Below are 55,889 nucleotides of genomic sequence, written 5' to 3' on the forward strand. Positions count from 1 at the left end.
CCGGCTGGCGCCGCCGCCTCCCGAAGAACCACCGCCGAAGCCGCCTCCGCCGAAGCCGCCTCCGCCAAACCCTCCGAACCCGCCGAACCCTCCAAAGCCGCCGCCAAAGGGCCCGCGGTATTTACGAGAGCCTTTTCCTGAACCAAGCGACAGGAAAACCACTAGCAGGATAAGAAAAATTACAAATCCCGGGACCATTCCTTCTGATAAATTATCATTAAGCGGCCTTGGCAGAGCGACCCCGTCAGGCGCTAATTCAACTTTATATTCTTTTGCCAATTCGGCCGCTATACCCAGGTAGCCTCGCAAAATCCCGGCGCTGTAATCACCCTTTTCCCAGGCAGGTAATATAAAATTGTCTAAAATACGACCGGCTTTACCGTCAGGTATGGCTCCCTCCAGGCCATACCCAACCTCGATACGTACCTTACCGGGTTTGTTTTTCAGCAAGTTCTCTTTGTTGACAAGCAGCAGCACACCGTTATTTTTATCCTTCTGACCTATCCCCCAATCTCTGAATAATTCATTGGCATATTCTTCAATACTGTAACCTTGGAGATTTTCTACAGTCACAACTGTTACCTGAGCCCCCGTTTTCTTTTCCAGTTCATACCCCACTGCGCTTATCGTATCCCTGGTTTTCTCATCCAGCAAGCCGGCAAAATCCTGTACATATATATTGTCTGTTGGTTTGGCGGGTAGGTTCAAACCGGCCCAGGCCGGAAAAGAAACCAGTAGTAAACAAACAAGCACCAATACACTGACAAGTTTATTTCTCATACTCAGCACCCCTTACTGGGTTCCGCCAAAATCAACTTTGGGGGCATTTTCTGCCTGCGGTTGAGCCTGAAAATAAGGTTTCTCTGTGAAGCCCATCATCCTGGCAAATATCACCGTCGGAAAACGCTTGATGCTGGTATTATACTCCTGAACAGCCTGGTTATAATCCCGTCTGGCCACGGTAATCCGGTTTTCAGTACCGGCCAATTCATCCATTAACTGTCTAAAGTTAGCATCGGCTTTCAGGTTTGGATAATTTTCCACAACCACCAGCAACCGGGATAAAGCTGCACTTAACTCATTATTAGCTTTAATCTGGTCATCCACTGTTGTCGCACCGGCCAGTTTGGCCCGCGCATCGGAGACACTCTTCAACACTTTTTGCTCGTGCGCCGCATATCCTTTAACGGTCTCCACCAGGTTAGGAATTAAATCTGCCCTCCTCTGTAAATATGTTCCTACATCACTCCATTTTTTATTGACATTTTCCTCTTGGCTTACCAGCCCATTATAGGCGCCAAAAGCGCCCATCACAGCAAAGGCAAAAATAATCACTAAGGCTATGACCAAACTTTTCCCTCTCATTGTATCCCTCCTATTAATTTCCCAAAAATTCAGTTTCAAAAAAATCGCCTTTAATCTTACTTCCTTCTAATAACCCTATTCACCTCCTTAAGATTTAATATTTAAAACTGAGGCCTCAGATAAAGGGGAAGTCCGGCCAAGGTAAAATAAAAAGACCTTAACCGTCACAACGGTAAGGTCTTGCTTTCAAGCAATCACTTGCGGTAAAACCGGAGGATGGATGTGAGTTAATCCTCGACTGACGATTTTACCAGAACAGGTTACCCTGCTCAAGCTACTCCCCTTCAGCTTATTAACTTGATTTAAATTATACAGAACCAAGCCAGAAAGGTCAATACCTGTTTTTGGTCATTTCCGCCCTTCCTGGTTTAATTTCTGGTATTCTAACGAAATTATCCTGCCGGGGATCCGCTGGACATATCCACAATTCTTTACCTGAATATTGTCTTAAATATGTTCCACATACGTGAACTACAAGTATTTTTATATCCTTCGTTCCAAACAATAATCACAGAAATGTTATCGTTTCCTCCGTTATCATTGGCAATCCGTATCAAACGGTCCGCTGCGCCTGGCATATTTTCCATAATAGAAGTGGCCAAACAATGGTGAGGCACCTTATTATAAAGTCCATCGCTACATAATAAGAAAATGTCGCCTTTTTCCACCTTGCCCCAACTTAAAAAAGGCGATATTTCCTGGCGTATTCCCAAACACTGGGTCAGAATATTGCGGTTAGGATGATATAAAGCTTCTTCGGAAGTGATTTTACCGAAACGCACTTGTTCCGCCACTACAGTATGGTCTATCGTTAATTGGGTAAGCTGCTTATCCCGGCTTTTCAAACGATATACCCGGCTGTCCCCGATATGGCATAAAACATAGGTATCCCGAACTATAAAAAGAGCGCTCAGTGTTGTTCCCAGTTTAATTCCCCGTTCTTGGCCATAGTGGCAAATGTTACTGTTTATATGTCGAAACTGTTTTCCTAAATCATTGCCTATGCTTGTCTGATCCGGGTGGCAGATATTTTTAAAATCCAATTGCTCCCACCAGTGTTTCAGAGCTTCTACGGCAATTTCGCTGGCCTTTTCTCCTTCCGCCATTCCTCCCATACCATCGGCGACAACAAAAAGACCAAATTCTCCTATACCTTCTGCTTCCCCTATCCTGATAAGTAATTTATCCTGGTTATTAACTTTTCTTTTCCCAATATCACTGCCCAAATCATAAAAAAACTTCATAATTATCTCCGGCAAACTAATTTTTTATTTGGAGCAAAATAGGTAATCTACATCGGCAAAAGTAATTTTATCGTTTTCTCGCAATGCGTACTGCTTATTACTAATCAATTTATCACCATTTATAAAGGTACCGTTTCTGGAATCGAGATCCACGATATAATAAACGCCGTCAATACACTTGATTTCCGCATGAGCCCGACCGATACTTTTGTTTGCTATCACCCAGTCACAAGTTTCCTTATTTCTGCCAATAACCATAGTTGATTTATCCAGGATTATTTTGTCTCCACCATTTGCAGCCTTTAACACAGGGTAAGTATTCTCAACCAACAGGGTAGTTTCGTCACTGTAATCTTCCAAAAGGGTTGTCTCGTCGCGATCATAATTGGGTGAACCGGTTGCCGGCTTGGGAGGCAATGGAGAAATAACAAGATCGGCTAAAGTTGTCTTGCGTTGGGGCTGAGTTTCGATGTCCACTTTTGACATATTCAGGTGGTTAAAGGTTTGGGGTAAATTGTCATCTTTTTGATTAACACTGCTGCCGCCTTTTGCAGAAGCCCTTTTAACCTTCCGGTAATAAAAGCTTAGAGTAATAACGAAAATTAAAAGTCCACCGGCAGCAGCTAATTCTTTATTGGTAAAATTCTGCAGAACCCTTGCGAAATCAATACCACTGTTGGAAATAATTGCCGACACCACTGAAATGACCGCCATTACACCTAAAGCTTTAGTCCTGACTGAATTTTTATTATTTGTAGGAACAGGTGGTTGATTATTTATGCGTTTCTCAGCACGCATTTTTTTAACAGGTTGGGGCAGTACGGTTCTTTGAAAGGAAGGCTTTGGCGAAAAATTTAATCCGTTATAAAGCGGTATAACGGGCGCCCGTTTTAGCTGTAGTTTAGGCGTAGGTGTTGCTTCATCCTGCGTGGGCATAGGTTCTGTCCCTGGTCTGGGAGGGAAGTTCCTGATATTATATTGTTCAGGGTTTTCCTCGGGCAGTTTATCGTCAACTCTAATTAATTTCATTAATTGTTTGCGAAATTCCGGTAAATTGAAATCTTCTGCTTTAAGCAACTGCAAAAGCCGTTGCACAAAATTGTCCCCCGTATCAATATTAGCCTTGCCAACCAGTAAATCTGTAACAAAGGTTTTGAAAGTCCGAGTAATATCCTGTTCTAATTCTAACGGTAGATAGGCCAGAAATACTTCCCCGGAATCAGGATTGATATAAATTAAATTGTCATCAAGCAGGAAGGAATTGCTGTTTAGAAAATATTTTTTACTTTCCAAAATCGGACTTAAAATCCTTTCCAAAATTAAAGTAAATTCTGTTTTGCCTATTTTCTGCCTCTTTAAATAATTAGCCAGACTAATCAAACCGGTTAGATTATAATACAGTTTGGCATGTGCATTCTTTTCCCTTATCTCCAGGTTTAAGACCCCGGGAATTTGGTTGTTAGCAATCATTTCGGCCTGAAATCCGATAATTTGGTCAGCCTTAAGGTTCTCTTTATCCAACTCCAGGTAGCTTCTGCGCAAATCGGCAACATACTCCACCTTAAAATCAAATAAAGTGTTTTCCATGTTCCTTCACATCCTTAATTAAACAAAATGATGCCTTTAAACTGCAACAGGGTAATTATATACTGTATCATGGTTCCCGGTACTATGGCTGTGGAGAAAATAAATTTGGAACTTTTATCGTCATCACCGCTATACTTGGCCAACCGGCCGGTTAAAAAAATATATTTAAAGTAATTGCATACATCCTGCATGCGTCTGATAAACACTCTTTTTTTTAGCAAAATGACCAAGGCAATAACACCGCCTGTATATACTGAAAAGACAAAGCTATAGGCTGTAAAAGGCAGCCCCATAACCGCCCCGATGGCAGCAAACAGTTTGATATCGCCCGCTCCCATAACATTGATGCGGTAAAGCACCATTAGGACTGCAACGGGAACAAGCCATCCCTTGATGGAGAACAAGAGCCCTGTCAAGCCACCTTCCATAAGGTTAGTTGCCAGTCCCAATACCGCTGCCGGTAAAGTAATAAAGTTTTTAATCTTTTGCTCCCTGATGTCATAATACAGGGCAAGGCCTAAGATGATGATTAATATCAAAGATTTCCCAATAAAACAAACTGTCACCATTATTCACCTGCCTATTTGTCGTCCACCCATGACCTTTCTATTGCCGTATTGGATAAAGTCAGCTCTTTTTTAAAAAACGGAAAAAGCAGTTTCACCTTATACTCCACCACCAGCGCTACATCTTCATTGTTTAGCTCCACGTTATTTACCAGACCGTTACTGCGGGATAGATTGAAAGGGTTAAACATAACAGCCTTAACAATTTTAAAGCTATCGTCCCTTAAGGAACCCAGGGGATACATTTCCCTTATCTTTTTCTGCGCATATACTTTAACGGCAGGCTCAATCAGCGCCATTGTATCTTCCTTTATTTGGTTGCCAACCACCGCTAGAAAATCTGAGGTTACTGCCGCTTTGATCTGCTGCGGCAAATCAAGGGTAGCATTGGTTGGGTCCATAAGTATTTTTTGTGCCAAGTCTTCCATACCGGCGGGATCTGATCCCCTGATAAATTTAAGCGGATAAGAATGGACCGCAATCTGTTTGGCCGTTTGACTGACCGCATGGTCCATGGCAATGTACACCATACATACATGCACAAAATTTATCAGGGTTAACATCAGCACCAGGAAAAAGGGGAAAACAATAGTTGCTTCCAAAGTGAGGCTGCCATTTTTGTCTTTAAAAAAATTTCTCATCAAAATCACCCGTTTAGTAGCCATATTCTACCCGCTTGGTTATATAACACCGGCCATCCTTAACTGTTGTTCCAAAGGGCCCGTGTTCCATATTACGAATGCCGGCCAAAGGTAAAAACCATAACCTTATGGAAACCTCTGCACTACCCGTTAAAACCGTATTTAGATTTTTCGGGTCCACATTGTTACGCAACCGGATTATTTCCTGAATCCGCCTTAATTTGTTGTCATCATTATTTATAAATAATAACAACCGCAAATGTTCTTTGTAGTTGGTCCTGATATCATGCAGGGGATTACCAAAAGCGTAGGTCGGGTCATACATCTCGGCAATGGCTACGGTTTGGCCCAGCAGCAACTTCAGCGTATCCACACCCGCATGCGTAACTCCCATGATTACAGAATAGATAAACCTGGCAACGGGTTCGGCAGGAGCAACTTTGCTGAAACAAAGATAAGCCATGGTATCCAGTCCAAAACGAATGAGGTATATTTCTCCTACTGCCCTTGCCCTGGGATAGGCTCCACCGAAGGTTATGTATTCCGCTTCACTGTTCCAATATTTATACATAAAATTTTTACTTGCCGCAGGCTTGGTCAGATAGGAGAAATGCGCCAGGACATATTCGTTGATATATAAATCATCCCGCATGCCCGTAAACACGTGCTCAATGGAAACAACGGCATTCATCTTTTCAGCAATTTGTTCGATATCTTGGCCGTTCTTATCTTCAAAATCGTCTACTCTTGACGTAATGTCCTTAGGCTCAATAATCCCTTCCCCTTCCAGAATATTTTTTTGAATTATTTGGTTTTGCAGGTCGCTTTGTTGCCGCCTAAGCTCATTTGCATAAGCTGATGCGCTAACAGTTTCATACTCAGAAATTACTACATTAACAGCCGTCAACCCAATTCGTTCATACCGGTCATGGTCCAATGCATCCAGGCTGGCAGCAATTTCCCTGTTCACTTTTGTCATTTCTCGCTTGATATTGAGCTGAATTCTTTGCACTTCTGCATTAATCGATTTTTCACTTTCTTCAACAGCCATGTCCATTTCGTCTTTTCCCTCGGTCGGGCCCATATACCCGCCTTCAATTAATTTACCCCTTCCCTTATCTACCTCCCGGGATAACCGTTGGCAGCGCTCTAAATCGCCGCTGATTTCTTCCTTTAACAGCTTTATTTCCTCTTTGACCTTGGCCATCTCTTTCCGGATGGATTTTCTTGTTTCGGCATCCTGCGCCCGGGCCAGTTCTTCCTCCAGCTCTTTCAGGCGTTCCCTTTTGCTAATCAGGTCCTTTTTTCTCCGTTCTATGTCCCGGCCAATTGTATCAATCTCCCTGGACTTCTTTTTTATAGTATCCAGGCTTTTTCGTTCCTGGTTTTTCGCCTTAAAAAAGTTAAACATTTTGCCTATTACCTTGATCTTATCTGTAATAAACTGGCCCAACTCGATGGGAGCCCGATATTTCATGTCTTCCAAAATTTGCTGTTTTAATACCGCTTCTTTGTCTAATGAATTGCTTACATCTGCTTTGGAACCTTCATACCGGTAGTCCAGCAGGTTGAAATTCTGGTCCGCTGAAAAAGTTAAATTGGCCTTGACATATTTTGCAAAATCCTGGTCATAATTCGCACCTTTATAGGTAAATAAACCAAAATCCTGTTTTGTAGAAGTATGGTAATCAGCCAATACGGAACAGGCAGCGGCATTGGCTACCCTGCGCAACTGATTCTGAGCTGTTTTTATCCGGGCCAAATCAATAAATAGCCCAATAAAAATCACCATTATCACAAAAACAATAACCAGGTAGATAGTTACCGTCCCTTTTTCATTTTTCAGAAACCTTTCCAAAACACAGTTTATAATATACATTCCTAAAACCTCTCACCCCATTTAGGGGACTAGTGATTATTTTGGGTGCAGACTTTACACTGCCTGTACCCCATCTCTGTTGCCACCGCCGTTGATTCCAGAACCATCAGGTTTCCGTGCCTGCTAATTCTTTGTACATACCGGCAATTGGGGTCAAAATGAAAAACCTTGTCTTCGTAAATATTTTTCGTGATATAAACCCTGCCTCCGTTATTTAAACTGTCCTGCCGCTTACCCAGCAGGGTCAGATACCCTTTCAACCTGTTCAGGTAATCATATAGAATATCCACATTTCTTATGTACTCCACAGGTTCGGCCACATCAGCCTGAGCCCTGGCCTGTATTTGATTGCCGAGGCACTTTGCTGCCCAAGCAGGCATGAGCACATTTTCATTGATTGAAGCCGTTACAGTTCTCTTGATAAGCTGATTATTATAGTTTATCTCAATTATCTGGTCGTTTTGGAATACCCCGTAAGCAAGGTGCTCGCCGGCCAGGCCGGTAGCTTCAACAACTTTTGCAACTGCCAGTGAGGAATTATCAGAGTCCTGGAAAATCCGCCAATACAGACCGTTATTTTTTAACTTCCCTCCCAAGGCGCCTGTTTCCAGGTCCTTAAAGCTGTTATTCCAGGTGGCGGCTCTTTGGGCGGAAGTGTACACAGCAGCATTGAGGACAACCAGTTTTTCAAAAATAAACATGGAAACAAACAATAGACAAAACAAAATGAACAAGATTAACGGAAAAACAATAGTGGCTTCCAGGGTAAAACTACCTTTTGAACTGGCAAGGGCCTGGCAAAAATAAATACGCATTTTTGTTAACATATGGATAACCCCAAACTATATAAATCATTTGGTACCGCCGGGCAGTTAAAACCAACCTGCCCGGCGGAAATCCGGTCATTATTTCGCTTCTGTAACTGAAGGTAGGCCTTTATCAGTATTGTTAATCTGAGCAATTTGATCGTTGTACCATTTAGTAAGACTTTTTCTAAACGAAAAAGCCAAACCAACAATAACGACCAGAATAATTACCATTTCTACGGTTTCAAGACCATCCTCATCTTTAAAAAAGTTTATCAGCAGCTCTTTCATCTTGTCACCCCCTTCACAACTTCCGCTACAACTACCTGCCCATCGTCATGATGGCCGGAGCCAGAACTATAATTGCTACAGCAATAAACACCATAACCATGGGAAAAACCAGCTTTGACGATGCTTCTTCTCCCTGTTTCCGGGCAATATCCTTTCTTTTCTCCCATGCTTCCTGGGCCAGTGTCCTTAGCACATAAACAATGTCCCCGTTTCCGCGATTTAAATTCTGAATCATAGTTGATACAAACCGGGTTATTTCCGGTATCCGGCATCTCCGGGCAAAATCTTCGTAAGCCTGGTGAATAGGTTTACCGGCGCCTATATCTGCCAAAACATAGTTCATTTCTTTGTATAGCGGCCTGTCCGGGTCACTGTCATGTACAACCTTATGGACAGCCGATGAAAAAGGTAATCCGGCGTTTATCAGTAAGGCCAGGGTATTAATAAACCCGGGCAGATCAATCAAAATCTGTCTTTTTTTCATCTTCAGCTTCTTTTCCAAATCCTTATCAACCCAATAATACAGAAGAGCTGATAATATTAAGCCAAAAACCAAAAAAGAGTATTCTGCCTCACCGGCCAAATAAGTGATGCTAAAGAAGAAAGCGCTTGCTGTCATCAAGGCTGCTTTTTGAGCGATATGGACAGCAAAATAGGTCCAGGTTTCACGCTGGCCAAACAGCTCAGCAATCCGGGCTCTAATTTTACGGTCGTAACCCGAGTTGAATTGATAGGGTAACTTTTCCGCCAGAAAAAAACCTATCGGGGCAAGAAACGCCAGTTTAAAACCGTACCTGTTGATTTCTTCGGCAAAATCACGGTCTTTGTCTTTAGCCAGAAAATATAAGCCTGCAAACAAAGCTAACAAAACCAAAGCCAATACCGGCTTGAGCACCAAAAGCAGATGATTCACCATAATCACACCTTAATGTCAAAGATTTTTTTGGATAGCACTGAAGCGGCAATCAAAATTCCAAGGGCCAGCGCCATTAACAGGTAACCTTTAAATGAAGTATATAAGGAATCCATATAACCGGAGCCACCAAATTTGACCAGACCAATGAAGACTATGGGCATGATATTGAGAATTTTTTGTTCGTATTTTTGCTTTGTTAACAGAAGCTCTATCTCCTGACTGATTTCTATTTTGTCGCTAAGGATGGCGGAGGTGTTTTTTACCACCTGCACAAGGTTCCCGCCTGTTTTTTTGCAAATAACCATCACTTCGGCAAAGTTTTTGATATCCTCTAAACCGGACCTTTCGGCAAAATCCAGCAAAGCCGTTTCAACAGGTTCATTTAGTTCAATTTTCCTGCATATGTATCCGAATTCTTTTATGATGTAGGTGTTTTCGTCCGGATAAAGGACCCGCAAGTCATTAAGAGCAGTTTTAAAAGCACTTTCCAAAGACCTACCCACACCCAGGGACGAAGTTAAAGAATAAAGTGCATCTTTAAACTGTAACTGAAGTTCCGCTTTTCTCTTAGTAATTAAATGCTGGACTTTATATTTTGGATAAAAAAAACCACCTAACGAGAAAATGAAGGCGATAATTAAATTGCTGAAAAAAATTAAACCTATGCCAAACAATACAATGGCCGCTATAATTGTGTACTTGGTTTTCTCTTGCCGGGCCATATGGTATTCATTATAGTCAATTAAATCTGTCGCCGCAGGATTTTCGCCCAATATTGCTTTTTCACTGACAGCAATGGACTTCCGTAGTAACTCTCCTTCGTTTTTCCAATAGAGCATATTTTCCAACTCCAGACTTCTAGTCTTCCAAGTTTAATCCCGCCATTTTCAATTTCAACCTGTGTAAAAGCTTACCGGTTCGTTTTAAGTTTCCGATTACCCTCTGGTCCACTTCGCCTTCTTCCTGGAAGCGGAATAAGGGATTTAGGACGATGTCGCCATGGGCAAAGCCTTCTACCTCACATATTTCCAAAACCTTACGGGTTCCATCCCGCAGGCGGCCGAGGTGAATAATAATATCTAACGCAGCGGCTATTTGCTTGCGAATGACTTCAACAGGAAGAGGTGCGGCGCTAAGAACCATGGTTTCCAACCGGCTGAGCATATCCTTGGTAGTATTGGCATGACCCGTTGATAAAGAGCCTTCATGCCCCGTATTCATTGCCTGCAGCATATCCAGGGCTTCCGCTCCCCTGACTTCCCCGACAATAATCCGGTCCGGTCTCATTCTTAGCGAAGTTTTAATCAAATCCCGGGTGGTTATTTCGCCTTTCCCTTCGGTGTTGGCATTTCTGGTTTCCAGACTTACCAGGTTCTTGATGTTTTTCAACTGTAGCTCGGCAGAATCCTCGATAGTAATGATCCTTTCATGCGGTGGGATAAAATCGGAAAGGGCGTTTAGAAAAGTGGTTTTTCCCGAACCCGTGCCACCGCTAACAAAGATGTTATACCTGGCCTGTACCAGTTTTTTTAATAGTTCTGCCGCTTCTTCCGATAAAGACCCCAGCTCGATTAATTTTTCCACTGTTAAATGCTGCTCGGGAAACTTCCGGATAGTCATGGTCGGCCCCCGCAACGCTATAGGGGGTAGTACCACGTTTACCCTGGACCCGTCCGGAAGCCTGGCATCTACTATGGGCATAGCCTCGTTTACAACCCTGTTTACCCTGGAAACTATTGACTGAATTACATTTTCCAGCTTTTCTGTGCCTTCGAATTTGATATCGAGTTGATAAGTCCGGCCGTTTTTCTCAATGAAAATGTTATCCGGTCCGTTAACCATGATTTCAGTAACCGCCGGGTCTTCCAGCAGCGGCTGAAGCACATCCAGCCTTCTCATGGAATTGAAAACCCCGGCTATCAGTTCCTGCTTTTGCAAAAGCGTCAGGTAATTTTCTTTGCTCTTTTCAAAAACTACCTGGGTAATCACATCTTTAATCTCTTCATCTTGCAATTCTTTTGAAAGGTCTAGCCTGTATCCGACTTCATCCCTAATAAGTTGGATCATATCTTCCTTGGCAATATCCACCATCTCAGGTAACCCCTTTCACTCAGTGTTTACCCAACCGCTTTAGCCAACTGATACAAACTGTTGCTAAACTCACGTGTGCTGTCAAAAATGTTGCGCCCATTGACGGAATGCCATAACCCCTGAACAACAGGAATTGTAAAGTTGGTTTGCAATTCCTCACTTAATTGGGTATCCACATTACCGTAATGTTTGTTTAACACCGGTACCAGCTTGTCAAAAAACCCCGTTTTTTCCGCAATACCTGTTATCCTCATCTGGTTTAAAAAGCTTTGCGTCTTGAAGTGGCACAGACTATCGGGGGCCTGAACCAACACAACACTGTCGCTTGCTTCAAAAACCGCAACAGCCCGTTCATCAGCGGCAGCATCCATATCTACCAGTATAAAGTCATATTTGCCCAATTGCCTGAGATTTTGGAAAAGCAAACGCAAATCATCAGCTTTTAATTCCGAAAGTTCCAGAAAACATTCAGGAGGCTCAATAAAATCAATGTTCAAGGAAAGGTCTTTGGTTTTGTACATTTCCAATTTAACCGGCAGTACCGCCACATTTTCCTTCAGGCTTATTAATATATGAGTCATGGCATCATTTCCATTGCATACCAGCCCGAAAACCATTGAATTGATGCTTTCAAAACTCAAACACAATACTGCGTTTCCAAAATCACCGAGTTTAGAAGCCAGGCCCAGGGTAAGGGATGTTTTTCCCACGCCGCCGGCCGGTGAATAAACAGAAACAACCTTTGTCCTGGCGCATCCTTTAATCAAATCAGATACAGACGAATTCTTTTCAGCATAAAAATTTAGCAACTGGCTGACCAACTGGTCCCCCGGCTGGTATTTGTTAATACTGCAGCCTTTTCCCTGACAGATGAGGCTTCCGTCAGATAGGGTAACAATCATGCAGACATTTTTATATAAATCGGGTTCATCAATTAGAAAATTCGGGTGAGCCAATAATATATCAACTTTATCCCGACCGGAGCTTAAAAATTCCCTGAGCAGGTCAGCTCTGGTAAAAGAGACAACCCTTATGCGTGACGTGTAGATTGAATTAATGTATTCAGCAACCTTATCTACATATTTACTATCATGGTCGGCCAGGACCAGGCGAATTTTATACAACTGAAATCACCTCTAAATATCCTGGGTTCTGAACTTAGAATATAAAATTGCCACCTTAGCCTCAATTATAAAGCGATGATATATCGATGATATTGCAAAAACCCCGTCAAATGTCCGCTATGTATTAAATTTCCTGGCAATACATGGTATAATGATAACTACTGACAAAATATAATCTTTATATCCGGCGTGGATTGGGGGAGGAAAAAGCTGTGCACAATATATTCCTTTATATTATTCAGGGAGAGCCTTATAATTACGCTACAGTCATATACCTGCCCGGTCACCGAACCCTAATTGGACGTTCCTGGAACGGGCATCAACCAGATATTTCTTTTAACAGTTTGTTAATATCAAGAAAACACGCCGAAATAGTCCTCGAAAAAGACCGTTGCTATATAAAAGATTTGGCCAGTAAGCACGGAACCCATGTAAATGGCCGCGATATCGGGCAAAACCAGGCCTGTCCCCTTAGCCACGGAGACAAGATTGACCTGGCCCGGGGGGAAGTGAAATTTATCTTTAACAACTTACTCGAAGCCGATGCCGGGGAAACTGTAGAACTTGGTGAAGCTCTTCTGCGGCAGCGCCATAGCGGCTCCGGTACTGATTCCCTCTGCATTGTTCCCGAGCGGAGAGAGGTTTTTGTAAATGACCAACCGGTAAACTTGTCCGGCAAAGACCTGGACCTGCTGCTACTGCTGTACGATAACCGCGGCAAAGCAGTAAATTATGATGAAATTAAGAGAAAAATCTGGCCCGAACGGCAAATAGACATTACCAACACCCCGGACGTGGGTAATGACGAAATTACTGCCCTTGTTTACCGTTTAAGAAAAAGACTTGGCAACTGCGGGCAGTATATCGTAAGCATTCCAAGATACGGCTACATGCTGGAGTCAAAATAAAAAGCCCGGTCAAATGACCGGGCTTTGTTCAGCTCAACAATTCTCTTACTATTTCGTTTACCAGCTTGCCGTCTGCTTTTCCTTTTACCTTCGGCATCAGTTTACCCATTACTTTACCCATATCTTTGGGTCCTGAAGGATTAACTTCAGCAATTACTTCCTGTGCTAATTTCCTAATTTCGTCCGCAGACAGTTGCTCGGGGAGGTATTTCATAAGAATGGCGATTTCTTCTTTTAGGGTATTGACTATATCATCGCGGTTTGCTCTTTCGTATTCCGCAATGGCATCCCGTCTTTGTTTAACTTCCCTTGCCAAAACTTCGATAACTTCTTCTTCGGATAATTCCCTTTTTTTATCAATTTCGATATTCTTGATAGCCGACCTGGCCATACGGATAACGCTTAGCCTAAGCTTCCCGTTTTCCTTATCCTTCATGGCGGCCTTCATATCTTCGTTTAACATGTCCTTAAGGGACATTTGGATTCCTCCTTAGAAACTAAACAAACCTGCGCTTGCGTGCAGCCTCAGACTTTTTCTTCCTCCTCACGCTGGGCTTTTCGTAATGTTCGCGCTTTCTTACTTCTGATAAAACACCAGCTTTTTGACAGGAACGCTTGAACCTTCTGAGGGCGCTATCCAGTGTTTCGTTTTTTCCTACTCTAACTTCCGCCATTTCTTATCCCTCCCTCCGCCGGGCAATAAATGCCGAGAGGTAAAATTAACTAGCATAGGAGTAATTTCTAAAGTCTCTGTTTTTGGCACATAAGCAATTTTTATTATACTATATTATGTAAAAGAATGTCAACCGGACTAAGCGAAGTTACGCAGTTCTTCGCCGCCGATAAGGTGATAGTGGAGGTGGAAAATAATCTGCCCACCCTCTTTGTTGCAGTTGGTTACAATCCTAAAACCTTTCTCCGCTATACCTGTATCGCGGGCAATCTTATTGGCTACCAGGTGGATATGTCCGATCAAATCGACATTATCCTCATGTATATCCAGCACGTTTGTTAGATGTTCCTTGGGAATTATCAGGATATGCACGGGAGCCAAGGGATTGATATCTTTAAAAGCCAGCACCCGGTCGTCTTCATAAACTACCTGACTGGGAATCTCTTTCCTGACTATTTTACAAAAAATACAGTCCTCCATAGTCAACCTCCTTTCCAAAAAAACTCTTCCCTCAAAAGTATTTCTTTCTTTATATTTGCGCAAAATCCTGCACTTTAAACCAAATTAGCCCATTTTTTCAACCAATCCGCCTTCACTTCCCCGAAGACATGCTCCTCTTTAACAGAAGTTAATTTCACGGTGACAAATTCCCCCTTTAATTCATTGCCGCCGGGAAAAGCAACCGCCAGGTAATTATCGGTAAGACCTTCCATATAATGCAAGTCGGCCTCCAGCCTTTGCTCGACCAGGACTTCCATTTCCCGGCCCAAAAAGCGGCGGGCAAATTCGCGGCCCATTTCTTTACCCAGCTCAATAAGCCTGCTGCTGCGCTCCTCTTTCGTTTCCGCCGGAACCTGCCCGGGGAAATTTGCCGCCGGCGTGCCCTTACGCGGCGAGTATTTGAAAACATGCAAGCGGCTGAACCCCAGAGCTTTAACATAGTTATAAGTGTTGTCAAACTGCTCGTCGGTCTCTCCCGGAAATCCGACAATTATGTCCGTTGTAATAGCAATGTCGTCAACCATAGCCCTGATGGAGTTCACCAGTCGGGTAAACTCGTGAGTATTATACTTGCGGTTCATTTTTTCCAGGACTGCATCATCACCGCTCTGCAGAGGAAGGTGCAGGTGACGGCAGATTACCCGGTTGTCCGCCATGGTAGCAATCAAATGCGGGGTAACATCCTCCGGCTCCACGGAACCCAAGCGCAGCCGGCGTAAGCCTTTTATCCGGGCAAGGTCGGCAACCAACGCCGCCAAGTCATACCCGTCGTCCCTGTCCCGACCGTAAGCTCCTATATGGATGCCCGTCAGAACTATTTCCCTGAATCCTTCGCCAACGAGACGCTCCGCTTCCGCGATAACTTTGTCCCTTTTCCGGCTGCGCACAGGACCTCGGGCATAGGGAATGATGCAGTAGGTGCAAAAATTGTTACAGCCTTCCTGGATTTTCAGAAAGGCCCGCGTTCTTGATTCATAATCAAGAACAGGCAATTCTTCAAACTCCCGTGCCTGCATTATGTCTTTCACCAGGTTAACGGGAGTATCCTGTCTTTTAAAGTCCTCCACACATTCAACAACTTTGCTCCGGTCGCTGGTGCCGATCACCAGGTCCACCCCTTCTATGGCCGTCACTTCCCCGGGAGAAGTCTGGGCATAGCAGCCCATTACAGCAACAATGGCATCGGGGTTGTTGCGTTTGGCCCGCCTGATCATCTGCCTTGATTTGCGGTCTCCCAGGTGCGTAACGGTACAGGTATTTATCACGTAAACATCAGCTTTATCAGAAAATTCGACAACCTGGTAACCTTGCCGCCGGAACAGGCTGGCCAGCGCTTCTGTTTCGTATTGATTAACTTTACACCCAAGGGTATGAAAAGCCACCTTTTTCATTACGCCATTCCTCCCAGGTCTCCCAGTTGGTACAGGACCATGGTTATTGCCGCTATGCCTGCCGTTTCCGTACGCAGAATCCGCCTGCCCAGGGTAACAGGGACCACCCCTTTGCCCTTGGCTTTTTCAATTTCCGCCTCGGTAAAACCGCCTTCGGGGCCGATAAAAATCCATACCTGCCCCCTGTTATTGTAACTCCGCAAGACCTTTTTTAACCCCGTACCTACGGCATCCTCCCATGGAATCACCGCCAGAACCCCATCCGGTATTAATTGCAAGGCCTCATCAAAGCCCGTCAGGGGCGAAACTTCCGGTACCTTGTTACGACGGCACTGCTTGGCTGCCTCCAAGGCCACCCGTTGCCACCGTTCGCGCCTTTTGGCCGCTTTCTCCTCTGTCAGTTGAACAACACTGCGGGTGCAGGACACAGGTATAATGCGGGTGACGCCAAGCTCCACGCCTTTTTGAATGATTAGCTCCAGTTTGTCTCCTTTAGGCAGCCCCTGGCACAAAATTACTTCCAGGGGTGGTTCCCGGTTAACGGAAGTTTCAGTAACAATTTCACATGTAATCCGCTCCGGGGCTATTTGAGTTATCCGGGCTTCATACTCCGTCCCCGCTTCGTCAATGAGGGTCAAGCAATCCCCCGGCTGCATCCGTAACACTTTGCTGATGTGCCGGACATCGGACCCAACTATGAAAACCTGAACCCCCTTAACCTGTTCATCTTTTACAAAAAACCTGGCCATGGTTATGCCTCCTTGACAGCCAGGACTGCGGCCCAATCGCCGGACTCTCTGGTCTTTCTGTGCTTAAAACCGTTTTCCTCCAGCCACCGGTAAATGTCCGGCAGCCTTTCGACAAATATTCCCGAAACCAGCAGCAGCCCACTATCCTTTAATTTCTCTTTTGCCTGGGGAATAACCTCTTTTATTACATCCGCCACAATATTGGCCACCACTATATCGGCAGGTTCCGTTTCACCGGCCAGCAAATCGCCCAATTTCACTTCCACCTTAGCAGCAACACCGTTTAAAGCTGCGTTTTCCCGGGCAACTCTGACAGCCACTTCATCTATGTCGATAGATACCACTTCCGCACCCAACTTGGCGCCGGTAATGGCCAGGATGCCAGAACCGGTACCCACATCATAAACCTTATGCCCTTCCCTGATAATGTCCTCCAGGAATTCCAGGCATAAAACCGTTGTAGCATGGGTTCCCGTTCCGAAAGCCATACCCGGGTCAAGTTCTACAATTATATCACCCGGCGCGGGAACTACCTCTTCCCAGGAAGGCTTGATAAGTATGGAGCGGCCCACCCGAACAGGTTTATAATAAGCCTTCCAGTTCTCTGCCCAGTCTTCTTCCTTGACGGTGGCATATGAAATGTTTTTAATGCAGCCGGGCAACAGGTAGGTATTGAGATAATCCAATCGCTGTTTCATATCTTCCAGCCTGCGTGGCAGATTTTCATTTACAGGGAGGTAGAGTCTGACAAAAGCATTCTCCCCTTGGGTAAGGTATTCGGGCAATTCATAAGCGTCCCAGCTTCCTTCTTTGATTTTATTGATTACCATTTGCGGGTCTTCTATGGCGACACCACCGGCCCCGACTTCATCGGCTATATTTGCTACAGCTTCCACTCCTTCCGGAGCAGACTCGATAATTATTTCCTGCCAGTTCATAAGTCAGCCTCCTTCCGGCCCATAAGTCACAAATTTAAAGCCCCGGAGTCCGTTCAGACCCGGAGCCCTTTTGCTGCCTATTAATGGAATTTCCAACGGGCTAACCCATAAACGCATCTTTCATCTTTTCGAAAAAGCCTTTTTCCACTCCCTGCGGGTGTTCCCCAAAAGTGGCCGCATATTTGCGCAGCAGATTTTTCTGCTCCTCGGTAAGTTTGGTTGGCGTTTGGATAACCACTTTTACGTGCTGATCCCCGCGTCCGTATCCATGTAGATCGGGAATGCCCTTGCCCCGCAGTCGGAAATAGGTCCCTGACTGGGTCCCCTCGGGTATCTTGAGTTTAACCTTTCCGTCAAGAGTCGGCACCTCTATTTCATCCCCCAATGCAGCCTGGGGAAAACTAATGGGAATTTCACATATAACATCATTGCCGTCACGGGTAAATATTTTATGAGCCTTTACCCGCACATAAACAAATAGGTCACCGGGAGGGCCACCTCTCAAGCCTGGCTCCCCTTCGCCGCTCACCCTGAGCCTTGAACCGGTATCAACACCGGCAGGAACCCGAATGTGAATTTTCTTCTGTTTGCGTACAATACCTTCGCCATGGCAAGACGGGCAAGGCTGGTCAATAATCTTCCCGCTGCCATGGCATTTATCACAGGTCCTTGTCTGGACGAACCTTCCGAAAGGCGTATTCTGGGCATACTGTACCTGTCCTGATCCGTGGCAAACATCACAAGTCCTGGGCTTGGTTCCTGGCGCCGCGCCGGTCCCGGCGCACTTGCCGCAGGTCTCGTTCTTAGTGATGGCAATATCCTTCTCCACGCCAAAGGCAGCCTCTTCAAAAGTAATATCCAGGTTATACTTCAAATCAGCGCCTTTTACAGGCCCGTTCCTGCGGCGTCCACCACCGCCGAAAAACATTTCAAAGATATCGCCAAAGCCGCCAAAATCTGCTCCCGAAAACCCGCCGAAACCTTCAAATCCGCCGAAACCGCCCTGGCCGTTCATACCGGCATGGCCAAACTGGTCATACTGCCTGCGTTTTTCCGGGTCGCTAAGAACCTCGTATGCCTCAGTTACTTCCTTAAATTTGGCTTCCGCCTCTTTATCTCCCGGATTCATGTCGGGATGGTACTTGCGGGCCAGTTTACGATATGCCTTTTTAATTTCCTGTTCGGTAGCATCTTTGCTGATCCCCAGGACCTCATAATAGTCCCGTTTACTCATTACTTATCACCTTTCCTACCGGGGTTAAAGCTGAACTGCTAAAAAGAAATTAGAAAAGCCAGGTAGATACACCAGCTTTTCTATTATATCATAAACATTCCGGTTTTGGTGACCTGGGAAAGATTATTTTTTCTCGTCTTCGTCAACAACCTTATAATCGGCGTCGACGACGTTATCTTTTTCTTTGCCTGTCTCTGCGCCACCGGCAGCGCCGGCTCCCTGCGCCCCCTGTGCCGCCTGCTGTTGATACATGGCGGTAGTCAATTCGTACAGGGGCCCGGTCAGAGCTTCGGACTTGGCTTTAATTTCCTCAATGTTATTCCCTTTGAGGGCCTCCTTCAATTCATCAACGGCCTTTTGCACCTTATCGACCAAGGCCTTATCGGCCTTATCGCCAAAATCTTTGATTGTCTTTTCAGCCTGGTAAACCAGAGAATCAGCCTGGTTCCTGGTTTCGGCCTCTTCCTTACGCTTTTTGTCTTCTGAAGCATGAGCCTCAGCTTCTTTAACCATCCTGTCAATTTCCTCATCAGAAAGTCCGGAAGACGCGGTAATGGTTATCTGCTGCTGGTTGCCGGTAGCCATATCCTTGGCCGAAACATGGACTATACCGTTGGCATCGATATCAAACTTGACTTCAATTTGCGGAATACCGCGCGGAGCGGGCGGAATTCCGGTAAGTTGGAACCTGCCCAGGGTCTTGTTGTATGCTGCCATTTCCCTTTCACCCTGTAGGACATGGATCTCTACAGTAGTCTGGTTATCAGCGGCTGTAGAGAAAATTTGGCTCTTAGAAGTCGGAATGGTGGTATTCCGTGGAATAAGCTTGGTAAATACGCCACCCAGTGTCTCAATACCCAGGGAAAGCGGTGTTACATCCAGCAACAAAACGTCTTTTACTTCACCGGCCAATACCCCGCCCTGGATGGCGGCGCCCATAGCCACAACCTCATCGGGGTTGACGCCCTTGTGGGGTTCTTTGCCCAGCAACTTCCGGATAGCTTCCTGCACCGCCGGTACCCGTGTGGAACCGCCGACCAGAATTACTTTATCGATCTGGTCAGGGGTTAAACCCGCATCAGATAAAGCCTGACGGGTTGGGCCCATGGTTTTTTCGATCAGGTCAGCAATCAGCTCTTCAAATTTTGCCCTTGTTAATGTTATATCAAGGTGTTTCGGACCTGTCTGGTCAGCAGTAATAAAGGGTAGGTTGATGTTGGTGCTGGTAACACCGGACAGTTCTATTTTAGCTTTTTCCGCAGCTTCTTTGAGCCGCTGCATGGCCATTTTATCATTGCGCAGGTCAATACCGTTTTCTTTTTTAAACTCTTCTACCAAATAATTTATGATGCGTTCATCAAAGTCATCACCACCCAGATGGTTATTCCCGCTGGTGGCTTTTACTTCAAACACCCCGTCGCCCAGCTCCAAAATGGACACGTCAAAGGTACCGCCACCCAGGTCATAAACCAGAATTGTCTGGTCCTCGCCTTTATCCAATCCGTAAGCAAGAGCTGCTGCTGTAGGCTCGTTAATAATGCGCAGAACTTCCAGTCCGGCAATTTTGCCGGCATCCTTGGTAGCCTGACGTTGGCTATCAGTAAAATAAGCCGGCACAGTAATTACGGCCTGGGTGATAGTTTCTCCCAGGTAAGCTTCTGCATCAGCCTTCAGCTTCTGTAAAATCATGGCTGAAATTTCCTGGGGGGTGTAATCCTTGCCGTTTATATGCACTTTATAGTCAGAACCCATGTGCCGCTTTATAGACATGACCGTCCCTTCCGGATTGGTAACGGCCTGACGCTTGGCCACCTGGCCCACCAGTCGTTCACCTGTTTTCGAAAAAGCTACTACGGACGGTGTGGTCCGGCCTCCTTCAGCGTTGGGAATTACCGTGGCTTCTCCACCCTCCATAACAGCCATACATGAATATGTAGTTCCTAAGTCAATTCCTAGTACCTTACCCATTTACGAATCCCTCCTAAAAATATGATATCCCTTTTAAAAAATTAATTAATTCTTTTTAGATTAATATTAGCTGTTTTTCGCCACTTTAACCATTGCCGGGCGGATAACCTTGTCATGCAAGTAATAACCCTTCTGTACCTCTTCAACCACAGTGTTATCGGGATGGTCGGGTGATTCTACGCCCATTACCGCCTCATGCTTGGTCGGGTCAAATTCAGTCCCCACGGCTTCGATGGGTTTAACCCCCTCTTTTTGCAGGACATCCTGTAACTGCCTGAAAATTAAGGAAACTCCCGCTAAAAAGCTCTCTAAATCTTGTCCCTCAGCTTTCAAAGCTCTTTCAAAATTGTCCAGCACAGGTAGCATGTTCTCCACTAACCGACAGGCCCCGTATTTCAATATTTCTTCCCGCTCCTGCCGGGCCCGACGGCGGAAGTTTTCAAAATCTGCCTGGGTCCTCTGCAATAACTGCAGATATTCATTAGCCTCTGCTTTGGCCTTGGCCAGTTCCTTTTCAATGTCCGCCTGTCCTTCCCGGCCCGGAGTCGCATCGGCAGGGGTATCCCCCTCTGCTCCTTCGCCGGCATTTTCTATATCCTGAGTACCGGCGGCGTCCGGGGCATTATTTTCGCCTGTAACCGCTGTTGTATCGGCATTGGCGTTAACGGAATTTTCCGTTTCTTTTTCATCAGGCAGTCCGTTATCGGCTTGGCCCGTTACCTTCTCTTCCTGCATTATCAACCCTCCCAGTCAAAGTTTTCCTTTCCTGTTTTGTGCTCAGGTTTTTCTTCCTTTTTCTTGATGATGGTATCTATCCGCAGAATAGCCTCAGCTACTTCTCCCGCCGCTCGTAATGCATGCAGTTTAACCAGCGTGGGGTCAACAACGCCGAGTTCCAGCATATCGGCAACATCGCCCGTATCACAATCAAGGGAAAGGGAATCTTTACCTTCTGTAACCTGTGCAGCAATTACATCACCGATTTTCTCCAACGGGTTAAAACCTGCATTGGCCACAATTTGCGAGAAAGGCCTTTTCAGGGCTTCTACCACACAATCAACACCGTAGGCGGCCATGCCGCGGATACTTTCCCTGACCTTTTCCACTTCCCGGGCTACGGCCAGTTCCACTGAACCTCCACCGGGCACTATTCCGCCACGGACCGCTGCCTGTACAGAAGCGGCGGCATCTTTGGCAATACGTTCTCTTTCCCCTACTACCTCTTCCGTGGCAGCGCCCACCAACACTGTGGCCATAGGCTTACCTTTCCCGCCCAGAATGCAGATATGCTTTAGTTTTTCATCTTCGTAAACCTTTTCCGCCATACCCAAAATCTTGGCCAGCTCTTCAACGGGCTTTTTCAAGCCGGTTCTTTTAATCGGGCGAGCCCCCACGTGTTCCGCAGCTTTTCGCAGTTCCTTGTTGGAAATCCGCTGCACCACCATAATCCCCGCATCTGTCAGCACTTCTTCCGCTATGTCTTCTACTCCTCGGTCTACAAGTACAACATTGACACCCAGATCAACAATCTTATCGAGATTTTCCCTGAACTGCCGCTGTAATTCCTGGTACCGGGCAAAGCCCGCTTCTGTGGCCAGGGCTTCGTCCTCTATTTCCTCCGGCTCCAGGGCATCGTCGATAACCAATACTTTGGCGTCAATCACTTCCCGGGGCATATGTTTGCTCAGGCGCTCCTTGTTAATCAGAACGCCCATAAACACTTCATTATTGGCTCCTTCCTCGGCAGTGATGATATCCGAAAGCTTAAATCCAGAATCTTTAAGTTTTTCGGTTCCAATCATGCCGGCAGCCTTTACCACCAGGCTGGCAATGTCGTCATAACCCCTTCCGGCAACAAGAGCAATCTGGTGCAGTATCGGGTCATCGGCGCCAGAAACAGGTCTTGATTTTTTTTCGACCAGCTCCAGCGCTTTCCTTACCCCTACCCGGACACCTTCAATAACTCTGGACACCGGCACACCTTTAATTACCTGTTCCACACCGCAACCTACCAAAGCACCGGCCATCACTGTAGCGGTGGTAGTGCCGTCTCCTATTTCCGCCTGCTGGGCTTTGGCTATATTAATAAGCATCTTGGCCGCAGGATGGTTAGCCTCCATCGTGGTAAGGATGGTAACCCCATCATTGGTTATCACCACTTCCCCGAATTTATCCACCAGCATAGTATCAAGTCCTTTTGGCCCAAGGGTCCCTTCTACGGCCGATGCAATAGCTCTGATAGCATTTGAATTGGTCACAAGGGCGGCCAACCGTTCATCCACATCGGAACCGGCGCTGGCTTGCTGTTTTAAGCTCATGCAGCGAATCCTCCTGACTACATAACTCTTTATCTTTTCTTGTAATAATCATGCAGTACCTCAGACAGGTACTGGGTGACAAATTCCACCATGGCAACTGCCTTATCATAATGCATGCGCGTCGGCCCGATGAGACCGATAGCTCCAACAACCTCCCCCTCGATCTGGTAAGAGGCTGTAATCATACTGCACTCTTTAAAGCCTTCAAGCTCATTCTCGCCGCCGATTTTTATAGTAACGCCGGCTTCATTTTTACTGGACTCCTTGAGAAGGTTTCTCAGTAAGGAATCCTGTTCTAACAGGCTGAGCAGGGTTTTGACCTTATTTATATCCCTAAATTCCGGCTGGTTAAAAATGTTCAGAGTCCCGGCCAAATACACCTTTTCTTCCGAATTAAGGTCTAAGGTCCCCTGCAGTAAATCCATGGCCGCATCAAAAATATGCTCATTTTTGGCCAGTTCGGAGTAAATTTCCCGTATTAGGGTCATTTTTATGCTTTCCAGGGTCAGGCCTTGCAGTTTAGCATTGAGTACCCTGCTGATATGCTCCAGATCAGCCGGCGTTAAGCTCTCTGCAATGTCTATCATCCGATTGCGGACCACACCGACGGAAGTAACAACCACAACCAGGGCTTTCCCGCCCTCCAGGGGTATAATTTGCACATGCTTTATAGCGCCTCCAGTGTTCGGGCCCAGTACTACGGTAGTATAATTGGTCAGCGAGGACAAAATCCGGTTGGTTTGTTCTATTACCTGGGCCACTTCGTTCACCCTGGTCGCAAGCCCCCGGGTAATTGCATCTTTTTCGTTCTTAGTAAGTTTGCTCTTTTTCATCAGGCAGTCCACATAGTAACGGTACCCTAAATCTGACGGGACTCTGCCTGCAGAAGTGTGGGGCTGTTCTATATATCCAAGCTCTTCCAGGTCAGCCATTTCGTTTCTGATGGTAGCGGGGCTGACGCCGAGCTTATATTTACGGGCTATAGTCCGTGAACCGATAGGTTCGGCAGTAGCAATGTAATCTTGAATGATAGCCAGTAAAATCTGTTTTTTCCGCTCATCAAGCATCACATTCACCCCAGTTTGTTAGCACTCTAACCCGTTGAGTGCTAAAATATCTAATTAAAAAATACCATCGAAAGCCCCCTTTGTCAAGAAGTAACCAAAGACCGGCAATTTAGACAAATTCGGCAAAAACTTCATTGGCTAAGGGCAATCCTTTCCTGGTCAGGCGCAAAAAAACATCCCTCTTTTCTACCAGTCCTAACCGTTCTAGTTTATCCAAAGCAGCCGGAAACAATTCTTCAATGCTTTGACCAAAACGCTGCCGAAAATCCTTCAAATTCAGCCCATTAATCAAGCGCAAACCCAGAAAAATTGTCTCAGAAATTTCCCCGTGCCGGTCAACAGGATTCCGCTCTGCAACAGGCAGCAACCCATCATTCAAGGCAGTACAATACTCGTTAAGGCCGGGTCTGTTGGAAAAACGCACGCCGTGCAAGTAAGAATGGGCCGCCGGCCCAAGGCCCAGGTATTCCTTGTTGGCCCAGTACCTCAGGTTATGGGCAGAGGCCTTCCCCGGGCGGCAGAAATTGGAGATTTCATAATGCTCGTATCCTGCCGCCCTTAAAGTATCTATGGTATGAAAATACATTTCCACTTCCAGGTCTTCGTCGCCCGGGGGCAGTTGCCCCTCTGCCTGTAGCCTGGCCAAAGGGGTCCCCTCTTCTATCTTCAGTCCGTAGGCAGAAATGTGTTCCGGCCCGAGTTCCAGCACCCGCCGCAATGTATCCGACCAGTCATGCATCCCCTGCCCCGGAATGCCAAAAATCAGATCTATATTTATATTGTCAAAACCTGCTTCCCTGGCCAGGTAAAAAGCATGGGCGGCTTCATCGGCCCGGTGTATTCTGCCCAGAAACCGCAACAGGCTGTCATTCATCGATTGCATACCAATGCTTAACCGGTTGCAGCCAAAAGCTTTCCAGTTATTCAGTTTTTCCCGGTCCAAAGTGCCGGGATTGGCTTCAACAGTGACCTCCGCCCCGGGGACATAATCAAAAAACCTTCCTAAATTGCCAAAAACGGCTTCCAACTGGGGTACAGACAACAGCGAAGGGGTTCCCCCCCCTATATAAACAGAAGCCAGCTCTTTATCTTTTCCGGACAGTTGTTGCCCGTACAGCTCAATTTCTTTTAACAACGCAGAAACATATGACGCAGTCAAACCTGCGTCATAAGGATAAGATATAAAATCACAGTAATTACATTTTTTTACACAGAACGGTACATGAATATAAAGGCCTATTGCCATAATTTAACACCTTGCCGAAAGTTCTATTCAAGCTTCAGTACAGCCATAAATGCTTCCTGCGGAATCTCCACGTTGCCCACCTGCTTCATGCGTTTTTTACCCTCTTTCTGCTTTTCCAAGAGCTTTCGTTTCCGGGTAATGTCACCGCCGTAACATTTGGCCAGCACGTTCTTCCGCAGAGCTTTTACCGTTTCGCGAGCGATAATCTTGTTTCCTATGGCGGCCTGAATAGGAATTTCAAACATGTGCCGCGGAATTAATTCCTTAAGTTTTTCCGCCAGTTGTCTTCCTCTTTGGTAAGCCCGGTCCTTGTGTACTATTGAAGACAGAGCGTCAACTACTTCGCCGCCGACCAGAATGTCCAGTTTGACCAGGTCCGATTCCTTATAGCCGGAAAATTCGTAATCAAAAGAGGCGTAACCCTTTGTCCGTGATTTTAACAAGTCAAAGAAATCGTAAATAATCTCAATAAGAGGGAGTTCATAATGAAGCATGACCCTGTTTTCGCTAAGGTATTCCATATTGATAAAGGTGCCCCGTTTCTCCTGGGCCAGTTCCATCACCGAACCAACGTAGGTGTTCGGTACCATAACAGTAGCCTTCACATAAGGTTCTTCCATTTTGGCGATGTTTTGGGGCGGCGGTAGGTTGGTCGGATTGTCCACATCAATAACTTCGCCGTTAGTTTTGTGTACCTTAAATATTACACTGGGCGCTGTGGTAATCAGATTTAAACCATATTCCCGCTCCAGGCGTTCCTGGATTATTTCCATATGCAGCAGCCCCAGAAAACCCAGGCGAAAACCGAATCCCAGCGCCACCGAATTTTCGGGTTCAAAAATCAGTGAAGCATCGTTAAGTTTCAGTTTTTCCAAGGCATCCCGCAAATCGTCGTAATCAGCCCCGTCAATCGGATACAGACCACAGAAAACCATGGGTGTAATCTTCTTGTACCCTGGCAAGGGCTTATCAGCAGGCCTGTCGGCTTCGGTAACCGTATCACCGACCCGGGTATCCTTCACATTCTTGATACTGGCGGCAATAAAACCCACATCACCGACGGATAACCGGTCTACCTGTGTCATATAGGGCTTGAAAATCCCCACTTCGTTTACCTCGAAGGTCTTGCCGGTAGCCATCATTTTTATTTTCATACCCGGGCGGATAGACCCGTCCACTACCCTGATGTAAACAATAACTCCTTTATAAGGGTCATAATGGGAGTCAAAAATCAGGGCTTTTAACGGCGCCGCAGCATCGCCCTTCGGCGGCGGAACCTGCCGGACAATCCGTTCGAGAATCTCCTCAACCCCGATACCTTCCTTGGCAGATGCCAGAATCGCGTCACTGGCATCGAGGCCGATAACCTCTTCGATCTCCTTTTTGACCCTCTCCGGTTCCGCACTGGGCAAGTCGATTTTATTGATAACCGGAATAATTTCCAAATCATGTTCCAAAGCAAGGTACACATTGGCCAGGGTCTGAGCCTCAATTCCCTGAGCCGCATCCACTACCAACAGGGCTCCCTCGCAGGCAGCCAGGCTACGGGATACTTCATAAGTAAAGTCAACATGTCCGGGAGTATCGATCAGGTTTAAGGTATAAACATTGCCGTCTTTAGCCGGATATGTAAGTCTCACGGCCTGGGCTTTAATAGTTATCCCCCGTTCCCGTTCAAGGTCCATTTGGTCCAAAACCTGGTCGGCCATTTCCCGCTGCGACAGGGTGCCCGTATACTCCAGCAACCTGTCGGCCAATGTGGATTTGCCGTGGTCAATATGGGCAATAATGGAAAAATTACGGGTAAAGTGGTGTTTCTTATCCTCTCCCATTAACATTTCCTCCAAATCACTGCGTAGATCTTAACTTTTTAATTATAGCACCTGAGGTAAGACCTATCAACTTATTACCCAAATACCCATCCCCACTATCGTCAGCAGTTGAACCAGTAATCCAAACCGGCCACCCGCTTTGCGATGGGGTATCCAACCGGAATGAGAAGGAAAATACCTTTTGGAAATTAGCCTATAATAATACAACGGTATTTCTATATCCGGGAGAACACCGGCCACTGACCCCACCAGGCAACTGAGACCCGGCCGGTAAGCAAAAAACCATAAAGCAAATAATAAGCTGCCGCCCATTACATCTATTAAGCAGTTTATTACTTTTTCATGGTCACGGTGAGGAATCAGGTCCATTATAATGTGGCTGGCCAACCCGGCAATAAAAGCCTTTAGCGGATGACCGGTAGTAATTCCGATGGTTGCTCCGACTACCAAATGCGTTGAATAGTACAATGACAATTACCTCCTACCTATGTTAAGCGGCTCTTTTTACCTTCCTTTTAATTATACCCAAAACCATGTCGGCTTCTTCCAGTTTTAAAAGAAAAGTTACGCCAACATAGGCAGCTAAACCAACTACAATGGCCATGCCCACCTGAATCATTTGATTTACTTTCTGTGCCGTGTCCAGAACGGAACCTGAATAGTACGCAGCTCCATAAGCTGCAGCTCCCATAACAGCAGAGGCCAGTACAATGAGAACAAAAGAACGCAGGATACTCCTCGCCCCTAACGGACCAATTTTTTTCCTCAACAGAATCATCAGTACCAGCATATTGAATATCCCGCTCAGGGAATAAGCCAGCGCCAGACCTCCCTCAGCCATCGGCCCCATCAGGGTAACGTTAAGCAGGTAGTTTACAACAATAGTAACACAAGCGACGAGCAGCGGGATCAGAGTGTTATGTATAGCGTAAAAAGCCCTTGTTATGACGAGAATAGCTGACTGGGCAAAAAGCCCAATGCAATAAAAAATCAGCGCATAAGCAGTCCTTTCAGTAGCATCGGGTCCGAATTTCCCCTGTTCAAAAAGCAGCCTGACTATCGGCATACTGAGAACCATTAAACCGGTAGCCGCCGGGATAATAATGAGGAAAATGGACCTTATGCCAAGAGAAAGAGTCTTTTTGAACTCGGAAATTTCATTCCTGGCCACCTGAGCCGTCATGGTGGGAAAAATAGCTACGCCAATCGAACCGGCAAAAACGCCCAGGGGCAACCACATTAAACGGTTGGCCATCCGCAATGCCGTGATACTGCCGTCAGATAAACCGGATGCCAGGTTTTGGTTAATTATAAGGTTTATCTGGTTCGCCGCCAACCCCAGCACTGCGGGAAGCATAAGGACAAACAACCGCTTGACACCGGGGTGCCGCAAGTTTAATACCGGTTTATACCGTAAACCCTTTCTCACCAAAACAGGCAGTTGGACCAGGAAATTACCTATGTGGCCGGCCACAACACCGATAGCAAAAGCAGCTATACCAAATTTATGAGCCAAAGCCAGTCCGAAAACAATAATAGACAGGTTGTAAATAATGGCGCCAAAAGCCGGAGCTTTGAAATGCTGGTAGGAATTCAATATCCCCATCATCAGCCCGTTTAAGCCCAACAATAAAAAGGCCGGAAACATAATGCGCGTAAGCTTCACCGTCAAATCAAGGGTCTCCCCTTTAAACTTGTATGCAACCAGGGGAACCAATTGGCGAGTGAAAATCATGCCGCAAACAATGCCCACGGTCATGACTATGACCACCAGATTTATAACAGTGCTGGCTACCTCCCAGGCATCCTTTTCCTCGTTTCGGGCCACGTAACTGGAGAAAACAGGAATAAAGGCTGAACTTAACACTCCCCCTACCAGCAGGTTATAAAGTAAATCCGGGACCGTAAAAGCAGCTATGTAAGCGTCTGTTACCGAAGTTTGTCCAAACTTGGAAGTCAGGGCTATTTCCCTTACGTAACCGAGGACCCTGGATACCAGCATTGCCACCATCAGCATACCTGCCGCCTTGGCTACTGTTTTCCCTGTTGACATGAATAATCTCCTTTCATCTCCCCTTGTTATACCTTTATTTAATATACCACTTTTGGGATGCGCCGGAAAGAAGAATTATTGAAAAGTTGCATGATTAACGGTCAAGGTAAGCATGGAACCTACAGGTAACTTCCGTAGCCTTTTCCCGGGCGTTGTTGTAAAGTTGCTCAGCTTTGATGAGCGACCGGTTCCAAAGGCTATTCGCCCGGTCGTCCCAGTATTTGAGGTAAAATATAGCCTTTCCCTCCGGGTCTCTAATACCGAAGTTGTCACCAAATACTGACACAGTAACTGTTTCCTCCCGAAGGTTCCAGGTAACAGGCTGCGGAATCTCCGTAGCTCCCGTCATTGCCAGATTGGCCCGGTAGGCTTTATTTACGCCCAGTAAAATCAAAATAAAACCTGCCAGAATAAAAATGAACATCTTGGTCCGATCCATCAGCGATTCCTCCAATATAGGGTTTTCCATGACGCAGAATTTTTCTACATAATTTAGTTTACCCACCCAGCCGTTTCCCAAACTTTTGTCTAAATCTTAGGTCCATAAAAGGGACCAGAAAAAGAGAAAAGACCTAGCTGAAGTATAAAAAAATGAAACAAGCATATAAATTAAAGTACCCAAAAGTTTAGGAGTGGTCCCCTTGCGAGCTCATTCTTTAAGGAGAATATCCCCTCTACTAAAAAGTATGGGCATATATTTATTAATTGTCGTTATCTTTTTCGCCGGATTAGGTTCCCGGTTTCTTTCGGATACCAATGCCATGGTAGCTCCGGTGTTCAAAAATTTAAACAGTGACACTGTTAGCAAAGGACTGCCACTGGTAAATAAATTAAACAGCGCAACGCTGAAAAACCTGCTTTTTTCCAACATACCGGCTCTTAAAGAAGCCAGCGACGACGGTAACTTGCACCACACCCAATGGAATCCTTTTAATTTTTTCCTGTTTGTTTTGACAGGCATAAAACTTGATGACCCGGTGAACTTTCTGCAAGCCGAAGTCCCGGTAATGAACATGATTCCAATTGAGCAGGACAATCTGGACGATGCCGAACCTGATTCAATAACCGACCCGCCCCACCCCAACCCGCAAGCAGAGGAACAGAAAATAAAAAATGACATCCGCGCAGATTCGCCGCTGGTAGCCTTCTACTGTACTCATTCCAGCGAAACATACCAACTGACGGAAGGCATCGCCCATGTTAAAGGAAAAGCGGGAGCCGTTATGGAGGTAGCAAAATCTATCGCGCAAAAAATACAAGATAAATATAAAATCCCAACAATCTACTCCGATAAAATTCACGATACCGCATTCAATAAATCATATGTGGAGTCCCAGAAAACGGTAAAAGACTTGCTGGCCAACAATAAATCTCTGCGTATGCTCTTTGATATTCACCGTGACAGTTCTCTGCCCCGTGAGCGTACCCAGGTGCAAATCAACGGGAAAAGTTGTGCCAAAGTATTAATTGTTGTAGGCACCGATGCCCGGGCTGAACACCCTAGATGGAGGGAAAACCTGGCCTTGGCCAGAAAACTTGCGGCTAAAATGGATGAACTGTATCCGGGGCTATCCCGCGGGATATCAGTCAAAAAGGGGCGTTACAACCAACAATACAGCACCTCCGCTCTCCTGCTGGAAATTGGTAGCTTAAACAACACTAAAGAAGAGGCTTTAAACTCTGCCTCCCTCATAGCCGATGTCATCGTTTCTTTGCTCAACGACGAAAAATAACTAAAAGCCAGGCCGATACCACAAGTGAAAGGCCCAAACCACCGGCACAGACCTCGCAACAGCCATCGCCACTTAGGTGATTTGGACCTTATGTGCTTTCGGTTATTCCAAAAATAACTTTTTTATTGCAGAAACAGATTTGTGAAGACCTTTCTTCTATCTTAACAAAGTAGGCACAAATGCATCGATGAGTCCTACCACAAAGGCTGTCAACAGCGCGCCGATGATGCTTACACTTAAATAAGCAGGAACAATGTATTGGGCCAGGTAAATAACCACAGCAGATGTAATAAAGCCAACAATGCCCCTGCCCTGTGGTGAAATTTTATCGCCCATGATACGCTCAATCAGGAAACCTATAATAGCTATGACTGCTGCGGCAATCAAAGCTCCGGTAAACCCTGCCACCTTAATTCCCGGCAGTAAGGCTGCAACCAGCAACAATACTAACCCGGAAACAATAAACCTGACAATGAAGCCTATCCAACTCTGCATATTCTTCACCTCCTATAAAGCTTTTCAGGAATATAATTCTCCAAAAAAATTATGTCTATACGTTTTTGCCCTTGCTTTTTTATTTACCACGTGGTAAAATGTAGTGTGTTATTCAAGGAAATTATAAATTTCGATAGGATAAGCGTTCTTTTAAGGAGGTGAAGCCCATGCCAAATATTAAATCTGCTATGAAAAGGGTAGAAATCACCAAAAAAAGGACTTTACGGAACAGCGCCATCAAGTCTTCTGTTAAAACAGCTATCCGCAAGTTTGAAAATGCTTTGGAAAACGCTAATATCGATGAAGCTAAGGCTAAGTTGACTGTTGCCATTTCGGCCCTTGATAAGGCAGTCACTAAGGGCGTTTTACATAAAAATTCCGCTGCCAGAAAAAAGTCCAGATTGGTCAAGAAATTACAAAAGGTGCAAGGTTAATAAAAAGCATGTCCATGCGGACATGCTTTTTATATTGCCCTTTCCTGTCGGCAGAGATTTACGAAAAGAAGTTCCAGGGCAAGGACGGGTTCGCGGTAGCTGGTTTTAATTGAAATATCCGTCTCAAGGATTTTTTCCAGGGCCTGTTCCAGTTCTTCCCGGCTAAAGTTTTTCGACTGCCGGACACATTTCCGGGCCACGTAGGGGTGAATCTGCAGTTGAGTGGCTACCTGTTTCTCGGCATAACCGGTCAAGTACAGCGTTTTCGCCTGCAAAAGTGTCCGGAAATGCTTGGCCACCATAAACAAAAGCCTCACGGGCGGCTCCCCGTAAATAATCATTTCCCTCATCAACTGAATGGCCTTTTGGGAATTCCGCTCACCGACAGCATCAACAAGTTCAAAAATGCTTAAATTCGTAGTTTTGCTGACTAACTGGAGAACATCTTCCCTGTTAATAACCTTTCTTTCCCCTGTATAATTAAAAAGCTTCCGGAGTTCCGCATCCAACATTCTTAGATTGCTGCCCACTGCCGCCACCAGTTCGTCAACGGCTTCGGTTTCTATGTTTTTCCCCATCCCGTTGATCCTGTTTTCAACCCAATCGTTTAATTCAGTATCTTTCAGAGGCGTAAATTCCACCGCCATACCTGTTTCCTGAACGGCCTTAAAAAGCTTCTTTTTCCGGTCCACGCTGTCGGAAGTAAATATAAGGCAGGTTGTGTCCAGCGGTTGTTTACAATATTCTATCAGCAACTCTTCCTGACTTTTGGCCTGGTCGCTTTTTTCACCGGTTTTTTTCTGCGCTTTAAAAAGGTCCGCATTTTCTATTATCACAACCCGTTTATCAGACATAAACGGCAGCGTCGTAGCAAGTCTGACGATGTCTTCAGGAGAAACATTTTTGCCCTCTACCACATCCATGTTAAAATCCCTGACATCAGGAGGAATAAGTTGATATTTGAATTTTGCCAACACCTCTTCCAGCAAAAAAGTTTCTTCTCCCCAAAAGAGATAAACGGGTAAAACAACCTTCCTTTTCAGACTGTTCATCAAAGCTTGGTAGCTCAATCCATGCCCTCCTTCCGAAACGCAGAAACCCTTATACTTTTTCCGTCGCTCAGGCAGGTAACCGCTCCGGTACGGTCGGTACGGTAAACCATGGCGCCCCTTTGTTTCAATTCTTCAATAACTCGTCGGTCAGGGTGGCCGAAATAATTCGGTCCGACAGAAACCACTGCAATATGCGGTCTTGTTTTATCGTAGAAGCGGGAATCAAAAGAGCCTTTACTGCCATGGTGCGGTACTTTTAATACGGTAGCTGTTAACGTACCTACTTCCGCTTCTGCAGCTTCACTACAGTAATAATCTATGGCCTCCTGCTGGATATCCCCCGGAAACAAGTAGGTAACTTGGCCATATGTCAATTTCAGTACCAGTGAATTGTTGTTGACATCGGATACAGTGTTTTCGAAGTTCTTCCGAGGCGGCCCCAATATCCTCAGTTGCAACCCGGGTTCCAAAACAATTTGCTTCAGCCGCCCGGCATTGATGAAGGGAATGTGCTTCCTTTTCAGCAAAGCAAATACCTGGCGAGCCTCTTCTGAATCTTCCCACTCTCCGGGCACCAAAACCTGCTTTATAGTAAATTCGCCGGCCAATCCGGCGATTCCTCCTATGTGGTCCCGGTGGAAGTGAGATAAAACCAGCAGGTCTACCTGCTGCACACCCATACTGCGCAAATATGGCGTCAAAACCGTCCTGCCCGGGTCGAAGGATTTTTTCAACCCCAAACTTCCTCCTGTATCAATGACAAGCACATACCTGCGTGGGCCGATAACCACAGCGCAATCCGCTTCGCCCACATCCAGGAAAGTGACGTTTAATCGCTTGGCAGGCAAGATTACGCCGAACCAGACAAAAATGCACATAAGAAATAAAGCCAACGTGACTGCACTCCTGCGGTTTCGTTTGTAAATCCATAAAACCCGCAAGTAAAGCAATCTTTCCCAATAGAGGGCGCCCAATAACACAAGTATCCCGTACCAAATCACCAATTCCCAGAGGCGGGGGCTTTGTATGTTATAAACAGCTACGGGCAACTGGCCGACGATCCAGACTATCCACCTGACAACCTGTAACAAACAGGAAGTCCCTGTATTCAGCAATACAGCGCCGGGTAAAAAAAGCAAGCCAACCGTCAGTGACGTGCAGGCCAACAAAATAATTAATGTAATGAGCGGAACAACCAGGAGATTGGCCAGAACTGAAAAAAGAGGCAGATAATTAAAATAATAAATTAACAAAGGCATCGTACTAATCTGGGCAGCACATATTACCGCCAGGGAACCTCTTAAAGCCGCAGGCATAAATCCAATCAGGTTTTTAATGGGCGATGTCAGATATAATATGCCCCAGGTGGCGGCAAAGGAAAGTTGCGCTCCTGTGGTAAAGAGATTGGCCGGGTTCCACATCATCAGCAGCATACATGCGGCGCTTAAAGAAACCGGCCAACTGCTTTTCCTGCCCAGAACACTGCCCACCAACGGCAGACAGGCCATTACCGCCGCCCGTAGTACCGAAGGGCGCCATCCCGTCATCAATGTGTATAAGAACAAAACTGCCAACGCAACCAAAATATGAACCCGTTTCTTTCTAATCCGCAAACAACGGAGCAAAACCTGCGTTCCGGCCATGACCAGGCCGACATGAAACCCGGAAACAGATAAAACATGAATTACCCCGGTTTTTTGTAGGTCGGTTTTAAAATCCCCGTTTAAATTACCGGCGCCGCCAAACAACAATCCATCTACTACATAATAATCCTGTTGCGGTAAAGAACGAAGGGCTATATCGCGCAGTTTTTCTTTTATTTTTATTGCTCCCCCGGTAACTACGCCGGCTACGGTTTTCCGGCCCATACCAACGGTGGTCACCTTTTCGGGATACATGATCCCGCTGATACCCTGCTGCCGGCAGTAGCTCCGATAGTCAAACTGCCCCGGATTCGAAGGTGGCGGCGGAGATTCGAGAACTCCCCGAACACATAGTATTTCCCCATACCTGTGGACTTTGCGGCTCTTTGCCGCGGTAGCCGGAACAGGGGTGTTCCGGAGCCTTACCAATATTTTTGCGCTGATTTTTTCAGTATCTTTATTTCCTCCCTTCAGCTCATTGATTTTGAAGATGTAATCTGTCGTATTTTCCCTTACCACCGGTTCCTCGCAAATCATACCGCAAACTTCTATATTTTTGTTCACCAGATAACGGTCGGCAGTTGCCAGCCGGTCAAGAGCATAATGCTGCCGCAAAGCCCCCAGAAAAACAAAGGCCAGCAAAATATAAACAGAAGTTTTGCGCCAGGAAAAAAACTTGTTAAACAGGACCAGCGCAGTAGATAAAATTAAACCTGAAATCAAAAGGCCCCTGGGCAGGGGCAGGTAAGTGGCAGTGATAATACCTAAAATAAAACATGCCGTATAATGGACAAAAACCTTTTTCATAGCAGATACCTCGAATATTCAACCGGCATCGTCATATGGTAATTAGATCCTTCAGCTTGGCAAATTTCTGGTCGCCAATACCCGACACCTTCTTTAAATCACTGATGTTTTTAAAGCCACCGTTACTTTGCCGGTATTCGATAATTCTTTCCGCCAAAGCGGGTCCTATGCCGGGCAGACTGTCCAATTCTTTGGCGGAAGCGGTATTAATATTGACCTTCCCCGTGGGACCTGCGGGTCGAACACCGGAACCGGGGGAAGCAACCGGCGGTTGCGCGGAAGTAAAACGGTTAACCTCTCCCTGTCTGGGCACATAAATTTTTTGTTGGTCAACAACCAACTCGGCCAGGTTTAATGCGTTCAGGTCAGCCCTGGAACTGGGGATAGCCAAGCGGACGGCGTCGGCAACTCGCGCCCCCTGCGGCAGCCAGTATAATCCGGGCTTATTCACTGCGCCCACGATATGAAAGTAAACCATTTGGGCAACCCGGTCTTCCTCCGGGCTTTCTCCTTTCTGCCCGGCTTCCGCGGTTTTAGCTGCTCCTCTTCCCTCATCCGCAGCATCATTTTCCTCATCGGTTTCAGTCATCACCGTTTCATATGGGTTTGTCAGCCCGGAACCGGCCAGGCGGTATCCCAGTCCGAAAACCAGCGCCAACACTATAATTATTATCAACATTATTTCTTTTCTTTTCAAATCAATTTCCATAATAATCCTCTCCAATCCTCCCAATTTTAAATACATAATTGCCGGTATTTTTTCTATCGGACTTAACATAACACTACTACTCTAATTTTTAATTATATTTAAAAGTCCGTAAAAAACTTGTCGTTTTATGTCGCCGTTGAAAGTTTTTGTCTTTTTGGCGCAAAAAAATGACCGCCTTAAAAGGCGGCCCATGTTTTGGGGATTTTAGGAGAATGAAGAAGTTCTCCTTAACAATATTATCGCTTTTAAATTGTTTACAAAAAAGACTAAAAATATTCACTTTTTATGCAAATAATGGCAGACCAATAAAAGGCAAGATTGCATTAGCTAAATGATGAAATATTTTAATTGATTGTGTCCTGATTCACCCACGCTTTACCATAGCCCTGCACGGACCGTCAACTCTCTTTAAAGCTGAAAACAGCCATATACATTCCGGCATAAAAGGAGTAATATTGTTATCAGAAAAAAGCACTGCTTAATGCGCTGAATCCGATAAGGAACGGGGGACCCATTTACACAGGGGTGAATCTCTATTGAGTAGGGTTACTCTTTCGACCCGAACCCGGCAGCTAACCTCGTAAGCGTTGAAAGGGAGGCGTGATAAACAGGTATTTTCTGCCCGTCTGTCCATCTCCCAGGAAAACCCTGGGTTTTATTTTTTTGTTTCGAGGTGTTTATTATGACAACGGCTGTTTTTCGGGCAACCAAAAAATTTTTGTTGGGCCGGCCATTGCGCACTTCCAGGCTGATGCAGGAACGTCTGGGCAAAGCCAGGGCTTTGGCAGTTTTTTCTTCTGATGCTTTATCCTCCGTTGCTTACGCCACGGAAGAAATTTTAATGGTATTGGTTACGGCAGGCACTGCCGCCCTGCGTTTGTCTTTGCCGGTAGCTCTGGTTATTTCGGCGTTACTGGTTATACTCATAACCTCCTATCGCCAGACTATTTATGCATATCCGAACGGAGGCGGGGCTTATATAGTAGCCAAGGATAACCTTGGTACCGCCCCAGGATTGGTGGCAGCCGCAGCTTTATTGACTGATTATGTCCTTACCGTGGCCGTAAGTATTTCAGCAGGAGTAGCGGCCATTACATCTGCCTTCCCTGCACTTCTTGAATACAGGGTAGCCATCTGCCTCTTTTTCATAGCCCTGGTTACCCTGGCCAACCTCAGGGGAATGAAAGAATCAGCCACCATATTTGCAGTACCGACTTATATTTTCGTTTTCAGTATATACATTATGATTTTTGCGGGGCTCATCAAATATTTTACCGGTTCTTATGTTCCGACTCACGCCATGGCGACTGCGGGGCCGGCGCAGGGTGTTACCCTGTACCTTATTCTCAGGGCCTTTTCTTCAGGTTGCTCTGCTCTGACCGGCGTGGAAGCAATCAGCAACGGAGTGCCTGCTTTCCGGCCACCAGAGTCAAAAAATGCCGGGATAACCCTGGTTTGGATGGGTAGTATCCTGATGACCATGTTTGTTGGAATTACGCTCCTGGCCAGGTTTTTCGGGATTGTACCCGTTCATGACCAGACAGTGGTGTCGCAAATTGCCGCTGCCATCTTTGGCCGTTCGCCGCTTTATTTCCTGATCCAGGCCAGTACAACGGCTATTTTGGTCCTGGCCGCCAACACCAGTTTTGCCGATTTTCCCCGATTGGCTTCTCTTTTGGCCAAAGATGGGTTTATGCCCAGGTTTATGGCCATGCGCGGGGATAAATTAGTATTTTCCAACGGCATTATCACCCTTGGGTTCCTGTCAGCCATACTGGTAATTATATTCGGCGGTTCTACCCATGCCTTAATTCCTTTGTATGCCGTAGGAGTCTTCCTCTCTTTTACCCTTTCCCAAAGCGGCATGGTCGTACACTGGCTAAAAACCAAGGAAAAAGGCTGGGTAAATCACGCGCTGATTAATGGGCTCGGCGCACTGGCCACCAGCATAGCGGTCGTAATTATCGCCCGCACAAAGTTTCTGTATGGGGCCTGGGTCGTTATTATCATTATCCCAGTGCTTGTCCTGACATTTCTAAAAATACACCGGCATTATTCTGAAATCACTGCCGAACTGGACCCCAACGGCTGTGCATGTTACCGTAAACTTAATCCCATTATTATCGTGCCCATCGCCAATATAAACAAAGTTGTGATCAATACCATCGAATACGCCAAATCCATGACGGATAATATAATTCCTGTTCACATTTGCATCAGTGAAGAAGGAGCCGGTCGATTAAAAGAAGAGTGGAAGAAATGGAACTTTGGCGTAGATTTGCTGGTTATTCCTTCTCCTTACCGTTCTATCTTCGGGCCTTTGCTGCGGTTTATCGATAGGGTGGAAGCCCGGGCCGGAGAAAACGATAAAGTCACTGTGCTCATCCCCGAATTTGTGCCCCGGAAATGGTGGCATTATTTCCTGCACAATCAAACAGGCATGTGGCTGAAGTTCCTCCTGCTCATGCGCAAAGATATAGTGATCAGTTCTGTTCCCTATCACTTGAAAAAATAAAGTTTCCTAAGTCACCTCCCGGCCAAAGTCTAAAACCTCTGTATGATGTCTATACTTATAATAAGAACGGTCGGGAGGTCACAGATGAAAAAGAAGGAATTGGTTAAAGAGATTGAAAAACACTTAAAGCTTTACGAACAGTATCTGAAATCTCTCAGAAAAACGAAAAAAACCGGAACCAGATAAAGCACAGCCCGCCGGGCTGTGCTTTTGTCTGGTTATGGTTTCGTCAGTACAACCGTACAGTTATTTTCATCCCATGTTACCCCATAGCCAAAAGCCTCGGCCAGGACCCTGACATGGACAAAAGCCCTGCCGTGCTTCATAATCACAGGTTTATCTATTATTTTTGGGATACCGTTAACCGTTATTTCCCTGCTGTTCACAACAAAACATATCTGCGTCTCCCCTTGCTGCACGGTAACCTCTTTTTTCCCGGCATCCCATGTTATTACAGCGTCCAACGCCTCTGCCAGCGTCCGGATGGGAACCATTACTCTGTTATCTTCCAAATAGGCTCTGCCTTCCCCGTCCTGAGCAACGGTCTTTCCGTTAACCACAAGTTCAACAAACTTCTGTAACCCGTCTCCTTCCAGGTCCCAGTCTCTGTTGATAATTTCCACCGGCGTCCCAATGGGCGTCCGTTCATAAAGCCAAATAACATCCTGGTTAAACATCCTGATGCAGCCGCCGGAAGCATATTTCCCGATGGATTTCGGGTTATTCGTTCCGTGAATACCGTAAGTTCCGCCCGAGGTGCCGCGTGCATCAATCCCCAGCCAGCGGGCGCCCAGCGGATTTCTGGGACTGCCACCGGGTATTTTTAACTTATTGTAATATGGATTGACCACTTTACGGACCACCCGGAAAGAACCTTCAGGCGTGAGGTCCGGCGTGCGCCCCGTGGCCACCGGAAAAATCTTGCTCACTTGGCCGTTTTCCAGATAAGCCAGCTTGTTAACCTTCTTGTTGATAATTATCTTTTTTGCTTCAGTGGCAAATACCGGACCCGGCAATGAGCACAATAAAAACAAAGCCAGCAGAACACAACTGAACCTGCGCGTCCTTCTTCCCTCCCCCCAATAGTTTTTCACAGGGAAATAACTATGCGCAAGGGAGAGGACTTAGAACCGGCAACAATGGATAAGAATTAATTATCTCTATGCGACCTTTGATAGAAAACTTTTATTGGTCACATATATAGTTTTTATATACAATTATGTTGATACGGCAAATTCGTTCTTGAAAGGATGAAGCAGGTGATACTGTGCGCACAAGATATAAACAAATTTTTTCACACTCAGAACGGCAAACAAATCGAGGCTCTCAAAGATGTCGGTCTGTCTGTCAGGAAACACGAATTTGTTGCCATTGTCGGTCCAAGCGGCTGCGGTAAGAGCACCCTGCTAAATGTTTTGGCCGGACTTTATGAACCCGATACCGGCCAGGTTCTTATTAACGGCAGTCCCAGCAGGAGTTCCAGTGTCAAAAGGGGCCACATATCCCAGGCTGATACCCTTCTTCCCTGGCGAACGATAATGGAAAATGTCGAACTTGGACTCGAAATCAGAGGTATGGCCAAAAAAGAAAGAAGAGAAATTGCCGCCATGTTGATTAAACAGGTCGGTTTGGGCGGTTTTGAAAAAAGTTACCCCTTTGAGCTTTCGGGCGGGATGAGGAAGAGAGCTATTATAATCAGGACTCTGGCTTATGCCCCTGAGATAATATTTATGGACGAGCCCTTTGTCGGGCTGGATGTTCAATCAAGAGACGAGCTTATGGATGACATCTTAAAATTATGGCAGGAAACAAAAAAAACCATCTTATTTGTAACCCACGACCTGGCCGAAGCGATAACCCTTGCCGACAGGGTTATTTTGATGAGCGCCCGGCCGGCCACTGTGAAAGCCGAATACCTGGTATCATTGCCCCGCCCCAGATCTGTGGCCGAGATCAAATTCACTCCTCAATTTATTCAGCTTCATAAACGTATTTGGGGAGATTTAAGTAACGAAGTAATGAAATCCTATAGAAATGAGGCGTCTTCATGAAAAACGTTGTACGTGCAAATCCGGAAGTCAGAGCAACTGTCTTAAGAATTATTTTTGTAATAACGTTGATTTTGGCCTGGGAACTTGTTGCTGAATTTAAAATAATTGACCCATTTTATATCAGTCAGCCCTCACAGATTTTCAAAGATTTAAAACACCTCTTCATATCAGGGGAACTTGGCAAACATCTGACCATTACATTAAAAGAGGCATTCCTGGGTTTGACCATTGGCACATTTTTGGGCATGGCCGGCGGGTTTATCCTTGGGAGAATTGAGTTACTGGCAAAGATTTTTGAGCCGATTATTACGGCTCTTTACGGCATTCCCAAACTGGCGCTGGCTCCCGTTTTCGTCCTCTGGTTCGGGCTTGGTATCGAATCCAAAGTTTTCTTGTCACTCCTGATGGTTTTTTATCTCGTTTTCTTTAATACCTACGGAGGGATTAAAAGCGTTGACCCAAACCTGGTTGGAGCAGTCAAGTTAATGGGCGCAAATGAACTTCAGTTATTTACAAAAGTCGTTTTGCCTTCGTGCGTCCCCTGGATTTTGGCAGGGCTCCGGGGAGGGCTGGGCGCTTCCCTGCTTGGGGCTATCGTTGGGGAATATATAGGTGCCAGCGCCGGCTTGGGATGGATGATTCAATATGCAACCGGAACGTATCAGATCAACCGGGTAATGTCCTGTATAGTATTACTCCTCTTTACCGGGCTGATCCTGAACACGGGGTTAAAAATTCTGGAGAAACGCCTTTTAAAATGGCGTCCCCGTGTTGATTACGATACTATCTCATAGGAGGTGATTCTGCAGTTAAACTTTGGCTATAAATTAAACAACAATATTTTGGAGAAAGGAGACAGGTTAAATGAGACGCAAAGTACTTTTGAGCACCGTGCTAGCAGCGCTAATGTTGATAACGCCTTTTTTAGCGGGTTGCGCTAAACAACCGGCAGGGCAAACAAAGGCGACGGCAAACACCGGTGAGCCAACTGAAAAACAACCAAAACTCCAAAAAGTTGTAGTAGCTGAAGCTACCAGGGGCGAGTACTGGCTCCCTGTCTATCTTGCCCACCAACTGGGTTATTTTAAAGAGGAAGGTCTGGAAGCAGAATTTGTCACATATAAAGACGGGCCTTTGGCGCTACTTGGATTAGTCAGCGGAGATGCCCAGTTTTGTATCATTGGTTTTGAACCTGTATTGAGGGCTTATGAGCAGGGTAAAAAAACAAAAGTTATTTTAACAACTACATATAACCAGCCTTATATGTTCGCCACACGAAAAGGCATTAACAAAATCAGCGATCTCAAAGGCAAAGTTATTTTTGCCGGTATGCCGAGTTCAGCACCATACGCCTTTGCCAGGGCTGTACTGAAAACTGCCGGTTTGGACCCCGATAAAGACGTAACCTTCGCCAATTTAGAGTATGGCGCTGAAATAGCAGCCCTGAGCAAGGGGGAAATTGACGGTACCTATGTACGTGCCTCAAGGTACCCTGAATTTACGGCCATTGGCGCAAATATCCTGGTTGATGCCACTGACCCACCACAGCACAAAAAAATATTTGGCTCGGAAAGATATGAGGCTATGACTGTTCAGGTCACTGATGACTTTATTAAAACAAATCCCGAAACCGTTCAAAAGTTTGTAAATGCCGTGGTGAAAGCTATGAAGTGGCAATTTGATCATTCCGATGAAGAAGTCGCTGCCAAGATTGCCCCGCTTTTCCCGGGAAGGAAAATCGATGCCAGGTTAATCAATACTGTAAAGCGTTCCCTCTCTCCCGACGGTTATTTTACGAAAGAAGGATATGCAACTGTAGAGAGGTTCTGTAAGGATGTCGGTCTTATTACCAAACCGGTGCCTTTTGAAGAAGTAATCGACCAGTCGTTTATTAAAAAGGCCCATGAAACACTTGGTAAATAGGGCTGGCTAGTAAGCATGTTTTGGTTAAAAGGAGTCGAATAAATGGGCGATAATAATTGGCAAGTTAAACTCTGCGAGGGGATACCAGAAGTTAAGTTAGCTCAGTCAGTCTGCGACATGTGCAACGGAAACTGTGGCGGAAGCTGCGGGATTAATCTTTTCATAAAAAAAGATATGCTCATTAAAACCTCAGGCCGGCAGGGGCATCCTCTCAGTCACGGGTATATTTGTGCAAAGGGAATGCTCATTCCGGAAATCTTAAACGCCCCGGATCGGCTCCGGCATCCCCTGAAAAAAGACGGTAAGGGCCGGTTTAGGGAAATATCCTGGGATGAAGCCTTCTCTCTGATCACACGGCAGTTAAAAGATATTAAGGCCAAATATGGAGCAGAATCCCTGGCCGTTCACGTTGGCCATGCAGGAGTAAGAAAAGAATTCACCCCTTATGTGGAACTGTTTTGCAGGCTGTTCGGAACGCCGAACTTTTCCACGAGCGGGAGCCACTGCTACCTCTCCAAATTAATCGCCAATGAAATTACCTGCGGCAGCCTGCCGGTTCCGGACCTGCCAAACAGCAAATGTGTAATTCTCTGGGGGTACAACCCAAAAGAATCCTATCCTCCGGTGAAGCGTATTATCAACGAGGCACGCAAAAAGGGGACCGGGCTCATTGTAGTAGACCCCAGGGCAACCTCAACGGCAAGAGAATCCGACCTCCATCTCCAACTTCGCCCTGGGACTGACACAGCCCTGGCTCTTGGCCTGCTTAACGTAATCATCGGGGAAAATCTCTATGACCGTGAGTTCGTTGACAAATGGACCATTGGTTTCAGTGAGCTTCTTCAGCATATCCGGCAATATCCTCCGGAAGAAGTGGCAAAGATTACATGGGTACCGGCGGATAAAATCAGAAAGGCTGCCCGCATGTATGCGTCCTGTAAACCGGCCAGTATTGCTTCCGGAATCGCACCGGAACTTCTCACCAACGGGTTTCAGGCCGAACGGGCCATGTCTGTGTTACAGGCAATAACGGGTAACCTGGACATACCAGGAGGGGCTATCTTTACCCCACCGCCGAAATTGTCTCCTGTATTGGTAGAAACTGCAACAGAAAAGCCGGCCATTGGCAAAGAAGAGTTCCCCTTATTTCATAAATATACTAATCGTGCCCAGGCTAACTTGTATCCAAGAGCAATTCTCGAAGGCAGGCCATACCCTATAAAAGGTTTAATAGTTGTTGGAAGTAATCCTGTTTTAACTTGGCCTGACGCCGGAAAAGTTAAAAGAGCACTGGGTAAATTAGAGTTTCTGGCGGTCATGGACCTGTTTCTGACGGAAACAGCTAAACTTGCTGATCTGGTTCTCCCTGCAGCAACGTTCTGGGAACGCGATGAAATATGGGACCATTCCTACATAATAGGCGACCCAAGGTTGGGAATAGCTCAAAAAGCACTACCAGTCGGAGACGTTATAACTGACTGGGCCTTTTGGCGAGAATTGACCACCAGGCTGGGATACGGGCAGAAATTCTCACCCAAAACCGAGTATGAAGCAATTAATTTTAGATTAAAACCATTAGGCCTTGATTTTGAACAACTGGCTGAGTGTCCGAACGGCTATATTTATCAGGAAAAGCAATACAAAAAATATGAAGAAGAGGGATTTAATACTCCCTCAGGAAAAGTTGAAATCTATTCCAAACAGTTGGAAAACCACGGGTATTATCCTCTGCCAACATATCACGAGCCTGGTGAAAGTCCCTGGTCCACGCCCGAAATTGCCAGAGATTATCCGTTTATTCTCAGCACCGGGGCGAGGGCTCTCAGTTATATCCATTCCCGCTACCGTAACCTGCCTTCATTCCGTAAACGGGCGTATGAGCCCTTAGTTGAAATGAACAGAAAAACAGCCGAAAAGCTAAAGATAAAAGACGGAGAGTTGATTGCCGTTGAGTCCCTGAGAGGAAGAATTGAGCTCAAGGCAAAGTTAACAGAGGAGCTACATCCTCAAGTGATCTATGTTCCCCATGGCTGGGCCGAGGCCAATGTAAACCTTTTAACCGATGATACCGTTCTTGATCCTGTCACCGGTTTTCCGGCATTTAGGGCACTTTTGGCCCGGGTAAGAAAAATAAACCTTTCGCACCATAAAAGCCCCGCCTTGTAGACGGGGCGACAATTTTTTCGGCTGAATCATTTATGACCTACAACCATTTGATTGATGTCCCCGAACGTCTTATATGTGAGGCGTTCCCTGCAATATTACAATCCCTCGCAGACAGGCTAAAAACCCAAATCCTGCCCTAGCTACTTCTGATAAATTGGATGAACTTCATTCCGGGTTATAACGGAATATCAACTTAGTAAGATGTCCAAATACATCCTTGCCCAGTTCCTCCCATAAAAAATACATCGACAATTTGTCTCCCGGGTATTCTTCTTTTATAATCTGCCAAAATTCTTCTGTGTTTTTGGTTTTCATGAGCCTTTCCTTTACATCGTCATTCATTTCCTCAACCCCTTTTGATTTTCAATTCCTTATCAGGTACGCTTAAGACCTTTAGTAGTATGAGTCGTTCCGCAGAGAGGGCATATCCCAAACAAATGGTTTTTATTTTCATCAAATACCATTACATATGTCAACAGGACGATGGGATATGGTTTTTGACATTTACAGTCATCTGTTTCAATCCCTTATAGGTAGGCTAAAAACGAACGCATGAGTATTGTTGAGACAAAAGTAGATGAAGTGTTTCAATCCCTTATAGGTAGGCTAAAAACCGAAATAACATATTTCCCACATTCGGCTAGCTTGTCCCTGTTTCAATCCCTCATAGGTAGGCTAAAAACTCCTTTTTGGGAAGTGGAATAAACTTTTTATTGTCGTTTCAATCCCTCATAGGTAGGCTAAAAACAAGTACATGCGCCATTTCGTGTGCGAGAGAAAATTCAGGTTTCAATCCCTCATAGGTAGGCTAAAAACTCGCTGAAATAGCGGGTCTTTTTTTTTCTATCTCGGGTTTCAATCCCTCATAGGTAGGCTAAAAACCGCGGGGCTATCGGCGGAAATTTCGTAATAGGCGGTGTGTTTCAATCCCTCATAGGTAGGCTAAAAACGGAGTAAAAATCTATCTGGCTGAGTTGTTCGTGATTGACTGTTTCAATCCCTCATAGGTAGGCTAAAAACCATGGACAAAAAATGGAATGTCGACGGGGCCCAGTTAGTGGTTTCAATCCCTCATAGGTAGGCTAAAAACAGGATATTCTCTTCTTGTTTCCTTGTGAGAATTTCTGTGTTTCAATCCCTCATAGGTAGGCTAAAAACGCTTCTTCTTTGGTACGGAAACAGTTGCCGGTGGAAGTTTCAATCCCTCATAGGTAGGCTAAAAACTTATCAAATGATGCCAAATTTCTAATGCTTTACTTATGTTTCAATCCCTCATAGGTAGGCTAAAAACACAAGAAGAAAGTTGTCCGAGAGAGGACAAAGAGGAAGGTTTCAATCCCTCATAGGTAGGCTAAAAACGGACCAAGAGGGGGAATAACAATGGCAAAACAATTGAGTTTCAATCCCTCATAGGTAGGCTAAAAACCGACTAGCACCAACAAGAACGGTCAGCTTCCCTGCTGTTTCAATCCCTCATAGGTAGGCTAAAAACTTATCGTGCCATAACTGGACCATACTGGTTTGCCAAGTTTCAATCCCTCATAGGTAGGCTAAAAACTGCATAAAGCGAGTGGGAAACATGTTTCTGCTCATTTGTTTCAATCCCTCATAGGTAGGCTAAAAACACACAAGGAGGATGATAAAATGCAAAATCAAAAAATTGGTTTCAATCCCTCATAGGTAGGCTAAAAACGGATAAAGAGGTTGCAGATAAAATAAACCGGACCATTGTTTCAATCCCTCATAGGTAGGCTAAAAACTCGGAGTACAAAAACAGATTAACAACTTAATGGGCGTTTCAATCCCTCATAGGTAGGCTAAAAACTCTGAGCTTTGGCCTGCAGATTACGGCCCAAATTAGTGTTTCAATCCCTCATAGGTAGGCTAAAAACCAAAACCACCAACACCAAGCATTTGAGCAGTTTTGTTGTTTCAATCCCTCATAGGTAGGCTAAAAACTCCCTACGTTAAGTTTCACAGCGCATTTCATGATTTGGTTTCAATCCCTCATAGGTAGGCTAAAAACAACTTTAGGTTCTACTATCTCGAGTTTCCTTTCATCAGTTTCAATCCCTCATAGGTAGGCTAAAAACGAGACAATTGACAAGGGCAGTCTACTCCGGCAAAAAGGGTTTCAATCCCTCATAGGTAGGCTAAAAACGCTCTTTGGCTTCGTCCAGTTGTTCCTTCAAATCGGGTTTCAATCCCTCATAGGTAGGCTAAAAACCCGAGGCCTTGTTGTCTGAGATAACTCAGCAGAGAAAAGTTTCAATCCCTCATAGGTAGGCTAAAAACGCAACTCTTTGACCGCTTCGCCTTTGGAACCCAACTTGTTTCAATCCCTCATAGGTAGGCTAAAAACCTATATTCTTTTTAATTTGTTCTGGTTCTGTTTGGGTTTCAATCCCTCATAGGTAGGCTAAAAACCAGGCACATTGGAATATTGAATTGTCACTTTGCCGTTAGTTTCAATCCCTCATAGGTAGGCTAAAAACAAAGCCGAAGACACTGATGCTAAAAGACCAATTACAGTGTTTCAATCCCTCATAGGTAGGCTAAAAACTGTACCTTCAACATTAAACTTACTTGTTTTCCATTACGTTTCAATCCCTCATAGGTAGGCTAAAAAATACTTTTGGCTACAGTGTTTACGGCTAAACAGATTTAGTTTCAATCCCTCATAGGTAGGCTAAAAACGGCATATGTGGCGCTTAATAACTTGCCGTCTGACAAATGTTTCAATCCCTCATAGGTAGGCTAAAAACGCTGTCCATTTTTGCACAACTCAAACACCTATTCATCAGTTTCAATCCCTCATAGGTAGGCTAAAAACTGACAATCTATTAAAATATTGCATAATTTCCTAAACCGTTTCAATCCCTCATAGGTAGGCTAAAAACTGACTTAACTGTTCCTACACCTCCAACAGGTTTATATGCGTTTCAATCCCTCATAGGTAGGCTAAAAACTAAAGAAAACGCGACAGATACCTACTAGATAAAAATGGTTTCAATCCCTCATAGGTAGGCTAAAAACAGTCAATAAGGTTTACGGATGAAGTAGCGGAAATAGTGTTTCAATCCCTCATAGGTAGGCTAAAAACAATATATAAATTTACTAATAAATCATTTGGATCAGGTTTCAATCCCTCATAGGTAGGCTAAAAACAATAGAATAGCTGGCTTGCGTTTTGTAGGTGAGGCAGTTTCAATCCCTCATAGGTAGGCTAAAAACTGGCTTCTGGTGTTGGATATATTATTTCTTTGGTTGCGTTTCAATCCCTCATAGGTAGGCTAAAAACCTTTATTCCCTGCCAAATCTGGGCCGCTTTTGCCTGTTTCAATCCCTCATAGGTAGGCTAAAAACGCCGATTACTTGCGATTAGTAAACAGTTTTTGTGAAGGTTTCAATCCCTCATAGGTAGGCTAAAAACACATAGATGGGGAAATGTATATTCATCCTGAGTCATTTTGTTTCAATCCCTCATAGGTAGGCTAAAAACCATTATAAAATTTATGGTTTATGTTTTTGCTTTTGTTTGTTTCAATCCCTCATAGGTAGGCTAAAAACCCTTCTCATCATCACTTTTTAAAACAGGATACACTTTGTTTCAATCCCTCATAGGTAGGCTAAAAACTATCATTACAACATCTTTGACTTTGTCATTTTTCTTCTGTTTCAATCCCTCATAGGTAGGCTAAAAACACCACCTTACACCTTCTTTCAAACTCAGATACAAATTAGTTTCAATCCCTCATAGGTAGGCTAAAAACCCGTTCGGGCGGCGCAAAAAATCAGGTACAGCAAGGCTTTTTGGTTTTCTGTACCTTTCAGCATTTTACCATAAAAATGCTCTTTTTTAAAGGCCTGTTTTGCAGTATTTTCTTATTTTTCTAGGCCTGCGCCCTGTTTTGGCTTTGTCGTCGATCCCCCGGGGTTTTTGCGCTACCGGAGGTCGACGACAAATTTTCCGTCTGACCGGTTTCGGCTTTGAAGTTAATAATTCAGGGCTTACGCCCATCTGGTACTTTTCCAGTTTACACAGTTCCAGTCTGATTAACCGTCTTTATGAAACTTCCCTGCCAGTATCCCGGTGTTTAGTAGAAGTCTTGAGCTTGTTATCCCCCCATGCCGGGTACAAGTATATCGGCTAAATCATTTAACCATTTGGGGATGGTAAGGGTTTTTTTGACCGCCTTGTTCGCCGTGAAAAATTACGCTTAAATATTTATTATTATTAACTTATTGGAGCGAGGCAGGATTTTTATTCAAGCCCCGCCTGTTTTAGTAAGTTTCTTAAAGTCTTGGGGTCAACGTCCTTCTTCGGATGAGGAACTGTTACCTGGTAGGCTAAAAACATAATTTGCAGCCGCAAAAACAAACCGGTATACTGTGCAGTAGAAAGGAGACGATGTCAATGACCACTGTCAAAGCGCCAATTTGCATGACCTGTGACCATTTCATTGATGACCCCGAACGTCTGATATGTGAGGCGTTCCCAAATGGAATTCCGGAAGCAATTATTAATAGTCAAGCTGATCACCGAATGCCTTACCCAGGTGATAACGGCATACAATATAAGCGCAAACTCAATGGACCAGGTTTAGCCGAACCGCAATATTTCAATCCCTAAAATGCAGGCTAAAACCCTTAAATCCTACCCCACCCGCTTCTGATAAATTGGATGAACTTCATTCCGGAGTTTCGCTCATCAAATATGCCTCCAGCCATCTGTTTCAATCCCTCATAGGTAGGCTAAAAACTGGCTGGCTGACCGGGGCAGAGCCAAAGGCATTCCGAGTTTCAATCCCTATATGTCAACGCCGGAATTAAATTGACCCACTTTAGCCGGAATAGTTTTGACCCACCCCGGCTTCATGTAGTTGCCAGTATGGCATAAGTGCCGGTCTTTATGCGGTCTTTATGCGGTCCTTAAGACGATAGCTGTTGCCACGGGGTTTTTCCTGTCTTCTTCATAGGCCCATTATTAGCATGAAGATAACATCCAGAACCATATTTATCTCCCATTTTTCTCCTCTAAAGCAGGCTGTTCAAGCACACGGTATTTTCTTAAAATCGAATTGCAATAGTCCCTTAGTTTCGGCACATCATCAGAAACAGCTTCCCAAACTGTCGAAATACTTATATCTCCATATTTGTGCGCTATAAAGTTTCTCATTCCCTTAATGTTCTTCCACGGAACTCCATTATGCATTTCTTTAAAGCTATCAGATAAATGACCAGACAGCTCACCAATTTGAAGGATGCACATTGATACTGCATTTCTATAAATGGAATTAGCCTTAAAAATTTCAAAGGAATTGCCAAAATACTCTATTGTTTTATAAATTTCATCACAATATTTTATAATATGCTCCAAAATATCAACGTTTCTTGCATCATTGCTCATAAAGCAAAATCTCCTCTCTGCTTATTCTTTTTAAAAATTTCTCATCAAGGCTGTCACTAACGATTACATCAACATGCGTTTTAAATTTCTCCTCAAGGTCAATATGAAAGCCAGAAAGCTGGAATAGCCCACGTATTCTCCCCTTATCAATACGCAGGTCAATGTCACTGCCAGGCCTTGCCTCACCTCTGGCATAGGACCCAAATAAAGTTACCCTTTCAACCCCATACTGCTTTGCAACTTCACTTACAATGTTCCGTATTTCATCAATGGTGTATATATGTTTCGTCATACCAAAACACCTCTTTTCCTTTTTTGGTAGACATTGTTTACAAACTTAAATCCTGTTCCAACAATATTCTCTGCTCCCTTATCTTATACTCATATTATATACTACATTGGGATATAATAAAATATTACTGTCGCTGCTGGCCAATCCGCTGAAGGAATCCACCAATTTCAGATTACTTGTGGTCTTGCCTGTCCCCACATCCCCAGTTACAACAGCAAATAGCCTGTTTGGCTACATTCAAGCCTACTACGCAGTTCCTCCAGCCCGTCCTATAAAAAACAGCCTTAAACAGGCTGTTTTATTGTTGTTTTATATCGGTTACATTTTACTGCAGAGGGCCAAAAAAACGTGAAACATAATTTGCAGCCGCAAAACAAACCGGTATACTGTGCAGTAGAAAGGAGACGATGTCAATGACCACTGTCAGAGCACCAATTTGCATGACCTGCGACCATTTCATTGATTGACAATTGTCAATTCCTAATAAGTAGTGCCACAAACTCCACATATGTTTTGGAGCAGACAAGAAAAAAGGGAGTGGCCCCAGATTGAACCGATGGCTCCGTTCACTTTTGGACCACCCCATCAGACCAACTAAGTATTTAGTTTTTTGTTACATACCCAAGAACATAATAAAAGCAATTAGCATTTCCTCGTATCCCTGCAACTTAGGCGCCGCTGTCTTTTCTTGATTTTCGATTTCAGGATGTTGAGCCTTGTATTCTTCCCATGTTTTATAATATTTGCTCTTCATTATTTATCACCTCTTAATAATTAGAATTTGACGCAACATATTCCCAGACAGCCTTCAAATTGTCTACGTTTAGGCCATCCTGTGTTATGAGTACTTTATCAAAACTAAAGATATACCCTCCACCCGGCGCCAGTATGTCAATCAGTTCTTTAGCTTTATCGATACACTCCTGCTTAGTGCCGGTTTTTAACAATGTAAGGGGATAAAAGCCAGTAATAATATGTTTGCGGCCTAGCTTTTCTTTAACCAGCTTAGGATCACCGTCTTCAAAGAACATAATTGTTCCTGCCGGTAATTCAGCTAAGTAATCTAAGTACCGCATCCAGTTATTCTCGCAGTAAATGAACGACCTGAACCCTGCGGCTGCTAGCCCGTCAAGCTGCTTCTTGAAACCAGGCCAATAAAATCTGGCAAAATCTTTATCCCTCATATACGGGGCCATATGGAGCGGTATAAAGGTCGCCGAATTTAATGACGGAAATGGCTGCATTCCCATCTTTGTTACCCAAGGAACCAGAGCCTCAACGGCTGCCTCAACTTTATCCGGAATCCGTCTTATATCCAAGGAAATCCCTTTGAAGCCCCTCATTTGATCCGCTAAGTAATCGAAGGGAGCCTCACAAATGGCGGCCATAAAATTCACTTCGGCATACCCATATTTTTCACGTATTCTGGCAGTTTGCATAGCCTGGTTACCAAATTCATCACTAAATGTTTTAAACGCCTTGGCTAGAGTAAAGGCGATAGACATCGGGTCCTTATTATCAAGCTCAGAATAGAGCCTGGGTAATACTCTCTCAATAAAACAATCAAGAGGAGCTTCAATAAAGTAATCGTAATCTTCTACCGCTAATCCTTCAATTTCGGGATGCTGAATAAAACCATTAGAACCCATAACCCAGTTTCGGGCTCCCAACTGCTGGTAAATGGATGGATATCTGACCGCATGTACCGGAACATTATCAGTGATGAAATCCCGACATATTATTTCTGTTACTTCCTCAAAAGCATTGGAATCCCATTGCGCCTCTGCTAAATTTTTTCCGGCATATTGCATGGCAAATTCCTGCTGCATAAAGGAAAATATAGGTACTCTTTTCGGAATTTTACCATCCAACACATCAGTAAACAATTGAGTTCTTTCCTGGGCTAAAGCCTTAACATCACTCATCTATTTCACCCACTCCCGACAATATTTAACGCCCTCAGCAGCATTGGTTGTAAACCGGTCTGCACCAATCTGTTTACAAGCATCTTCTGTAACTGGGTTCCCACCAATAATGATTTTTATTTCGTCACGAACCCCAGCTTCTTTAAGCGCATCTACAGTAGCTTTCATAGAATCAAGAGCCAGGGTAAGCACTCCGCTCATGCCTACGATTTGTGGCTTAACTTCTTTTACTTTGTCTACAAAGGCACTTGCAGGTACGTCTATCCCCAAGTCGTAAACTTCAAAGCCGGCTGCTTCTACCATGCTGGCGAAAATGTTTTTACCGATATCGTGAAGGTCACCTTCAACTGTTCCTAAAACAATAGTACCGATTTTCTTAGATTTGTCTGCTACCAACACTGGTTTGAGAATATCAATTGACTTGGTGAGTAGTTCACCGGCAAAAATTAAGTCTCCAACAAAGTACACATTTTTCTCAAATAGATCACCTACTATGGCCATACCCTGCTGACACGCCCCGACTACAGCATCTGTTTCATCTGAACTTGGATTGGATGATACAAATTCCTTTAATAAACTTTCTACTTCGGCTTCATCAAGATCGCCCACCGCCTGTGTTAACCGTTCTAAATCTAACAAAACCATCTCCTCCTTTGTTTCCAAAGTAATGCTGCTTCATACTTATTAGGATTAGTTGAAAACACCCCCTCCATCACGCATAAAAGTTACCCATAGGTTAACACAAGTCGGATTTTTTAACCTACTGGGCTATTAGCAACTGTATAGCTGTATATACAGTTAAATCCAAAAAAATAAGAGAATAAACCACGGTCCTTTTACATACTAAAGTATGTTGATTTAAAAAAATTTTAACATACTTCGGTATGTTTGGTCAATCCTTTATTTTCTCTTCCCCTCATGATATAATCACAATTAATATTGAGCATTTTGCAAAATAATTAGCCTTAGAAAATCAAGATTTTCCGAAAAAGTAGAAAGGACTTCACCTCAAAAACGGAGAAGTTTTCAAGTGGCTAAATCAGGAAAGGAAAAATCATGGATAATATAAGAAATTTGCGAAGAGACCAAGCACATGCGACAAAAAGAAAACTTATTGATAAAGCCTTCCGACTGTTTGAGAAATACGGATACGATAATGTGACTATTGATCAAATTTGTAACGAACTTGGCTTAACAAAAGGAGCCTTTTACCATCATTTTAGATCAAAAGCAGATATTCTTTTACGACGGTATAAAATCGCTGAAGGTGATATCTTCGAACTTTTCAATAATAACCTTAAACTACCGCCAGATGTACAGCTCCGGAAGATTTTCGATTTCTATCTTGAATATTTTCAAGAAAATAGATTGGATGAGGTCAAGGTATTAATAAAAATTCAAATGGACAAGCATTACAAGAACTTCGCACTGACCAGTACCCTTCAGAGACAAGTGTTAAAACACATAATTCAAAAGGGCCAAGAGAGTGGCTGTTTTAAAAAAAACGTCGATAGCGAAGAAACCGCACGGTTTATCATGAGTTACCTTTATGGTCTCTTGTCAGAATGGTGTGCATATGACGGTAAAATTCAGTTCTCAGCTTCGCTAAATAACTTTTATGAGAAATATTTAAAAGAGATTTTATTTCTAAAAAACGAAACTTCCAAGTAATCATAAAAGCGATATGCTCCCCTAAAGGTAGAGACGGTAATAAAAACCTACTACCAAAAAGTGAGCATTTTCATTTATAAAATGAGTCAGGTAGGAACAGGCCTCTCGCAAATCCCAGGATATCGCAATTGAGCCTCCCCCATCGCAGAACCGCGCGAACGCAATTAACGCACACGGCTCCTGTTAGCAGTATAATAAAATACAGCAAAAACGGCCACTTAAAATACAGCAATTTCGGCCACTGGATACAGCACCTCGACTGGAAACAATGGGTTATGCTACCATTAAGGTAAATCTCAATTCCGGAGGGGTACACGATGAAGGGGCGGAAGGAAGCTGAGCTTATACGAAGGAGTAGTCATCGACTGGCTCAAACAGCATCCCGATATGTCGGCTGCACAGGTATTGGACTGGCTTAAAGAGCACTACCAGGTAACGGTTTCTGAAAGAGCAGCCCGGCGATTTGCGGCGCATCTCAGGGAGCAAAACAACATCCCTAAAGTGGCAGCAAAGATGTGAGGCAGTATATGGCCACAGAAGACCCGCCAATGGGTCATCAGATGCAGGTAGACTTAGGTGTTGTCTACATCAGGGATGCTCGGACAATGAATTATCGTAAGCTATACTGCGTAGCTTGCGTCCTTTCCCACTCCAGGTATAAATGGGGTGAATGGTATACTCAAGCACTAACAGCAGCACAACTTGTATCAGCCTTGCAAGAATGCTTTGAGTATATGGGCGGAATGCCCAAAGAGCCGGTATTTGATCAGGACAGGCTGATTGCTGTTGATGAAAACTATGGTGATATAATCTATACCCGGGAATTTGAACAGTTCCGCCAACAGATGGGCTTCAACGTATATCTTTGCCGGGGTGCAGACCCAGAAAGCAAAGGAAAAGTGGAAGCCGTAGTCAAGTACTTTAAGAATAACTTCGCAAGAAACAAAACGTATACGGAACTTGACATATGGAATGAAGATTTTCTCGCATGGCTTAACCGGACAGGCAACGCAAAGGTACATGGGACAACAAAAAAGATACCGGCAGAGGTTTTCAGTAGTACTGGCCAAAGGGGGTGAAACAGAATGAACCTTCTTTACACAGTACAGGAACAGCTTAATAGCCTGGCCATGGTATATGCTGCAAAGCAACTCGAAGATATACTTGAAAAAGCCCAAAAAGAAGAATGGACGCCGCTGCAGACGATTAAGGAATTGCTCGAAGCCGAACAAAACGGGCGACAAGACCGAGGCAGACTAAGACGGCTGAAAGCGGCAAATCTGCCATATATGAAAACACTGGAAGACTTTGATTTCGGATTTCAAAACAGTGTTTCGAAAAGACAGATGAAACAGCTCACTGATATGGCATGGCTGGAAGGCGCCTACAACATTATGTTCCTAGGCCCTCCCGGAGTTGGTAAAACCCATCTTGCTGTATCCCTGGGATTGGCAGCGATAGATGCCGGATACCGGGTATATTTTACAACCATGGATGACTTGGTACAGGCTTTAAAAACCGAAATGATATCGGGTAAAAGCCGGAAAAAACTTAAGATACTGTATGCGGCTAATCTTGTCATACTTGATGAAGTTGGTTTTCAGCCCATAACCAGACAGGAAGCCAATATGCTTTTTGGCCTGATAAACAAGCTATACCAGCAAACCTCCATCAT

54 protein-coding genes, 1 CRISPR repeat array and 1 riboswitch are annotated in these 55,889 nt (G+C 44.9%); of the genes, 13 read left to right on the forward strand and 41 right to left on the reverse strand.

Features of this window, described 5'->3' with window-relative positions:
- The 13 genes from Tfer_RS12070 to Tfer_RS12130 form a co-directional block, all read right to left on the reverse strand.
- On the reverse strand, positions 1 to 780 hold a 780-nt coding region (locus tag Tfer_RS12070), incomplete at its 3' end, for a TPM domain-containing protein (protein WP_052218625.1).
- A gap of 12 nt (positions 781 to 792) precedes the next feature.
- Positions 793 to 1,365: a LemA family protein gene (locus Tfer_RS12075; RefSeq protein WP_013121267.1), complete on the reverse strand. Its 573-nt coding sequence runs from the start codon at positions 1,363 to 1,365 to the stop codon at positions 793 to 795.
- A gap of 431 nt (positions 1,366 to 1,796) precedes the next feature.
- A complete protein-coding gene (locus Tfer_RS12080) occupies positions 1,797 to 2,609 on the reverse strand; it encodes a PP2C family protein-serine/threonine phosphatase (RefSeq protein ID WP_013121268.1) in 813 nt (270 codons plus the stop codon).
- Between the two features lie 24 nt (positions 2,610 to 2,633).
- A complete protein-coding gene (locus Tfer_RS12085) occupies positions 2,634 to 4,196 on the reverse strand; it encodes a DUF6382 and FHA domain-containing protein (RefSeq protein WP_013121269.1) in 1,563 nt (520 codons plus the stop codon).
- Between the two features lie 14 nt (positions 4,197 to 4,210).
- Positions 4,211 to 4,765 (reverse strand): A24 family peptidase, encoded by a 555-nt coding sequence (locus tag Tfer_RS12090; protein ID WP_013121270.1) that lies wholly within the window; start codon positions 4,763 to 4,765, stop codon positions 4,211 to 4,213.
- 11 nt (positions 4,766 to 4,776) lie between these two features.
- A complete protein-coding gene (locus Tfer_RS12095) occupies positions 4,777 to 5,427 on the reverse strand; it encodes a TadE/TadG family type IV pilus assembly protein (RefSeq protein ID WP_052218627.1) in 651 nt (216 codons plus the stop codon).
- Positions 5,417 to 7,282 carry a pilus assembly protein TadG-related protein gene (locus tag Tfer_RS12100; protein ID WP_052218628.1) on the reverse strand — a complete coding sequence of 622 codons (1,866 nt, stop codon included), beginning with the start codon at positions 7,280 to 7,282 and terminating at the stop codon, positions 5,417 to 5,419. The genes Tfer_RS12095 and Tfer_RS12100 overlap by 11 nt, the downstream gene beginning before the upstream one ends.
- A 29-nt stretch (positions 7,283 to 7,311) precedes the next feature.
- The gene (locus Tfer_RS12105) at positions 7,312 to 8,109 is read right to left on the reverse strand and encodes a TadE/TadG family type IV pilus assembly protein (protein ID WP_052218629.1); all 798 of its coding nucleotides are present in this window, start codon (positions 8,107 to 8,109) and stop codon (positions 7,312 to 7,314) included.
- Positions 8,110 to 8,187: 78 nt separating this feature from the next.
- Positions 8,188 to 8,379, reverse strand: a complete 192-nt coding sequence (locus Tfer_RS12110; RefSeq protein ID WP_013121274.1) for a Flp1 family type IVb pilin — start codon at positions 8,377 to 8,379, stop codon at positions 8,188 to 8,190.
- A 31-nt stretch (positions 8,380 to 8,410) separates the two neighbouring features.
- On the reverse strand, positions 8,411 to 9,295 hold the full coding sequence (locus tag Tfer_RS12115; protein WP_052218630.1) for a type II secretion system F family protein: 885 nt from the start codon (positions 9,293 to 9,295) through the stop codon (positions 8,411 to 8,413).
- A gap of 2 nt (positions 9,296 to 9,297) precedes the next feature.
- Entirely contained in the window at positions 9,298 to 10,134 is an 837-nt protein-coding gene (locus tag Tfer_RS12120; RefSeq protein ID WP_052218631.1) for a type II secretion system F family protein, read from the reverse strand.
- Between the two features lie 19 nt (positions 10,135 to 10,153).
- Complete coding sequence (locus Tfer_RS12125) at positions 10,154 to 11,386, reverse strand: TadA family conjugal transfer-associated ATPase (protein ID WP_052218632.1); 1,233 nt, start codon at positions 11,384 to 11,386, stop codon at positions 10,154 to 10,156.
- Positions 11,387 to 11,412: 26 nt separating this feature from the next.
- Positions 11,413 to 12,510 (reverse strand): AAA family ATPase, encoded by a 1,098-nt coding sequence (locus Tfer_RS12130; protein ID WP_052218633.1) that lies wholly within the window; start codon positions 12,508 to 12,510, stop codon positions 11,413 to 11,415.
- Between the two features lie 212 nt (positions 12,511 to 12,722).
- On the opposite strand from Tfer_RS12130, the gene Tfer_RS12135 reads away from it, so the two are divergent.
- Positions 12,723 to 13,418, forward strand: coding sequence for an FHA domain-containing protein (locus tag Tfer_RS12135; protein ID WP_052218634.1), 696 nt, complete (start codon positions 12,723 to 12,725; stop codon positions 13,416 to 13,418).
- Positions 13,419 to 13,446: 28 nt separating this feature from the next.
- Here the strand turns inward: Tfer_RS12135 and Tfer_RS12140 are convergent, their stop codons facing one another.
- The 16 genes from Tfer_RS12140 to Tfer_RS12215 form a co-directional block, all read right to left on the reverse strand.
- Positions 13,447 to 13,896 (reverse strand): GatB/YqeY domain-containing protein, encoded by a 450-nt coding sequence (locus Tfer_RS12140; protein ID WP_052218635.1) that lies wholly within the window; start codon positions 13,894 to 13,896, stop codon positions 13,447 to 13,449.
- A 19-nt stretch (positions 13,897 to 13,915) separates the two neighbouring features.
- The gene (gene rpsU, locus Tfer_RS12145; RefSeq protein WP_013121281.1) at positions 13,916 to 14,092 is read right to left on the reverse strand and encodes a 30S ribosomal protein S21; all 177 of its coding nucleotides are present in this window, start codon (positions 14,090 to 14,092) and stop codon (positions 13,916 to 13,918) included.
- 137 nt (positions 14,093 to 14,229) lie between these two features.
- Complete coding sequence (locus Tfer_RS12150; protein ID WP_013121282.1) at positions 14,230 to 14,571, reverse strand: histidine triad nucleotide-binding protein; 342 nt, start codon at positions 14,569 to 14,571, stop codon at positions 14,230 to 14,232.
- A 74-nt stretch (positions 14,572 to 14,645) separates the two neighbouring features.
- A complete protein-coding gene (mtaB, locus tag Tfer_RS12155) occupies positions 14,646 to 15,983 on the reverse strand; it encodes a tRNA (N(6)-L-threonylcarbamoyladenosine(37)-C(2))-methylthiotransferase MtaB (protein WP_052218636.1) in 1,338 nt (445 codons plus the stop codon).
- Positions 15,983 to 16,732, reverse strand: a complete 750-nt coding sequence (locus tag Tfer_RS12160) for a 16S rRNA (uracil(1498)-N(3))-methyltransferase (protein ID WP_052218637.1) — start codon at positions 16,730 to 16,732, stop codon at positions 15,983 to 15,985. The genes mtaB and Tfer_RS12160 overlap by 1 nt, the downstream gene beginning before the upstream one ends.
- A gap of 2 nt (positions 16,733 to 16,734) precedes the next feature.
- Positions 16,735 to 17,670, reverse strand: a complete 936-nt coding sequence (gene prmA / locus Tfer_RS12165; RefSeq protein WP_052218638.1) for a 50S ribosomal protein L11 methyltransferase — start codon at positions 17,668 to 17,670, stop codon at positions 16,735 to 16,737.
- A 100-nt stretch (positions 17,671 to 17,770) separates the two neighbouring features.
- Entirely contained in the window at positions 17,771 to 18,904 is a 1,134-nt protein-coding gene (gene dnaJ / locus Tfer_RS12170; RefSeq protein ID WP_052218639.1) for a molecular chaperone DnaJ, read from the reverse strand.
- A gap of 123 nt (positions 18,905 to 19,027) precedes the next feature.
- Positions 19,028 to 20,872 carry a molecular chaperone DnaK gene (dnaK, locus tag Tfer_RS12175; protein WP_013121287.1) on the reverse strand — a complete coding sequence of 615 codons (1,845 nt, stop codon included), beginning with the start codon at positions 20,870 to 20,872 and terminating at the stop codon, positions 19,028 to 19,030.
- A 66-nt stretch (positions 20,873 to 20,938) separates the two neighbouring features.
- Complete coding sequence (gene grpE, locus Tfer_RS12180; protein WP_052218640.1) at positions 20,939 to 21,607, reverse strand: nucleotide exchange factor GrpE; 669 nt, start codon at positions 21,605 to 21,607, stop codon at positions 20,939 to 20,941.
- Positions 21,608 to 21,609: 2 nt separating this feature from the next.
- Positions 21,610 to 23,190 (reverse strand): TCP-1/cpn60 chaperonin family protein, encoded by a 1,581-nt coding sequence (locus Tfer_RS12185; protein WP_013121289.1) that lies wholly within the window; start codon positions 23,188 to 23,190, stop codon positions 21,610 to 21,612.
- 29 nt (positions 23,191 to 23,219) lie between these two features.
- Positions 23,220 to 24,260 (reverse strand): heat-inducible transcriptional repressor HrcA, encoded by a 1,041-nt coding sequence (gene hrcA, locus Tfer_RS12190; RefSeq protein WP_041587802.1) that lies wholly within the window; start codon positions 24,258 to 24,260, stop codon positions 23,220 to 23,222.
- 106 nt (positions 24,261 to 24,366) lie between these two features.
- Entirely contained in the window at positions 24,367 to 25,503 is a 1,137-nt protein-coding gene (gene hemW, locus Tfer_RS12195) for a radical SAM family heme chaperone HemW (RefSeq protein WP_052218641.1), read from the reverse strand.
- A gap of 23 nt (positions 25,504 to 25,526) precedes the next feature.
- On the reverse strand, positions 25,527 to 27,335 hold the full coding sequence (gene lepA / locus Tfer_RS12200) for a translation elongation factor 4 (protein WP_013121292.1): 1,809 nt from the start codon (positions 27,333 to 27,335) through the stop codon (positions 25,527 to 25,529).
- A gap of 66 nt (positions 27,336 to 27,401) precedes the next feature.
- On the reverse strand, positions 27,402 to 27,803 hold the full coding sequence (locus tag Tfer_RS12205) for a hypothetical protein (RefSeq protein WP_052218642.1): 402 nt from the start codon (positions 27,801 to 27,803) through the stop codon (positions 27,402 to 27,404).
- Between the two features lie 22 nt (positions 27,804 to 27,825).
- Positions 27,826 to 29,388, reverse strand: a complete 1,563-nt coding sequence (gene murJ, locus Tfer_RS12210; protein WP_052218643.1) for a murein biosynthesis integral membrane protein MurJ — start codon at positions 29,386 to 29,388, stop codon at positions 27,826 to 27,828.
- A 94-nt stretch (positions 29,389 to 29,482) separates the two neighbouring features.
- A complete protein-coding gene (locus Tfer_RS12215; protein ID WP_152909049.1) occupies positions 29,483 to 29,827 on the reverse strand; it encodes a hypothetical protein in 345 nt (114 codons plus the stop codon).
- Between the two features lie 202 nt (positions 29,828 to 30,029).
- On the opposite strand from Tfer_RS12215, the gene spoIIP reads away from it, so the two are divergent.
- Positions 30,030 to 31,121 (forward strand): stage II sporulation protein P, encoded by a 1,092-nt coding sequence (gene spoIIP / locus Tfer_RS12220; protein WP_152909050.1) that lies wholly within the window; start codon positions 30,030 to 30,032, stop codon positions 31,119 to 31,121.
- Positions 31,122 to 31,277: 156 nt separating this feature from the next.
- Here the strand turns inward: spoIIP and Tfer_RS12225 are convergent, their stop codons facing one another.
- Positions 31,278 to 31,616, reverse strand: coding sequence for a phage holin family protein (locus Tfer_RS12225; protein WP_013121297.1), 339 nt, complete (start codon positions 31,614 to 31,616; stop codon positions 31,278 to 31,280).
- A gap of 167 nt (positions 31,617 to 31,783) precedes the next feature.
- On the opposite strand from Tfer_RS12225, the gene rpsT reads away from it, so the two are divergent.
- On the forward strand, positions 31,784 to 32,050 hold the full coding sequence (gene rpsT / locus Tfer_RS12230) for a 30S ribosomal protein S20 (protein WP_013121298.1): 267 nt from the start codon (positions 31,784 to 31,786) through the stop codon (positions 32,048 to 32,050).
- A gap of 29 nt (positions 32,051 to 32,079) precedes the next feature.
- Here rpsT and holA read toward each other — a convergent pair whose 3' ends face one another.
- From holA to Tfer_RS12245, 3 genes are read right to left on the reverse strand one after another with little or no spacing between them, the layout of a single operon-like run.
- Positions 32,080 to 33,120: a DNA polymerase III subunit delta gene (gene holA, locus Tfer_RS12235; protein WP_052218646.1), complete on the reverse strand. Its 1,041-nt coding sequence runs from the start codon at positions 33,118 to 33,120 to the stop codon at positions 32,080 to 32,082.
- Complete coding sequence (locus tag Tfer_RS12240) at positions 33,117 to 35,552, reverse strand: DNA internalization-related competence protein ComEC/Rec2 (RefSeq protein WP_052218647.1); 2,436 nt, start codon at positions 35,550 to 35,552, stop codon at positions 33,117 to 33,119. The genes holA and Tfer_RS12240 overlap by 4 nt, the downstream gene beginning before the upstream one ends.
- A 31-nt stretch (positions 35,553 to 35,583) precedes the next feature.
- Positions 35,584 to 36,261 carry a helix-hairpin-helix domain-containing protein gene (locus Tfer_RS12245; RefSeq protein WP_083436941.1) on the reverse strand — a complete coding sequence of 226 codons (678 nt, stop codon included), beginning with the start codon at positions 36,259 to 36,261 and terminating at the stop codon, positions 35,584 to 35,586.
- Between the two features lie 474 nt (positions 36,262 to 36,735).
- Positions 36,736 to 36,864: riboswitch (cyclic di-AMP (ydaO/yuaA leader) on the forward strand.
- A gap of 79 nt (positions 36,865 to 36,943) precedes the next feature.
- Here Tfer_RS12245 and Tfer_RS12250 point away from each other — a divergent pair.
- Positions 36,944 to 38,776: an APC family permease gene (locus Tfer_RS12250; RefSeq protein WP_052218649.1), complete on the forward strand. Its 1,833-nt coding sequence runs from the start codon at positions 36,944 to 36,946 to the stop codon at positions 38,774 to 38,776.
- A gap of 218 nt (positions 38,777 to 38,994) precedes the next feature.
- Here Tfer_RS12250 and Tfer_RS16105 read toward each other — a convergent pair whose 3' ends face one another.
- On the reverse strand, positions 38,995 to 39,801 hold the full coding sequence (locus Tfer_RS16105; RefSeq protein WP_200901036.1) for a L,D-transpeptidase family protein: 807 nt from the start codon (positions 39,799 to 39,801) through the stop codon (positions 38,995 to 38,997).
- Between the two features lie 225 nt (positions 39,802 to 40,026).
- Here Tfer_RS16105 and Tfer_RS12260 point away from each other — a divergent pair, with 225 nt between their 5' ends.
- From Tfer_RS12260 to Tfer_RS12275, 4 genes are all read left to right on the forward strand, one after another.
- Positions 40,027 to 40,827, forward strand: a complete 801-nt coding sequence (locus tag Tfer_RS12260) for an ABC transporter ATP-binding protein (protein WP_052218650.1) — start codon at positions 40,027 to 40,029, stop codon at positions 40,825 to 40,827.
- Complete coding sequence (locus Tfer_RS12265) at positions 40,824 to 41,621, forward strand: ABC transporter permease (RefSeq protein ID WP_052218651.1); 798 nt, start codon at positions 40,824 to 40,826, stop codon at positions 41,619 to 41,621. Before Tfer_RS12260 ends, Tfer_RS12265 begins: the two co-directional genes overlap by 4 nt.
- 70 nt (positions 41,622 to 41,691) lie before the next feature.
- Complete coding sequence (locus Tfer_RS12270) at positions 41,692 to 42,750, forward strand: ABC transporter substrate-binding protein (protein ID WP_052218652.1); 1,059 nt, start codon at positions 41,692 to 41,694, stop codon at positions 42,748 to 42,750.
- Positions 42,751 to 42,792: 42 nt separating this feature from the next.
- Positions 42,793 to 44,916: a molybdopterin-containing oxidoreductase family protein gene (locus tag Tfer_RS12275; RefSeq protein ID WP_052218653.1), complete on the forward strand. Its 2,124-nt coding sequence runs from the start codon at positions 42,793 to 42,795 to the stop codon at positions 44,914 to 44,916.
- 165 nt (positions 44,917 to 45,081) lie between these two features.
- Here Tfer_RS12275 and Tfer_RS16615 read toward each other — a convergent pair whose 3' ends face one another.
- Positions 45,082 to 45,258: a hypothetical protein gene (locus tag Tfer_RS16615; protein ID WP_013121309.1), complete on the reverse strand. Its 177-nt coding sequence runs from the start codon at positions 45,256 to 45,258 to the stop codon at positions 45,082 to 45,084.
- Between the two features lie 174 nt (positions 45,259 to 45,432).
- A CRISPR array of direct repeats spans positions 45,433 to 48,689; the repeat unit is 30 nt; unit sequence GTTTCAATCCCTCATAGGTAGGCTAAAAAC.
- A 491-nt stretch (positions 48,690 to 49,180) separates the two neighbouring features.
- The gene (locus Tfer_RS16110; RefSeq protein WP_083436940.1) at positions 49,181 to 49,276 is read right to left on the reverse strand and encodes a type II toxin-antitoxin system HicA family toxin; all 96 of its coding nucleotides are present in this window, start codon (positions 49,274 to 49,276) and stop codon (positions 49,181 to 49,183) included.
- 57 nt (positions 49,277 to 49,333) lie between these two features.
- On the opposite strand from Tfer_RS16110, the gene Tfer_RS12280 reads away from it, so the two are divergent.
- Positions 49,334 to 49,549 carry a hypothetical protein gene (locus Tfer_RS12280; protein WP_052218654.1) on the forward strand — a complete coding sequence of 72 codons (216 nt, stop codon included), beginning with the start codon at positions 49,334 to 49,336 and terminating at the stop codon, positions 49,547 to 49,549.
- Positions 49,550 to 49,933: 384 nt separating this feature from the next.
- On the opposite strand, the gene Tfer_RS12285 is transcribed toward Tfer_RS12280, so the two are convergent.
- The 5 genes from Tfer_RS12285 to Tfer_RS12300 form a co-directional block, all read right to left on the reverse strand.
- A complete protein-coding gene (locus Tfer_RS12285) occupies positions 49,934 to 50,326 on the reverse strand; it encodes a HepT-like ribonuclease domain-containing protein (RefSeq protein ID WP_052218655.1) in 393 nt (130 codons plus the stop codon).
- Positions 50,316 to 50,618 carry a nucleotidyltransferase family protein gene (locus Tfer_RS12290; RefSeq protein ID WP_052218656.1) on the reverse strand — a complete coding sequence of 101 codons (303 nt, stop codon included), beginning with the start codon at positions 50,616 to 50,618 and terminating at the stop codon, positions 50,316 to 50,318. Before Tfer_RS12290 ends, Tfer_RS12285 begins: the two co-directional genes overlap by 11 nt.
- A gap of 613 nt (positions 50,619 to 51,231) precedes the next feature.
- The gene (locus Tfer_RS16740) at positions 51,232 to 51,372 is read right to left on the reverse strand and encodes a hypothetical protein (protein ID WP_200901037.1); all 141 of its coding nucleotides are present in this window, start codon (positions 51,370 to 51,372) and stop codon (positions 51,232 to 51,234) included.
- Between the two features lie 13 nt (positions 51,373 to 51,385).
- A complete protein-coding gene (locus Tfer_RS12295; protein WP_052218657.1) occupies positions 51,386 to 52,543 on the reverse strand; it encodes a uroporphyrinogen decarboxylase family protein in 1,158 nt (385 codons plus the stop codon).
- Positions 52,544 to 53,182 (reverse strand): cobalamin B12-binding domain-containing protein, encoded by a 639-nt coding sequence (locus Tfer_RS12300; protein WP_052218658.1) that lies wholly within the window; start codon positions 53,180 to 53,182, stop codon positions 52,544 to 52,546.
- 417 nt (positions 53,183 to 53,599) lie between these two features.
- Between Tfer_RS12300 and Tfer_RS12305 the strand changes: the two genes are divergently transcribed.
- The 4 genes from Tfer_RS12305 to Tfer_RS12315 form a co-directional block, all read left to right on the forward strand.
- On the forward strand, positions 53,600 to 54,214 hold the full coding sequence (locus Tfer_RS12305; RefSeq protein WP_052218659.1) for a TetR/AcrR family transcriptional regulator: 615 nt from the start codon (positions 53,600 to 53,602) through the stop codon (positions 54,212 to 54,214).
- Positions 54,215 to 54,601: 387 nt separating this feature from the next.
- Positions 54,602 to 54,733 carry a hypothetical protein gene (locus tag Tfer_RS17155; protein WP_282432071.1) on the forward strand — a complete coding sequence of 44 codons (132 nt, stop codon included), beginning with the start codon at positions 54,602 to 54,604 and terminating at the stop codon, positions 54,731 to 54,733.
- Between the two features lie 8 nt (positions 54,734 to 54,741).
- Positions 54,742 to 55,293 carry a DDE-type integrase/transposase/recombinase gene (locus tag Tfer_RS12310; RefSeq protein ID WP_152909051.1) on the forward strand — a complete coding sequence of 184 codons (552 nt, stop codon included), beginning with the start codon at positions 54,742 to 54,744 and terminating at the stop codon, positions 55,291 to 55,293.
- Between the two features lie 6 nt (positions 55,294 to 55,299).
- The coding region (locus Tfer_RS12315) for an ATP-binding protein (protein ID WP_052218661.1) at positions 55,300 to 55,889 on the forward strand (590 nt) is incomplete at its 3' end.

It is taken from the genome of Thermincola ferriacetica (genome assembly GCF_001263415.1).
Lineage (GTDB): Bacteria > Bacillota > Thermincolia > Thermincolales > Thermincolaceae > Thermincola > Thermincola ferriacetica.

What these genes read in the sequence shown, in the direction of transcription:
- Tfer_RS12075 (WP_013121267.1), bottom strand. Translation starts at nt 1,365, where the DNA reads ATGAGAGGGAAAAGTTTGGTCATAGCCTTAGTGATTATTTTTGCCTTT.
- Tfer_RS12080 (WP_013121268.1), bottom strand. Translation starts at nt 2,609, where the DNA reads ATGAAGTTTTTTTATGATTTGGGCAGTGATATTGGGAAAAGAAAAGTT.
- Tfer_RS12085 (WP_013121269.1), bottom strand. Translation starts at nt 4,196, where the DNA reads ATGGAAAACACTTTATTTGATTTTAAGGTGGAGTATGTTGCCGATTTG.
- Tfer_RS12090 (WP_013121270.1), bottom strand. Translation starts at nt 4,765, where the DNA reads ATGGTGACAGTTTGTTTTATTGGGAAATCTTTGATATTAATCATCATC.
- Tfer_RS12095 (WP_052218627.1), bottom strand. Translation starts at nt 5,427, where the DNA reads ATGGCTACTAAACGGGTGATTTTGATGAGAAATTTTTTTAAAGACAAA.
- Tfer_RS12100 (WP_052218628.1), bottom strand. Translation starts at nt 7,282, where the DNA reads ATGTATATTATAAACTGTGTTTTGGAAAGGTTTCTGAAAAATGAAAAA.
- Tfer_RS12105 (WP_052218629.1), bottom strand. Translation starts at nt 8,109, where the DNA reads ATGTTAACAAAAATGCGTATTTATTTTTGCCAGGCCCTTGCCAGTTCA.
- Tfer_RS12110 (WP_013121274.1), bottom strand. Translation starts at nt 8,379, where the DNA reads ATGAAAGAGCTGCTGATAAACTTTTTTAAAGATGAGGATGGTCTTGAA.
- Tfer_RS12115 (WP_052218630.1), bottom strand. Translation starts at nt 9,295, where the DNA reads ATGGTGAATCATCTGCTTTTGGTGCTCAAGCCGGTATTGGCTTTGGTT.
- Tfer_RS12120 (WP_052218631.1), bottom strand. Translation starts at nt 10,134, where the DNA reads ATGCTCTATTGGAAAAACGAAGGAGAGTTACTACGGAAGTCCATTGCT.
- Tfer_RS12125 (WP_052218632.1), bottom strand. Translation starts at nt 11,386, where the DNA reads ATGGTGGATATTGCCAAGGAAGATATGATCCAACTTATTAGGGATGAA.
- Tfer_RS12140 (WP_052218635.1), bottom strand. Translation starts at nt 13,896, where the DNA reads ATGTCCCTTAAGGACATGTTAAACGAAGATATGAAGGCCGCCATGAAG.
- rpsU (WP_013121281.1), bottom strand. Translation starts at nt 14,092, where the DNA reads ATGGCGGAAGTTAGAGTAGGAAAAAACGAAACACTGGATAGCGCCCTC.
- Tfer_RS12150 (WP_013121282.1), bottom strand. Translation starts at nt 14,571, where the DNA reads ATGGAGGACTGTATTTTTTGTAAAATAGTCAGGAAAGAGATTCCCAGT.
- mtaB (WP_052218636.1), bottom strand. Translation starts at nt 15,983, where the DNA reads ATGAAAAAGGTGGCTTTTCATACCCTTGGGTGTAAAGTTAATCAATAC.
- Tfer_RS12160 (WP_052218637.1), bottom strand. Translation starts at nt 16,732, where the DNA reads ATGGCCAGGTTTTTTGTAAAAGATGAACAGGTTAAGGGGGTTCAGGTT.
- prmA (WP_052218638.1), bottom strand. Translation starts at nt 17,670, where the DNA reads ATGAACTGGCAGGAAATAATTATCGAGTCTGCTCCGGAAGGAGTGGAA.
- dnaJ (WP_052218639.1), bottom strand. Translation starts at nt 18,904, where the DNA reads ATGAGTAAACGGGACTATTATGAGGTCCTGGGGATCAGCAAAGATGCT.
- dnaK (WP_013121287.1), bottom strand. Translation starts at nt 20,872, where the DNA reads ATGGGTAAGGTACTAGGAATTGACTTAGGAACTACATATTCATGTATG.
- grpE (WP_052218640.1), bottom strand. Translation starts at nt 21,607, where the DNA reads ATGCAGGAAGAGAAGGTAACGGGCCAAGCCGATAACGGACTGCCTGAT.
- Tfer_RS12185 (WP_013121289.1), bottom strand. Translation starts at nt 23,190, where the DNA reads ATGAGCTTAAAACAGCAAGCCAGCGCCGGTTCCGATGTGGATGAACGG.
- hemW (WP_052218641.1), bottom strand. Translation starts at nt 25,503, where the DNA reads ATGGCAATAGGCCTTTATATTCATGTACCGTTCTGTGTAAAAAAATGT.
- lepA (WP_013121292.1), bottom strand. Translation starts at nt 27,335, where the DNA reads ATGGGAGAGGATAAGAAACACCACTTTACCCGTAATTTTTCCATTATT.
- murJ (WP_052218643.1), bottom strand. Translation starts at nt 29,388, where the DNA reads ATGTCAACAGGGAAAACAGTAGCCAAGGCGGCAGGTATGCTGATGGTG.
- Tfer_RS12215 (WP_152909049.1), bottom strand. Translation starts at nt 29,827, where the DNA reads ATGGATCGGACCAAGATGTTCATTTTTATTCTGGCAGGTTTTATTTTG.
- Tfer_RS12225 (WP_013121297.1), bottom strand. Translation starts at nt 31,616, where the DNA reads ATGCAGAGTTGGATAGGCTTCATTGTCAGGTTTATTGTTTCCGGGTTA.
- rpsT (WP_013121298.1), top strand. Translation starts at nt 31,784, where the DNA reads ATGCCAAATATTAAATCTGCTATGAAAAGGGTAGAAATCACCAAAAAA.
- Tfer_RS12240 (WP_052218647.1), bottom strand. Translation starts at nt 35,552, where the DNA reads ATGAAAAAGGTTTTTGTCCATTATACGGCATGTTTTATTTTAGGTATT.
- Tfer_RS12245 (WP_083436941.1), bottom strand. Translation starts at nt 36,261, where the DNA reads ATGGAAATTGATTTGAAAAGAAAAGAAATAATGTTGATAATAATTATA.
- Tfer_RS12250 (WP_052218649.1), top strand. Translation starts at nt 36,944, where the DNA reads ATGACAACGGCTGTTTTTCGGGCAACCAAAAAATTTTTGTTGGGCCGG.
- Tfer_RS12260 (WP_052218650.1), top strand. Translation starts at nt 40,027, where the DNA reads ATGAAGCAGGTGATACTGTGCGCACAAGATATAAACAAATTTTTTCAC.
- Tfer_RS12265 (WP_052218651.1), top strand. Translation starts at nt 40,824, where the DNA reads ATGAAAAACGTTGTACGTGCAAATCCGGAAGTCAGAGCAACTGTCTTA.
- Tfer_RS12270 (WP_052218652.1), top strand. Translation starts at nt 41,692, where the DNA reads ATGAGACGCAAAGTACTTTTGAGCACCGTGCTAGCAGCGCTAATGTTG.
- Tfer_RS12275 (WP_052218653.1), top strand. Translation starts at nt 42,793, where the DNA reads ATGGGCGATAATAATTGGCAAGTTAAACTCTGCGAGGGGATACCAGAA.
- Tfer_RS16615 (WP_013121309.1), bottom strand. Translation starts at nt 45,258, where the DNA reads ATGAATGACGATGTAAAGGAAAGGCTCATGAAAACCAAAAACACAGAA.
- Tfer_RS16110 (WP_083436940.1), bottom strand. Translation starts at nt 49,276, where the DNA reads ATGTTTTTAGCCTACCAGGTAACAGTTCCTCATCCGAAGAAGGACGTT.
- Tfer_RS12280 (WP_052218654.1), top strand. Translation starts at nt 49,334, where the DNA reads ATGACCACTGTCAAAGCGCCAATTTGCATGACCTGTGACCATTTCATT.
- Tfer_RS12285 (WP_052218655.1), bottom strand. Translation starts at nt 50,326, where the DNA reads ATGAGCAATGATGCAAGAAACGTTGATATTTTGGAGCATATTATAAAA.
- Tfer_RS12290 (WP_052218656.1), bottom strand. Translation starts at nt 50,618, where the DNA reads ATGACGAAACATATATACACCATTGATGAAATACGGAACATTGTAAGT.
- Tfer_RS16740 (WP_200901037.1), bottom strand. Translation starts at nt 51,372, where the DNA reads ATGAAGAGCAAATATTATAAAACATGGGAAGAATACAAGGCTCAACAT.
- Tfer_RS12295 (WP_052218657.1), bottom strand. Translation starts at nt 52,543, where the DNA reads ATGAGTGATGTTAAGGCTTTAGCCCAGGAAAGAACTCAATTGTTTACT.
- Tfer_RS12305 (WP_052218659.1), top strand. Translation starts at nt 53,600, where the DNA reads ATGGATAATATAAGAAATTTGCGAAGAGACCAAGCACATGCGACAAAA.
- Tfer_RS17155 (WP_282432071.1), top strand. Translation starts at nt 54,602, where the DNA reads ATGTCGGCTGCACAGGTATTGGACTGGCTTAAAGAGCACTACCAGGTA.
- Tfer_RS12310 (WP_152909051.1), top strand. Translation starts at nt 54,742, where the DNA reads ATGGCCACAGAAGACCCGCCAATGGGTCATCAGATGCAGGTAGACTTA.